Source organism: Vibrio hepatarius (assembly GCF_001274785.1).
GTDB classification, from domain to species: Bacteria; Pseudomonadota; Gammaproteobacteria; order Enterobacterales; family Vibrionaceae; genus Vibrio; species Vibrio hepatarius.
Genome location: NZ_LHPI01000001.1, coordinates 230,687 through 288,357, shown reverse-complemented (window position 1 = coordinate 288,357; position 57,671 = coordinate 230,687). Strand labels below are relative to the sequence as shown.

Here is a 57,671-nt window from a genome sequence, read left to right as displayed (position 1 = left end):
CCGCTTTGAGATTGGAAAGCGCGCCTTTACTCAGTGTTAGGTACACATCTTCACTCACACCAACATCAAGGTTATCTTGCTCACCCATCCACACTCGTACCTCACTCAGCTTCTCGTCCGCTTTGGTCGGAGAGATGGTATCGAAAAACCTAAAGCCATAGCTAAGTAACTGCTTACTTTCCGATTCGCGGTTCTTGGTACTGCTCGACCCCATCACCACGCTGATCAAACGCATGTCACCATTGGTCGCCGAGGTTGCCAAGCTGTACCCTGCGCCGCTGGTATAGCCGGTTTTCATTCCGTCGACATTCAGGCTGCGGTCACGCAACAAGCCATTGCGGTTGTATTGGGTAATTCCGTTGTAAGTAAATGAGAGTTCACTGTACATCGGGTAGATCTGCGGCAAGTCGCGAATAATGGCTTGGCTGAGCTTGGCAATATCACGCGGCGTCGAGTACAGTTCATTGCTGTCTAAGCCGTGAGGGTTGGAAAATGCCGTGTTTGATAAACCGAGTTTACTCGACCAACTGTTCATTAAGCTGACAAATGCATCTTCACTGCCAGCAACGTGCTCTGCAATCGCTACCGCGGCATCGTTACCAGACTGAACAACGAGCCCACGATACAGGTCATTGAGAGAGACTTGTGTGCCGACTTCAATAAACATCTTCGATGAGTCTGGGAAGTTTCGCGCCCAAGCACGTTGGCTGATCGTCACTTGGTCATCCAGTGCAATATTGCCTTGCTTCACTTCTTGACCAGCCACATACGCCGTCATCAACTTGGTTAAACTCGCGGGGTTGAGCTGATTATCAGCGTTCTTCTCGACCAGAACCGTTCCGGTGTTGTAATCCATCAAGATGTAACCTTTGGCGCCAATTGCTGGCGGATCAGGCACAATGACCGGAGCAGCAACAGTGGCGAAAGAAAGAGCCATTAGAGATAGAGCAGTAGTAGTGTTTCTCATAGTCACGTTCAAAGGCTTCCGAGTTAAAATCGTTTACTCAGTATAATCAAGCCACAGAAGGAATCAGCGGCTTTGTAAACAATCGTTACTTTTATTGAAGATTTATCGCAAATATTAGAGCTCGGTGTTCACTCAGCACTAAATTATGCCGCTTTGACCCAGCACCTGCTCCAGTTTTCCAAGCCAGAAACAAAAAAACCAGCACCTAAGTGCTGGTTTTTACAATCTGTTCGAAATGAGTTTACGCGGCAGATTCTGCCATCTGCTTTTTCATCAATTTGTCTTTGTGAGCGAACCAAACGTATGTCGCGACAATTGAGAAGAACAAGTAAGACAAAGCAAACACAAACGGTGAGCCAATCAAACCTTGGCTTACGCCCCAACTGACGCCGGCAATCGTGACGGTAATCTTAGCCAACAAACCACAGATCAACAGTAGCAATGCCAACTGCGGAAAACGGCTGCTTCTGAAAGCAAACCAGTAACACGCACCGACGGCCATAGTAGAGATGTAAAGGCCTAGCAGAAAGGAATGAAGATGTTCAGCTGACGCCACACCCGCAGTAACCGAAATTAACAACAATATAAACAGCTTCATATTTTACCTCGACTTAAAACTGGCAAAAGCTTCCTTTCATTTTTGCAAACTCATTTTGCGGATATTTTCGCCAATCTATTACAAAGATCAAGGGCTATTTTTTGTTGTTTTCTTAAACAAACTGACAAAAGAGTAAGTTGTGATTTTTTTGTTAAATAAATATTTTTAAAGGACTCTTGTGCCGTTAAGTCTCAGCCGATTTTGAACAAATAGCAGGTTTCAAATGTTACAGATAAATAACATTTGAAATATTTGGAAACTTTACGTTTTTGTGATCATTCGCGGTTGGGATAAAAATTCACAGTTGCATATGAGATCTGCAACGATAGTTTTCACTTGTCTAATGAGAGCAGTAAATATCGGCAAATTTAGTGTGAGCTTAGCCACTGTTCGTTTTTTTTCAGCTCGTCTAGTGATAACGCCTCTGCTACCTTTGCGTCACAAATATTTAGCCCTTAACTCTCATGCCTTCTGAGTACCGAATTAAAAAGATCGTCGAGATCGGCGATACACTTCACCGCAGTGGTTGTGCCCCTTATAAATTAGAGAAATACACGCAATTTTATGCTCGTAAGCATGGGGTCGATGTCATGATCCAAGCGACGCCAACGACGGTGAATTATCAGTTTCCTGATGACAACAATGCGGTTGTGATGAAACGCCACCAGCCACCTTCTATTAACCTCAGTTTGCTGGCCAATACCATCATCCGTATCAACCAACCTAGTCAAGAACCTGTGCCCGAGCCAATCGGTTATCCTAAGTGGGTCATCGCTTTAGCCAATATGGGCATTCCACCGGCTTACCTAATGTTGGTTGGCAGCACTTTAGACGCTATCTATATCTCTGTGTTTATGGGATTTGTGGTCTGGCTTGCGCAGCAAGTTTGCACCGCCAGACGCCGTATCGCGGTCGAATTTATTGCGGCATTATTGACGGGCATCTTGGTCGCTTTTTTTGCCAGCACCGCCGCCAATATTCCGGTTTGGGCGTTATGTATCGCTGCGGTGATCCTGTTTGTCCCCGGCCTGTCGATCGCCAACTCGCTTGAATGTCTGGCGTTTAACGATCTGGTTTCTGGAACGAGCTTGTTTGGTCAAAGTGCTTTGACTTTAATAAAGCTCTTCGTGGGTATCGTAATGGGGCTCAACATCGGCGAGTCGATATGGGGGCAAGCTGAAGCGTCCAAATACGTCAACGAAGTTCCGCTATGGTTACACATCTTCGGTCTATTCTTGCTGTCCATTTCGCTCGGGATCATCTTCAACGCTCGTCCGAAAGACATATTGTTGGGTTTGCCTGTTGCGATTCTTGGTATGTGGGGGACCGTTCTATCTCGGCTTTGAAAGCGGCTGGGTCGTTGGCACTTGGGTAACAACGGTATTAATCACACTTTATGGCACTTGGTTGGCGAAAAAGATGGAACTGACTGGCGCCATTTACATCGTGCAAGGGATCATCATCCTCGTACCGGGAAGCCGAGTGTTAGTCAGTGCGGGTCAGTCGGTTTTTGAACAGTCGATTCTGCCGATCCCGAGTATTGGTTTATCGGCGCTGTTTATGTTCTCAGCGATTGTCGCTGGCCAAATCACGGCTTACTCGATCTACTCGCCAAAAGTCGAGCAATAGTTTTCTCGCCTATCTATACAAAGAAAGCTATATAAAGAAAGAGCCCTATTCAAACTTCGCTTGCTATCTAAGCGGCTTTTGAATAGGGCTCTTTCCCCTTGTGCTTCATTTTACGGCAGAAGCTGCCTTTACCTTTTTTCGCTTTTTCGACTCTCACTTTGAACAGTGGACTGGTTACCACCGCTTTCAGAGCATTGTCTTGTATTTCACCTCGCCCGACTTCCAGCGTAGCTTGAAGTGAGGAGCCCTGATTGCCTTTGTGACGCTTATGCTTAGGCATGAATATTCTCCAAATCAAATATTTACGATCGACTGTACAATGCACTAATTGCAAACGAAAAAGTATAGATACGTTTATCAATAGAGCATTGTGACAAATATTACACTATTTATAGTTTGATAGGTATTATTTTAGAAACTGTACCTAGCGCAAGTTTCTCAGAAAAATCTCAGTTCAAGGGTTCCAAATCAACTTATTTTGATTGACTTAGCATCACTTAGCTTTAAACTGGATTGCAGCTAGAAAACGGTACTTGTTTATCTCCGCCGTTTCGTTGGATTTCTTGTATCTCTTCCGTAACGTCGTGCGCAATAGCAATCTCCTTTTCCACGCTATAGTTGCCGTCATGGCTTTTACAAGATTCATCAAGGATACACATTATGTCTAATACTGTTACTGGTACAGTTAAATGGTTCAACGAAACTAAAGGATTCGGTTTCATCAAACAAGAAAACGGTCCAGACGTTTTCGCTCACTTCTCAGCAATCGAAGGTGACGGTTTCCGTACTCTTGCTGAAGGTCAAAAAGTTGAGTTCGTTATCACTCAAGGCCAAAAAGGCCCTCAAGCTGAACACATCAAAGCTGTTTAACTTGTAGCTAAATAAGAATTACAATAGCCAGCACATTTGCTGGCTATTTTTATATCTGATATGGCACTAAAACCAACGATTTACAAATTTCGTCTCTCGATTTCTGACACCAACCGAGACATTTACGATTCAGCGCAATTAACGATTGCCCAACACCCTTCTGAAACGGTGCCTCGAATGATGGCACGTATTTTAGCCTTTTGCGTTAAGTACCAACCTGACTTAGTGTTTACTAAAGGTCTGTCGACCATCGAAGAACCCGACCTGTGGGTTAAATCTCTTGACGATCAAATCCTGCATTGGATTGAAGTCGGAGAACCCACCTTAGACCGCATAAAAAAATCGACCCGATTGTCCCCAAGCGTGGACGTATTCTGTTTCAACAGTAAAGCGGATGTATGGTGGGAACAGACAAAAAACAAGGCTCACCAATACAACGCCAATATTTATCGCTTTAACTGGGACGCTATCGAAGCACTGTCGCAAGTGGTTGAACGTGGCATGGATTTATCGGTAATGATCACGGGTGACAGCCTATTTATAGACTGCGCACAAGGCTCGTTTGAAGTTCAGTTAGAGACACTGTACTCCAATGAGTAATGCGTTAGATCTAGCGCTAAAGGCGATCAAAGCCAACCTTTTGCTTGAGTCACAACCTTTCGAGACGCAATGGGACCTGTTTTGTGAACAGTACGAGCCGCTGTTTAAACACGTGACAAGCAGCAAACCGCAAAACGCGCCCACTCATCACTTACTCGGTATTTTGACTAAGGCTCACATTGACTCGCAATCAATGTTGCAGACACACCTAAAATCCGTGAAGAAGATGGAGCAAGTGTTTGAGGAAAACTTAGGTAAAGAGAAAGCGGGTCTGTTTGAGAACCAAAGTTTGGCTGGGTTAGTGTTCGTCACGCACCTTTGGCTTTACTTGCAAGGTTACCTCAAGATGGATTTCAGCCTCGCCAATGATCATGCGCAGCAGACGTCGGTAACGGTGCACTCTTTGACAGAGCAAGATACCAATGCGCTAAGAACCGAGTTCATGGCGAGCTTTTATCTTGGCAATCAACACTCGCCAATCATTCAAAGCGCTAACCCAATCATTAAATGGTTACGCTCTTTGTTCGGCGGATAAGCCTGAGGTAGAAAGAAGAAAGGCTTCCAAATGGAAGCCTTTTTGATTCTTAAAGATAAGTATGTGGGCCAAACACTTCGTAGTGAATACGCTCACGACCTACCGCGAGGCTTTCCAACTGCTTGACGATGCTCTCCATAAACGCCACAGGACCACAAATATAAAAGTCTGCACCCGCAACTGGCAACTCGTCAGCGATCAATGACAAATCCATCTGACCGGTAAAATCTGCCTGTTCATCTAAGTACCAAGCAAACTGTTGCCAACCTTGCTGCTCAATCAGTTGCGCGGTTTCTTGTTTAAAGGTGTGTTGTTGTGCGTTGTTACACGCGTATAGATAACTCACTTCGCTCTTGCCCGCATCTGCCAGGGTATGAAGCATTGACTGAATTGGTGTAGCGCCGACACCCGCAGAGATCAATACCGCTGGCTTGTCGCTTTCTTGGTAGTAAAAATCACCGGCAGGTGCGTACAAGGTCACCACGTCACCTTGCGTCATTTCATTGTGTAGGAAGTTGGACACCAAGCCGTCGTGCTCGCCCACTTCGCGCTTGACGGAAATACGGTAGTTTTTACCGTTTGGCTTGTGCGATAGAGAGTATTGGCGAATTTCAACGTGGTCACCCTTGCTTGGCTTCACCTCAATACCGATGTATTGACCAGGGTTGTAACCGAGCACAGGCTCACCATCGACAGGTTCAAGCACAAAACTGGTGACATACTCAGATTCAGGCTTTTTCTCGGCAATTCTAAATGCACGACCATTTTCCCAACCACCATTGGCTTGTTTGCGCTCTTGGTAGAGGGTTTCTTCGCGGTCGATAAAGACTTGCGCCAAAAATAGGTATGCCGCAGTCCACGCTTCTTCCACTTCGGCGGTAAATGCGTCACTCGCCAGTTCACGAAGAGTTTCAATTAAGTGATGACCGACGATTTGGTAATGCTCGGCCTTGATATTAAAGCTGGTGTGTTTGTGCGCGATACGCTCAACCGCAGCGGTTAATGCAGCTAAGTTCTCGATGTTTTTGGCGTACGCCGCCACCGCTTCAAATAACGCCACACTCTGACGCCCCGTTTTCTGGTGCGTCATATTAAAGATATCTTTTAACTCAGGGTTGTGAGTAAACATACGCTGGTAGAAATGTTGCGTCAGCGCTGGGCCCGCGCTTTCTAGTAACGGAATCGTACTTTTAACAACTTCGATGTGTTGATTGTTGAGCATGGAAATCTCCTCGTTGGGCTTTAATCATTGTAGTAGTAATAATTTTTTTCTCGCTGCTGATAGAGCACGATTGATGCCAACTCGTCTCCGCCCAATAAAATCAACACTTACCAGAGTTCCCATTAAGGCCTTAGGTCATTTTGACATACTTTACTTATGTCAAAATGACTCTAGAATAACGATATTACTCACACTATGTGGTTACTGACTGTGCAAACGGAAAACAACCACAAAACAAGCACTTGGTTTTGTTATGCAAGATATTTCAGTCTCGACCTTAATCGATATGACGATAGGTTTAGCCGCTGGTGATAATGACCACGAACGATTTAACAAACTGCTCGATGCTATCCGCAAGGCGATTCAATGTGACTGCGTCGCCCTACTCTCATTACAAGGCGACACGCTCGTCCCGCTCGCCATGCAAGGGCTCACCCGAGACACTATGGGACGCCGATTCAAAGTGGACGAGCACCCAAGGTTTAAAGCGATTTGTGAGTCAAAGACCGCGGTACGTTTTGACTCAGCTAGCGACTTACCCGACCCGTTTGACAACTTGTTGCTCGACTACGATGGCGATCTGCCGATGCACTCTTGCATGGGACTACCGCTTATATACGCCGACAAGTTACTCGGCGTACTGACCTTAGACAGCCTGACACCAGACTTGTTTAGCGATATACCAACACGGAGCCTCGACGCACTCTCGGCGATTGCAGCTTCTACGCTCAAAGTCGCGTTTACCGTCAGCCAGCTAGAGCAGCAAGCAAAACAGACCCAACAGCGCTTTGAAGAGCTCAATGAGGAAGCCTGGGAGCGTGACGGTGGCGAAATTGTCGGCTCGAGTATTTCGATGCAGATGCTCAAAGCCGATATCGAAGTGGTCGCACCGTCGAACTTCAATATCTTGATCCATGGCGAGACCGGCGTTGGTAAAGAACTGGTCGCGCGCAGTATTCACCATCAATCTAACCGCCGCAAACAACCGCTGGTTTACGTCAACTGCGCGGCAATTCCAGAAAACTTGGTTGAGAGTGAACTGTTTGGTCACGTAAAAGGGGCATTCACTAGCGCGGATAAAACGCGTATGGGTAAGTTTGCTTTGGCAGACGGCGGGACGCTATTTCTGGATGAAATTGGCGAATTGCCGCTCGCAGCACAAAGCAAGATCTTACGTGCATTACAAAACAATGAGATTCAACCGGTTGGACAAGATAAAGTCGAAACGATTGATGTACGCGTGCTCGCGGCGACCAATCGAGATTTAAAACAAGAAGTGGCAGAAGGTCGTTTTCGTTCAGACCTTTACCATCGCCTGAGCGTCTATCCGATTGACGTCCCCCCACTAAGAAAACGTGAAGGTGATGTTGCCCTGCTGGCGGGTTACTTCCTCGAACAAGCAAGGCGTAAACTCGGCATCGTGCAGATAAAACTTGGCAAAGACGCTCGCAGCAAGCTGAGTAGCTATAACTGGCCGGGTAATGTGCGTGAATTGGAGCACGTAATCAATCGCGCCGCGTTAAAAGCGCGTGCTCGTGGTATTAATGGCAAGCTGATCACCGTCTATTCCGATGATATTGGTGAGCTTCAACCGCTGGAGGAGATGCACGATACGTCCTTAACTCGCCGCGCTGACACGTCTCTGCCCGCGATAGACTGGTCAAAAGGCCTCAGAGAGGCGACCGAAGATTACCAACGAACGCTGATCACCACGGCGCTGACCGAGTCTGAGTTTAATTGGGCTCAAGCCGCAAGAGAACTTAAGACAGACCGAGCTAACCTGACTCGCCTCGCCAAACGCTTGGGGATCACGGTTACAAAGAACCATAAGATCAGTACACTCTGAGTTACAACTTGGTTACAATGCGTCACATAAAGCTGGGAAGCCATCACGCTGACCCAGCTACTTAGCCTTCAATGATCGTTAACTAAAGGAACACTATGAAGTTTATTCGTTGGTTCTTGGGTCGCGTAATACTGCTACTCAACTTTATCTTTTCACCGCGTGGCGTAAAACGCTCACCAGATGCTCAGCAAGCCGTTAACCAAAAAGCCGAAGGGCTCGCCCTTTACCAATTCGAAGCGTGCCCTTTTTGCGTCAAAGTACGTCGCTCAATGAAACGTCAATCGGTTAACTTTGAACTGCGCGATGCAAAAAACAACCCGCTACACCGCAGTGAGCTGGAAGCAGGCGGCGGTAAAATTAAAGTACCGTGTCTGAGAATCGAGAAACAGGGTCAGGTAGAGTGGATGTACGAATCTTCAGATATCGTCGCATACTTGGAGAAAGAGTTCGCCTAACCCGATAACCGCAAGGATTGCCTATGTCATACGTGCCGTTGAATATCAGCCATCTCAAAGCGATTGTGTTTGATTTGGATAATACATTGGTCACGTCTGACATGGACTTCACTTGGTTAAGAGAGCAATTAGGATGCCCTTTGAGCAGCGATTTGCTCTCTTATGTTGAACAACTGGAATGCCAACAAGCGCGCGAGAAAGCGCATTCGGTGATCTTAGAGCATGAACTGCATGATGCTCGCACTTCCCAGCCGATGCCAGGTTGCCTGTCTCTACTCGATTTTATCCAGCGTAAGCGCCTTTTAACCGCGGTTATCACCAGAAACTGCGCCGAGGCGACACAACAGAAGATCGCACATAATCAACTCAATATCCCTCGAATCATCACCCGCGAACACTTCCCACCTAAGCCATCACCAGACTCGTTACTGGCGTTAGCTCAGGAATGGCAACTGCAGCGCCATCAGATCCTGTATGTCGGCGATTTCCTTTACGACTTACAAGCTGCATTTAACGCAGACATGCCTTCGTGCTTGGTCACGCATGGAAAGAAAGTCCCGTTTAGCAATCAGGCTTCATTGGTGGTTGAACATCTTCATGATCTCGAAGAAATCATCACCAAACAGTTGGTATAACATACTCTAAAATATTGATATTTCTTGTAATGGTGATTTAGCAATCAATGTGCAAGAATGGATTTACACTCCCGTATCGATAAGCCATTTATCAAACCAGTGAGACCGCCTATGGAACAAAACAAAGTTCTCGTTTTATACGCTCACCCCTCTCCGCAACGCTCAGAGGTCAACCGTCACCTATTCAAAGCGGCGAAATCCGTCGCCGGCGTTACTGTCGTCGACCTGTATTACGAATACCCAACCTACCATATCGATATCGACAAAGAACAGCAGCGCTTGTCCGAGCACGATGTGATCATTTTTCAATTCCCACTTTATTGGTATTCAACTCCAGCGATTTTGAAAGAATGGCAAGACCTCGTGCTGGAATACGGATTCGCTTACGGCCATGATGGAACGGCATTGCACGGTAAGACGTTTTTCTGCTCATTGTCGGCCGGTGGTAAAGCAGAAGCGTACCAAACTGACGGCTACAACCACTTTACGATTCGTGAATTGTTGCACCCTCTAGAGCAAATGGCAGCGCTAACTGGCATGCAGTATTTACCCCCTTTCGCGTTATTTGGCGCACGTACCGCGCAAGAAGACGGGCGAGTGAAAACCCACGTAACAAAATGGGTCACTTTGCTTGAAGAGTTAGTGGCGGGCAACGTCGATTTCGAAATCGCTAGCCGCGCGGAAAAGCTTAATCACTACTTCGAAGCCCACTTAGTGAAGGAGCGCGCATGACCATTTATTTCGTTCAGGCATTTATCTACCTTATTGCTGCAGTCATTGCAGTGCCGATTGCAAAACGTTTGGGGCTTGGCTCGGTGATGGGCTACCTGATTGCCGGTGTCGTGATCGGCCCAATCATAGGGTTAGTGGGAGAAGAGACGACAACCATCCAGCATTTTGCTGAGTTTGGGGTAGTAATGATGCTGTTTTTGGTCGGCCTAGAGCTCGAACCGAAAATGCTATGGTCGATGAGAAATCGCTTACTCGGCTTGGGCGGCTTGCAAGTTGGAGTTACTACCTTCGCCGTTATGGGTATCGCGATTTACTTTGGGCAACCTTGGACTATCGCATTAACCATAGGTTTGATTTTCGCTTTGTCATCGACGGCCATCGTTTTGCAAACCTTCAACGAGAAAGGTCTAACTAAAACAGAAGGCGGGCAAAATGCGTTCTCTGTCTTGTTGTTCCAAGATATCGCCGTGATTCCAATGCTGGCGTTTATTCCGTTATTGGCGTTACCTGAACTGGTTGAGTTGGCACAAAGCGCCACCAGCACAGCCGCCGAGCACCACGACGAGCTCAGTTTGGTCGCGAACCTGCCGGGCTGGGCGTACGCATTGGTTATCGTCGCCTCAGTTGCAGGTTTAGTGGTAGGCGGACACTATCTCAGCCGCCCGCTGTTTAAGTTTGTCGCGAGCTCTGGTCTAAGAGAAATCTTCACTGCGACAGCGTTAATGCTGATCATCGGCATTGCCGCGTTAATGAGTTTAGTCGGCCTATCTCCTGCTCTTGGCGCGTTTTTGGCGGGTGTTGTACTGGCGAACAGTGAGTTTCGCCATGAGCTAGAATCAAACATCGACCCGTTCAAAGGACTGTTACTCGGCTTGTTCTTTATCACCGTTGGCGCCGGGATCAATTTCGCCATCTTGTTCGATAATTTCGCGCTAATCTTAGCGCTCACCATCGGCATCATGGCACTGAAAGCCGCAGTGTTGTTTGCTTTAGCGCTTATCTTTCGCATCAAAGGCAGCAACCGCTGGTTGTTTACCTTAAGCTTAGCGCAAGCGGGGGAATTTGGTTTTGTGTTGTTAAGCTTTACGGTGCAAAACCATGTAATTCCGCAAGGCATTGCGCAGATTCTGTTGCTGGTTGTCGCTTTATCTATGTTCCTCACACCCGGACTATTCATTCTCTATGACCGCGTGTTGTTGCCGCGCTATCAACAGAAATCAAATGAACAGGAAGCGGACACTATCGAAGAGCAAGGGACGGTGATCATCGCGGGTATCGGTCGATTCGGCCAAATCGTCAACCGACTATTGGTTGCAAACGGTATCCATACCGTCGTGCTCGACCAACAAGCCGCGCAAGTTGACCTGATGAGGCAAATCAACACCAAAGCGTACTTCGGTGATGCCAGCCGCCCTGACTTGCTGCATACGGCAGGAATAGAAGAAGCCGCGATGATCGTCATTGCGATCGACAATCAGGAAACCAGCGTTGAACTGACAAAATACATCAAACACACTTATCCTAAAGTGAAAGTACTGGCGCGCGCTTTCGACCGTGGTCACGGATATCTGCTTCGCCAAGCAGGCGCCGATGTGATTGAGCTTGAAACCTATCATTCAGCGCTTGAGATGGGCGTTCATGCCATGCGCGAGCTAAACTATCACCCATTCTTGGTCGAACAGCAAAAAGCAGCGTATAAGGATGTAGAAAAGCGCAAATCCGATTTGCTCTACCAAGCGTGGGCGGATGAGTCGACTGGCGAACGATTTGACAACAACTACCGTAAGGTCTTCATCCATCTTGAAGAACAGATTCAGTTGGCTATAAAAGCGGATCGCATGGATGGTCATGAAGTTGGTGATCGAGGCTGGACTCCACCACCAAAAGGTTATATTGACGATTTTAAAGAAGAGTCTCTTTAATCAGACAAATTTAAAACAACGATTAGACTTGAAAAAGCGCATTCGAGTAACGATGTAAGGGTTACTCATATTTAAGCCGAGGCTAATATGCCTCGGCTGTCTTCTCATTCGACCTAAAGGTCCCAACATTTTTATGGTTATGACTTCTACAACGCAAGATTCTTCGCCCTCTTTGGGGAAACAGCTGTTTCAAATGACGTGGCCAATGCTATTTGGCGTACTCTCATTGATGAGCTTCCAACTGGTCGATAGTGCGTTTATCGGTCAGTTAGGCGTCCTGCCGCTGGCGGCGCAAGGCTTTACCTTGCCGATTCAGATGATAATCATCGGCATTCAAGTTGGCTTGGGTATCGCAACCACCGCAGTAATATCCAAGGCACTAGGCGCGGGACAAGAGCGATACGCCCAGCAACTGGGTGGCTTGATTGTCACTATGGGCGGCGTGGGTGTTGCCGCGATTGCGGTGTTGCTGTACCTGATTCGCGAGCCAATCTTATTGCTGTTGAGCGCACCAGATAGCGTGCTACCTATCATCGATACCTATTGGGTTTTCTGGCTTGTGAGCGCATGGGTAGGCGCAATGCTGTATTTCTTTTACAGCATTTGCCGCTCAAACGGTAATACTATGCTGCCAGGCACGATGATGATGGTGACCAGTCTGCTCAACTTGGTGCTCGACCCGATTTTCATTTTTACCTTGGATTTGGGCATCAACGGCGCGGCAATCGCGACGATTCTCTCGTTCGGCTTTGGTATTTTGGTGGTCGCACCTAAAGTGACCCGCAAACATTGGCTCAACTTTGATTGGAGTGATCTCAACGTCGCCAAGAGCATTCGTTCGATCGCCAATATTATGGGTCCAGCAATGATCAGCCAACTGCTTCCGCCGCTGTCATCGATGCTCGCGACTAAGCTGTTAGCAAGTTTTGGTACCGCCGCAGTCGCTGCTTGGGCGGTAGGATCTCGCTATGAGTTCTTTGCTATTGTGTCGGTATTGGCGCTAACCATGTCGATGCCACCTATGGTCGGACGCTTACTTGGCGCAAGTAAGCTTGAGGATATTCGCAAACTGGTCATCATCGCAGTGAAGTTTGTTCTCGGCTTCCAACTACTGATTGCGGCCATTACCTGGCTTTCAGCGAAACCGCTTGCCGCTTTGATGACCAGTGAACAACACGTGACTGACATTCTGAGCTGGCACTTGCTTATCGTGCCATTTAGCTTGGGGCCACTTGGGATCTGTATGCTAATGGTGTCGATCTCCAACGCGTTAGGCAAAGCGTATACCGCTTTAACCATCTCAGCGTTGCGCCTGTTTGCATTCTTCTTACCGTGTTTATGGCTGGGGGCTCAATTGGGTGGATTACAAGGTCTATTCTGGGGAGCTTTCTGCGGCAACATCTTGGCGGGTATTAGCGCCTGGTTTACTTACCAGCAAGCTTTGAAACAAGTCGAAGACCGTTTGGCGCGTCAGTAGATATAGTCGTTCGAACTCAATCAGAAATGGCCGCTTAATTCGATAAGCGGCCATTTTTTTCTCTTTCGAGCATTAAGCCTGATTTTTCGAGATTAAATACAAGTTTTTTGAATATCAACAACAACATAGTTAGATGACGTTCTTATCATAAACACGTATGATTCTGGCTACGATTTTTCTCTAACCAACATTATGACAACCAAAGTCCACCACCCTATTCAAGGCGCGAGCTGGATGCTAACCGCGGGTTTAGCTTTCGCGATTGTGAACAGCTTAGCTCAGGTCGCAAGCATCAATTTCGGCTTATCCTCAACAACGGTCGCACTTATCCAATATGGCATTGCGCTGATCGTAATTCTGCCGTATTTAAAAACGCTCGGGATCAGAAAATCACTGCGCACTGAACATTTAGGTATGCACATATTCCGTGTGTTCCTCTCGGTTATCGGTATTCAACTTTGGCTTTGGGCACTCGCTTACCCTGTTCCGATTTGGCAAGGTATCGCTTTATTGATGACATCACCGCTGTTTGCGACGATTGGTTCGGGTTTAATCCTTAAAGAAAACGTCGGTGTTGCGCGTTGGATGGCAACTCTTACCGGTTTTGTCGGTGCGATGATCATTCTTGAACCTTGGGCGGATGGCTTTAGTTGGGCGTCACTGCTGCCCGTTGGTGCTGCGTTCTTTTGGGCGTGTTACTCACTGATGGTAAAGAAACTGTCTTCTGATGATTCGCCTTCAACCATGGTGGTCTACCTGCTTATTTTGATCACACCATTCAACATTTTACTTGCGTTACCCGACTGGCAAATGCCGTCAGGTGCGATCATCTGGACAGTATTAATCGCAGCAGGCGCTTTTACCGCCTTAGCACAGTGGGCAATAGTGAAAGCCTATTCAGTGGCGGACGCGTCGTTTGTTCAACCGTTTGACCACGCAAAACTGCCTCTCAACGTGCTGGCAGGTTGGGTCGTGTTTAGCTGGGTTCCACCGGGTCGTTTATGGCTAGGCGCGGCGATCATCATCGCTTCGGTTGCCTTTATTACCCAGTGGGAAACAAAAAAATCTAGGCAGTTGAAATAAAATACCGCCTATATCTTTCTATTATGGAAAGGTAGAGACAAGAGAGATATCCATGACAGATCCAATCAAAATTACACTTTATCGTTGGGCTGGCAGTTGGGGACCGTTTAGCATCAAGATCCCATGCGGTGAATGTACGCTAACCAAAGATATACTGCAGGATACCTTCGACAATGAATTGTCAGGTATTCCGATTCAGCTGGAAGTAAAAGACTGGCTTTCTAACTGGTGGGAACCACTCAAAGTTGGTGTGTGGCACGCACCGATTATCATGGTGGAAGGCAAAGTAATTAGCCAAGGTGAAGCGCTTAACCGTGGCGTGTTAGTGCAGTCTGTTATCCAACAATGGACTAAACGCGACACACTCAACGGCAACATCGTTTATGGTAAAGCGACCTGCCCTTACTGCGTTAAAGCCAAGCGCTTGCTGAGTGATGCAGGTATTGATTATCGATACCATGATGTGGTGAAAGAGAGCGCGGCACTGTACAGAATGATCCCAGAGGTCAAAGCGATCATTGGCGAGAAAACGCCAGTCACTGTGCCACAGATCTGGTTAGACGGTCAGTACATTGGTGGCTGCGATAACTTGGAAGCGTGGTTAGCCGACAAGGGCCTGAACCAAGTGCCAGATAACGTTGTCAATCTGGGTGATAACCAAAGTACGGGAAGTTAATACCACTCCCCCCATATACAAATAAAGCCCCGCATTGCGGGGCTTTATTTTAAATTCCATTTCAGCGTTTACTTCGCCATCTTCTTCATCATACGTTTGAAGAATGACGCTTTTTTCGCTTTAGGCTTGTTCATCGCTTCGTACATCGCTTGTTTCGCGATTAGCTGACCTAAATATGCATTGCCTAGTTCGTGATTCATAGTTATCTCCTCGATAAGTCGATATCGGAAGCGTGATTTTAATCACAAACAAAACAAAAACAAGATCTAAATCACATTATTTCGCGCGTTTCGGTTGCTGATAGGTTTTACCAGCCGCTTGATACGTATCCTTACGCTTCACTTCGAACATTGCGTCAAAGAACCAAGCGACAAAACGAATCACATCGTCGCCTTCATTCATTACATGCTCGATGAATTCTTGCTCTTCACCTTGCTCATTTTCTTGCACTGTCACGTGGTAGATGCGTTTCTCACCGTCTACTTCAGCCAAAGCAAACTGACCTGTTAGTGATTGCGCCGCTTCAGCAACGTCTTCGTCTTCACTCGCTTTTAGCAGTTCTAACGCTTCAGGTAAGCTTGGTTTCTCGCATAGTGCTTTAACGAGCAGTTCGAATTCTTTCTGGTCCATGGTGACAACCTCGATGGATAAATGGAGAGTTTTACTCCGCGCATTGTATCAGTCGTCTAAGGGCTTTCAAGCAAACTCTCTCTGCATCAGCGTTTTACTGCGCGACAGCAATAGCACAAATGCCATAAGACTCGCCGCAATCAGGTAAAACACACCAATCGCGAACTGGCTCTGTACCCAGTGCTCCACCAGATAACCGCCGAAAAGTCCCGCCAAACACATTTGAATCGAGCCAGACAGCGCAGACACCGCACCAGCTTGGCGCTTATGCGGCTCTAACAGCATGCTGATCGATAGTGGAAAAGACAGCCCCTGCGCGATAGTCAAACAAGTAAACGCCCAAATCAAATTGAACAGTGTGACTTCAGTAACCAATAGCCATACGCCAGCAAACGACATCAAGCTAATCGCTAATCTCAGCAACTGCTGCGTCGACATATAACGGTTCAAAACGTTCAACGACACGCTACCTATCATCAATCCCGCAGACGGAATGATCATCACTGAGCCGTATTCAGCCGCAGTTAAACCGAGGTGATGCTGCAGAATAAACGGCATCACCGACAACGATACCAAGCTGGTTAAATAGCTAATCCAGTTATAACTAGCACTCGATAGCACCTGTTTATTAGTGATCAAGCGGCCGTAGTTTTTAACCACTTCAATTGGTTCAAAGCGATGTTTGCCGTAGCTATTGGTTTCCGGCAAGACAAAGTAACCAAGGGTAAAAATCGCCGCCAAGTACAGCAGCACAAACATAAACACCGCTTGCCAACCAAGATAAAACGCCATCCAGCCGCCAAATACTGGCGCCAATATCGGCATAATCGACGCCGTGACGGAAATGTATGACAGCGCCTTGGTGAGTTGCGCACCGTCATAGCTGTCGCGCAATACACTACGCCCTAACACGGACGCACTACCCGCCCCTAAGCCTTGTAGCAAACGACCTAAAATCAATCCGGTTAGACTGTGTGAAAGTAACAGGCACATCACCGTACCCAGCAAGTAAACGCCCTGACCGACAATAAATACTGGGCGTCGACCGATGGCATCGGACAACGGGCCGTAAAACAGTTGTGAAGCACCAAAACCGACCAGAAATAACGTCACTAAAAGTTGCACATCGGCTTGGCTTGCGTCGAGTGATTGGCTGATTAACGGCAGAGAAGGCAAGTAAATACTTACACCGACTTGACCGGTAGCAATGATCATCATCGCAAGTAGCATTGGGGTCTTTTTCATTGCATCTCCTTCTTTCAGCACATTACAAACCAGTGTAAATTAGGTACTGCAGAAAGATAATACTCACTGATGGAAACTGATTAGTTCCCATCAAGAAAGAATAAGGTTAGGTTTATGGATTGGCTTCAAAGTGTGCACAGCTACATTCGCGTCGTCGACGAAGGCAGTTTTAACGGTGCCGCGCGTAAAATGAATACTACCAGCTCGGCGATCAGCAAGCGTATTCACTGGTTGGAAGAACGTATCGGTGTACAGTTATTAAAGCGTACTACCCGAACGGTCACCCAAACAGAAGCTGGAGCGTTGTTCTACGAACGAGCCAAAGTGCAGATTGAAGGCTGGCAGTCGATCGTGGATGAAACACGATCCGTCAGCGAAACGCCAGCAGGGTTACTCAAGATTGGCGCGACTTTAGCTGTCGGCTCTAAATTTTTGGTCCAGTATCTTAACGACTTTCTGCAAATGTACCCAGACATCCGTATCCAGTTGACCACCACCACACCCGGGCAGTTGCCTGAACTTAGCCTAGATCTGTTTATCAGCCGCGAGTTAGAGCAGCTCAACTCCCTGAGTTTTAAAGCATCTCCACTGTTTGAGCACAAAGCAGGCTTTTATGCGTCACCAAGTTACATTGAGAAATTTGGTGAGCCGAGCGATACCAATGAGTTGAAACAACACAATATGCTGATATGGGGCGAGAGGCCACATCGCGAAATCAAACTCTCGAAAGGCCAACGTATCGCGGTTTCCGGAAACTTTGCGACCACCAACCCTGAAGCGTTGTTTTATGCGGCGAAAAACGGCATGGGTATTTTGCTAAGTACCGACGTGATGATCAAAGACGAGCTTAAGACTGGAACATTAAAGCGTATCTTGCCTGATATCACGGCAGATGAAGCGACGGTGTACGCTTATTATCCAAAACTGGACTATCAGCACACGCGCACACAGCTGTTCCTCGACTACCTTAAACAGCGCTTAGCTCGCGAGGCAATACAGGCAAGTTAAACAAACATTTAACATTGCGGGGTTGCCTATTTATGTGTCCTGTACCATATTTAAGAAGAACCAAGACTAATAACATATGGCTTTTTTGCCATCAATAGGTTCCAAATATGGCTAGGAAAACAATACTAACATCGCCGATTGATATCGATGTCGTCTATAAAACGCTGTGTTTAGATGGAAGTGAATTGCTCGATAGTGTCACCCTCTTGCTACACCAGCATTTCGGGTCTCACTGCACATGCATTGTCGAAATTAACCGTTTTCGCTCCAACGCCAAAACGCTCTCTTTCGCGTGTGAAAACCAACTCCAATCACCAGCAGAATACGAGTTGTCTGGCACACCATGCTCAACGGTAAGTCAATCGCAACTCGACTATGTACTTTACAAAGGCGGGTTGAGTGACACATTCCCAGAGGACACCAACTTAAAACAAGCTGGGGTTGAGTCTTACCTAGGCATTCCGTTGCGCTCCGCTTCTGGGAACGTGCTCGGTGTTTTGCTCTCTTCGTTTACCAGCCAACTTTCTGATAGCGAAGATTTAATTTACTACCACAAGCTCTTTGCCAAAGTGGTAGTTCATAGCTTGCGATCCAAATGGCTTTCTGCCCAGTCGGAAAGCTTAGTAGAACAGCTCAGTTTTGAAGTTTCCCACGATAACCTGACTGGTTTGCTTAACCGCAGCTTCTTGGCTGACAAACTAGAAACCCTCACTGAACTGAGTAAGCAGCCGTTCACTCTCGTCTATATTGATATTGATAATTTCAAATCAATCAACGATTTATATGGCAGTTATATCGGTGACCAAATCATCAAGTTTGTTGCTCGCTCTATCGAAGAATGTATTGAAGACAGACAACTCGCTTTTCGCATCGCCGGCGATGAGTTCGCGTTTATTTCACTCTCGGGTGATCCATTCGAAATCTGTCGCCAGATTATCGAGAAGGTATCAAGTGGCTACCAAGACCCAGCGCGTAACATCAAAGTCTCCATCAGTATTGGCTTAGCAAGAAACAACTCTAACAGCCTGACGGCGGATCAAATCATCCTTAACGCGAGCTTGGCGTTGAAAGAGTGTAAGCAGTCGCGTCAGACGTCGATTCAATGCTACGACACGCATCTCAGTGCTCAATACTACCGACGCGCGATTGTCATTGACGCGCTGCGAAGTGAGCTGGATAAAGATATTGAACAGAGTGAAATATACGTGGTTGCCCAACCGATCGTTGCTCAAGGAAAAGCGCAGTGGGATTACTTTGAGATTCTCGCTCGTTGGAACAGCGATGTTTTAGGTGCTATCTCGCCGCTTGAATTTATTGAAGCTGCGGAACAATCTGGGCTTATCATCGAACTCGGTGAACGTATTATCGAACTCGCGTGCCAAGCGAAAATCAAGCTGGAGCAAGGTTTAGGTTATCGTGTCAGACTCGGGATCAACTGCTCGGCACACGAGATTAATAATGCCAATCGCTATGTTCAGCACCTGCTTCATACCTTGGGTAAATACGGTTTTAATGCCGAAGACTTCACCATCGAAATGACCGAGACAGTACTGCTGTCACGAATCAACGAAGTCAAAACTACGTTGGATAAGCTCAGACTACTCGGCTTTAGCATCGCCTTGGATGACTTTGGTACGGGCTATTCTAGTCTCAACTATATCCATACCTATCCGATTGATTGTATTAAAATTGATGCCACTTTTATCCGCAATATGCTCTCCAACGAAAGCTCCGAGAGTGTTGTGTGGTTGATTATCCAGCTAGCAAATCAGCTACATGTCAGTTTGATCGCGGAAGGTGTCGAGAACGAAGAAGCGCTACAAAAACTCTACTCAATGGGCTGTAAAAAGATTCAAGGTTTCTATTTTTCTACGCCTAAGGTGCCAGAAGAGTTGGTTGAGACCATCAAAGCGCTGACCAACATCGAATCTCAAGTCTCGAATGGTTAACGATCTATCCATGGATCGTAAAGGTTGATTTATTTGCACTTAATTGATAATAATTATCATTAACAAAAATAAACAACTGAACGACATGGAAAGAACACGACCGCTTTACAATGGCTTATTCAAAGCCAGAGATAGGTTTTTGGATAACTCCACCGCATGTGGATTCGAACCCGATGTGATTCAAGAATACATTCATTGGACACTGACACTCGCATCCAGTTACGAGCGCGGAGCGAAAGACGAAAACCCTCTGCTCCATGAGCTGTTTCTCCGTCAGCTTTACTTCCATTTGCTCGACGCGATCCAAGACCCGAAACGCAGCCGAATTTTTCGTCGTCTGTGTCTAGACTCTATTCATACCCCGTTACTGTGTTTAAAACGCCACTACGACCAGTGGGAAGACGGCGACATCAAATTTTTACTTTTACAACAACAATTACAGCGTGTTCAAGCGCCGCTAGATTAAGCAAAAGGTACAACCATGACCCAATCAGCCAACCAACCTTATCGAATTGAAAAAGACAGCATGGGAGAAGTCAAAGTCCCATCTGACGCACTTTACCAAGCGCAAACCCAACGAGCGGTCGACAACTTCCATTTTAGCCGTCACACCATGCCAAACGGATTTGTCCAAGCGCTTGCCTATATCAAACAAACGGCGGCACTGACTAACGCTCAGCTTGGCCACCTTGAAGGAGACATTGCCAACGCTATTGCCGACGCTGCGCAAGCCATCATTGATGGTCAGCACCGAGAGCAGTTCCCCATTGACGTTTTTCAAACCGGCTCTGGGACTAGCTCCAACATGAATGCCAATGAAGTGATTGCAACGCTCGCCAGTGAATTGCTGGGTGGTGACGTTAGCCCAAATGATCACGTCAATATGGGGCAAAGCAGTAATGATGTTGTCCCAACCGCGATTCAAATCAGTTCGGTGATGGCGATAGAAAACCAGCTTATGCCCGCGCTGGGTCATTTGATCATCAGCCTACAATCAAAACGCCAACAAATAGGCCACATTGTCAAAACCGGACGCACCCACCTGATGGATGCCATGCCAGTCACATTCGACCAAGAACTGGGGGGTTGGCAGTTCCAAATTGAACAAGCACAGAAAGGCATTCAAGCCACACTTCCCGCGGTTAAAGCGCTGGCTCAAGGAGGTACTGCGGTTGGAACAGGCATCAACGCCGACGAGAAGTTTGCTCGACTGTTTGCCGATAACCTCTCTCAAGCCACCAACATTCAATTCAGCGCCAGCGAGAACTTCTTCTACAACCTGAGTAGCCAAGACGCCATTGTGGCACTCTCTGGTCAGTTAAAGACCGCCGCAGTCGCTTTGATGAAAATGGCCAACGATCTGCGCTGGATGAACTCGGGACCACTGGCAGGCATTGGTGAAATAGAGTTACAAGGGCTTCAACCAGGCTCATCTATCATGCCGGGCAAAGTGAACCCGGTGATCCCAGAAGCTACCGCAATGGCTGCGGCGCAAGTCATTGGTAACGACACCACGATTACCATCGCTGGCCAATCTGGCAACTTCCAACTGAACGTGATGCTCCCTGTGATCGCTCATAACATTATCGAGAGTATCGAACTACTCGCCAACAGCGCACGCGCCATGGCAGATAAAGCGATCACCAACTTCACGGTCAGAGAAGATAATCTTGAGCGAGCATTGGCACGCAACCCAATTTTGGTGACTGCGCTAAATCCGGTGATTGGCTACTTGAAAGCCGCAGAAATTGCCAAGAAAGCGTACAAAGAAGGACGAGCGATTATTGATGTAGCAGAAGAAGAAACCAGCCTAACAAGGAGTGAGTTGGAGCGTTTACTCGCGCCAGAACAACTGGCAAAAGGTGGTATAGCCGATTAAACAACAGGCACACTTCCTTGTGTGGTGTGCACTATACGAGCAGAAGCGATACCAACAAAAATGGCACGGCTAACGTCGATGCCATTTTTGCAAGCGACAGCATCTCTCTCGCCAACACTTCACGCTTTGGTGAAACCAACTGTGCCGCTGTAGACATTGCAGCAGTTTGAGCGGTATTCATTCGTCGACCTCTTTACGATCAAATGATTTGGGAGCGGCGATTTTAAGCCTTTCACCCACTTCGAGCAAACTTTATAAGCCTTTAATTTTTCTAAACGCTAGATATAGAACAACTGCACAATAAACGCTATAACATTGAAAAATAAAGATTATTAGTCATAAAGCAATCATCCAATGAATGGATGTTTAGTAAATTTAAAAAAAGCCGAAGTTAATACCCTGTAAGAATTCCATTTTCAAGAACTTTTAAATTTCTTTAACAACCTTGCCACTTTTGATCACATATACATCAAGATTCTCTGCGCTTGTATTAACAGATGTGATACTAATTCTGCCGTCATATCGACATTGCTTAACATCAATAACTATAAAACCTTACAAAAAGTAAAACATATAACTACATAAGTTGATTAAAAGTCGACAAGGAGATTAGCCTACCATGTGGAATATTCTTAAAATCGCGAGTGCGTTTATTGGAATTATCGTCGGAGCAGGATTCGCGTCCGGACAAGAAGTGCTGCAATACTTCACCAGTTTTGGTCATTGGGGGACAGCAGCAGCTGTCGTCGCGACCGCTCTTTTTGCATACCTAGGTATGATGCTGACTATGCTGGGTTCCCAAACTCAAACTATGTCGCATAAGAAAGTGATTTACCAGATCAGCGGTCGCTGGGTCGGGATCATCGTTGACTACGTTATTATCTTCACATTGTTCGGTGTTGGCGTGGTAATGATCGCTGGCGCAGGTTCTCTACTTAACCAACAATTCGACTTGCCACCATACGCGGGTAGCATCGTACTAACCGTACTGATTGGTTTAACAGCCATGCTCAATGTTGACCGCGTTGTTGCGGTTATCGGCAGTATCACCCCGCTGCTGATCGTTGCGCTAGTCGTCATTTGTGGATACAGCATCATGACGATGGATAAGAGCTTCGATACGCTTGCGCCAATCGCTGAAAGCGTCGAATCAACGCTACCACATTGGTTTATTTCTGCCGTGAACTACGTTTCGTTCAACCTTGCTGTGGGTGCAGCGATGGCACTTGTTATGGGCGGCGCTGAAACCAATCCACGAGTTGCAAAATTGGGCGGTCTTTTGGGTGGTGCTGGCGTTGGCGTACTTATCGTACTGAGCCACCTTGCGCTGTTCTCACAAATTGAAGTGGTTGCCAACTACCCAATGCCGCTACTGAAAATCATCGATATGATTTCACCAGCGCTATCTACTTTCATGACCTTCATCTTGTTCGGTATGATTTTCAATACAGCGGTCAGCATGTTCTACGCATTTGCTGCTCGATTTGTACCGATGAAATCAGCGAAAGCAAACAAGTTTATCTTTGCCACGCTTGCGGTAGGCTTTGTTGCTAGCTTTGCAGGTTTCACTCAATTGGTTGCGGTGTTCTACCCACTGATTGGTTACTTAGGTCTGTTCCTAGTGGGCGCGTTAATCTACGCTCCATTTAAGCTAAAGAAAGACCAAATGACGCTTCAAGAACCCGCATTTGCAACCAAATAGCTTAATTTAACGTAAATTTAAGCCGCTGTGAGTTATTACAGCGGCTTTGCATTTTAAAATATTGTTAACTTAACAAGGCGATTACCACCAGGCTTCCGCTTGCATACCTACACTGATTTCTGAATCTTTACCAATACCAAACGCATCATCGTTTTCTGCGTCATTGACATACGTTGCAAAGATACGGATTTCTGGACGAGACCAAAAACCGGCTTTTGGTACCCAAGCTTGAGCAATGGTGAATTTACTGCCCGCGCCATCAACGTCATTGAGTGTTTCAGTAAACCCGCCGACTTCCAGTACCGTGCGCATTTTCTCTGTCCACTTGTACACCGGACGAACAACAACACTTAAAGACGAATCATCGGTGTCCGTACCATCAACATCGCTCGCCGCTGCGTAACGAATCGAGTGACCGAACTCAAAATCATCGCTTAACGACATCACACCCCAGTTAATCACTCGGTAGCCTTTTGCATCATCGTTAGCTGAATCGCGCACCAAACCATTACCCTGACCAAACGTCGTCATCTGCTTGGCGTAACCAGCGCTACCTAACTGAATAATCGTTTTGTTAAAACCTGAATCTAAGTTCTGATTCAGACTCGCGGTAAACATCAAGCTATTGTCGGCTTCTAACTCTTGGTCAGCGCGCTCAACACCAGCATGGTAGTCAATACCGACTTCTAAGTCAGCATCACTCCAAAGTGGAATCCCCGCATAGCGAACATCAGCAATAACGGCTGTGGTTTCTTGACCGTCTTCTAAGTCGCCTGCGAGCGTATCTTGAAGTAACGCAACTGAAAGTTTGCCCGGTCCAAGATTGATGTGCTCTACACCACCACCAATACCACTCACATCCCAGTAGTAGTTATCGACAATGTGTACATCGTGACGTTGGTAGTAGCGGTCACCCGCCCAGATGGTGATATCTTTGTCGTCGAACAGGCCAGTTGCTTGCACGTTAAATTGTGCCATTTCAAAAGGTCGGTCTACAGAGTTTGCGTCCTGTCCTTCCCAATATTTCACCATCGAGTCAACGACAAAAGACGTACCGTCTTCTGCGTAAACTTCTTTCTTCAAGCCAATCTCACCGTATAAGTCGTTCTCGTTACCCAAACGACCTACTTTATTGACTTCCCATTTGCTGTTCGCGCCGCCTTCATTACTCAGGCCTACCCCGCCACGCATATAACCATAAAATTCAACCGGAGATCCGGCCGCCACTACATTTGATGACAGCAAAGCGACAGAAAGTGCGCTTGCAATACGTAATAATTTCATACTTTAGTCCTTGTCTATCTAGCAAAAAGCCTCCACCCATTCGTTCTCTTATTTGTGGGAACGTTACCATGGGATCGATCCCATTTTGGTGAAGATTTAAACAAAGAAAAGCGGAGAAGATAATTATTGTGATCTTTGTAACTATTTAATCGTTCAATAAGTGAGCTAGCTTTTATTCTGCGGCTGAAAGTGATTTCTAATCGTTATATGCAATAGTTTGCTTTGGTAATTTATTAAAATAAGAAACCAAACGCCTAACAAATCAAATATTCATGCCCGCTTTCCACACAAAATGCCCGTTTTTTTGTGTAGTTATTCACCATTTCGGTCAAAAATGGGCAAAGCAGAACTTGCTGTGATCTCCGTCGTAGTATTTCAACGGGGTTAAATTAATACTCAGTCCATCCGAGATAAATGAGTAGTTTATTAATGCAAGCATTAACCCGAGCAGGCCATATTTTAAAAGTGATAGGAAAAGTTGGGCGAGTTTCAGTCAACGACTTAGCCGAAGAGCTTAATGTCTCGGTCGAAACTATTCGTCGAGATTTAAAAATCCTCGACAATAAAGGTGAAGTGGTTCGAGTTCATGGTGGCGCAATATGCAAGCAGTATCGTGATGAAGGCACTTCATTTAATAATCGGGCGAATAACAACGTCATCGATAAAAAACATTTAGTCGATAAGGTTATTTCCAATATTTATGAAGGTTCGGTTATAGGCTTGGACGCGAGTTCATCCAGTTGGTTGGTCGCGCAATCTATGCCGGATATTCGCTGCACAGTGGTAACTAACTCAATAAATAATATTAGTGTACTGTGTGGCAAAAAGAACATTTCAATCATTAGCTTAGGTGGCCATTTTTCTGAAAAGTACAAAGCGTTCTATGGCATGATCGCGAAAAACACCCTATCAGAAATGGCGCTTGATCTATGTGTCATATCTTGCGACGGCTTTGATGAACTCAATGGTGTTTGGGACTCAAACGAGTACAACTACGACATTAAAAGAACATTCATTGAGGTTTCGGAAAAAGTCATTCTTCTCGCAGATAAGAGTAAGTACAAGAAGAAGAGTCTACTTAAAATATGCAATTTCGATGAAATAGACATACTTATTTCAAACATATAAACAAACAATAAATACTATTTTTTAACATTATAAAATCCATAAACCAATAACGTGAAAATCCCTAATTTAACTATTAGAGGGATAACTGTATCTGAAGGAAATAAAAAATGACGGACACATTATCACCTGAAAAAGAAATTAGACTGGATAATAATAGTAACCAAGTTATCCCTAAATCCATTTTAATTCCTTTTATCTTACTGACCTCTTGCTTTGCTCTTTGGGGGCTAGCAAATAATATGACGGACGTGCTGATCGCACAATTTCGTAAAGTATTTACTTTAACTGATATGCAATCAGGATTAGTGCAAACTGCATTTTATGGTGCTTATTTTGTATTGGCACTACCTGCAGCAATATTTATTCAACGCTATAGCTATAAAGCGGGCGTATTACTTGGACTCGGCCTATTTGCTTCTGGTGCGTTGCTTTTCTACCCTGCGGCGCAGGCAATGGAATATTTACCTTTCTTAATGGCACTATTTGTATTAGCGGGTGGCCTGTCCATTCTAGAAACCAGTGCAAACCCATACATCATTGCAATGGGACCTGAAGCCACTGCGACTCGTCGACTTAATATTGCCCAAGCGTTCAACCCTGTCGGCTCTATTACTGGTGTACTGATAGGTAAAATCTACATCCTTTCTCAGCTCCACCCTGCCACCGACGCAGAACGTGCTGCGATGTCATCTGAGCAACTTGGTGCGATTCAAACCTCAGAACTCAGCGCGGTGATGATGCCTTATCTCGCCGTTGCCGCTGTCATTATCGTGGTGTGGTTAGCGATCGCTTTCACCAAGATGCCGAATGCTCGCGAAGTGGTACCAACAGGCGGTTCAGACCACTCACTGAGCGCAACGTTTGGCCGACTACTGAAGAAAAAGCACTTTGTACGTGGTGTGATCGGTCAGTTCTTTTACGTCGGCGCGCAGATCGGTTGTTGGTCATGGACAATTCGTTACGTGATGACGCAAGTCGGTGGCTCAGAAGCAGAAGCGTCAAACTTCCTACTCGCTTCGATTGTGGTGTTTAGCGCGTTCCGCTTCATCTGTGTTGGCCTGATGAAATACATCGCTCCTGAAAGGCTTCTGGCTGCACTGGCATTCATCGCTGCGTTGCTTGTCCTAACCCTGATGACTGTTGGCGGTACAACTGGCGCTTACGCTCTGGTGGGTATCTCAGCGTGTATGTCACTCATGTTCCCGACCATTTTCGGTTTGTCTCTACGCGACCTTGGTAGCGATTCTAAGTTCGGTGGCAGTTGCTTAATCATGGCGATTCTGGGTGGCGCGGTACTGACCGCCATTATGGGACAACTCTCTGACTCGATGGGCATTCAAGCGGCGTTCGTTATCCCGCTGGTTGGTTTCATCTACCTAGTCTACTTCGGCCTTAAAGGCTACCAGATCCAAAAATAATCCAACGTTAATGTGAAATAAGAGAATCAAAAAATGAGTAACTTAGTAAAAATCGGTATTCGCCCTACCATCGACGGTCGTCGTCTTGGTGTTCGTGAATCTCTTGAAGATCAAACAATGAACATGGCTAACAATCTGGCAAATTTCATCATTGAAAATGTACGCCACGTTAGCGGTGAAAAAGTCGAATGTGTCATCGCAGACACAACCATTGGTGGTGTTGCAGAAGCAGCAGCATGCGCTGAAAAATTCAAACGTGAGAACGTTGGTCTCTCCATTACGGTAACGCCTTGTTGGTGTTACGGCACGCAAACGCTGGATATGGACCCGCATCTACCAAAAGCGATTTGGGGCTTTAACGGCACCGAGCGCCCAGGGGCGGTTTATCTAGCCGCAGCAATGGCTGGTCACTCGCAGCTTGGTTTGCCAGCATTTTCTATCTACGGTGAAGAAGTTCAAGACAAAGATGACACCTCTATCCCAAGTGATGTTCAGGATAAGATCCTTCGCTTCTGTCGCGCAGGTCTGACCGTTGCGACGATTCGCGGTAAGTCTTACCTGTCAATGGGCTCTGTATCTATGGGGATCGCGGGTTCTATCGTGGACCAACCGTTCTTCCAACACTACTTAGGCATGCGCAATGAGTATGTCGATATGACCGAAATCAAACGTCGCCTAGACCGCGAAATCTTCGACAAAGAAGAGTTTGGACTAGCACTATCTTGGGCGAAAGAACACTGCAAAGAAGGCAAAGATTACAACCGCGTACCGATGACCGAAGAGCGTAAAACCGATGATTGGGAAACGGTGGTCAAGATGACTATGATCATGCGTGACCTGATGGTCGGTAACCCGAAACTGGCAGAGATGGGTTACGCAGAAGAAGCGATGGGACACAACGCAGTTGCTGGCGGCTTCCAAGGCCAACGTCATTGGACCGATCACCTACCAAACGGTGACTTTAGTGAAGCGGTGCTTAACTCTACGTTTGACTGGAATGGTATCCGCGAGCCGTTTGCGATTGCGACTGAAAACGACTGCTTGAATGGTGTGAACATGCTGTTTGGCAAAATGTTGACAGGTCAGGCGCAAGTATTCTGTGACGTCCGTACATATTGGTCTCAAGATTCGGTTGAGCGTGTTAGTGGCTATCGTCCTGAGTCCGGATTGATTCACTTAATTAACTCAGGCTCTGCGGCACTGGATGGCTGTGGTGAAGCGCGCGATGAGCAAGGCTCGTCTGTCTTCAAACCTCACTGGGAAATGAACGCGCAAGACGCAGAAGCATGTTTAAGCGCAACGCAATGGCCACCAGCCGATGTTGAATACTTCCGTGGCGGCGGTTTCTCTTCCAACTTCCTCACTCACGGCGGTATGCCATTTACGATGCACCGTATCAACATCATCAAAGGCATCGGTCCTGTGCTGCAAATCGCGGAAGGTCACTCAGTGACGTTACCAGCCGAGGTACATGAAACGCTTAACGAGCGTACCAACCCAACTTGGCCAACTACTTGGTTTGCTCCTCGTATCACCGGAGAGGGTGCGTTTAAAGACGTTTACTCAGTGATGGCGAATTGGGGCGCGAACCACTGTGTTATCACTTACGGCCATGTCGGTGCTGACTTGATTACGCTGGCGTCTATGTTGCGTATCCCAGTTGCGATGCACAACGTCGAAGAGCAAGAGATCTTCCGACCTCACACGTGGACGGCATTTGGTCAGGACAAAGAAGGCCAAGACTACCGCGCTTGCGCAAACTTCGGTCCTTTGTACAAGTAACCACTATCGGCGGGAGACTCTCCCGCCCTTTTAGGAGTCTCTATGTCCGTAGTGATTGTTTTAGATTGTGGAGCGACGAACTTACGTGCTATCGCGATTGATCCCAAAGGGGCAATCGTCGCGTCTCACTTCATCAAAAACGCGACCAAATGTGACGCGCAAAATCCAGACTTCCACATCTGGGATTTTGACGACATTTGGCAGAAGTTGGTCGAGTGCGGTAAGCACGTCGTGAATCAAGTCGGCGCGAAAAACATCCTAGCTGTAACGGTAACCACATTTGGTGTCGACGGCGCACCTTTTGATAGTGACGGAAAACAACTTTACCCCATCATTTCTTGGAAATGCCCAAGAACCATACCGATGATGACTAAGGTCGAGCAAGAACTTAATCGCCTAGACCTGTATCAAGACAACGGTATTGGTGATTACAGTTTCAATACCCTCTACAAGTTACGTTGGCTAAAAGAATATGAGCCAAACGTCTACGCCAAGATGGATAAGTTTGTCTTTATTTCATCGATGATCACTCACAAGCTGACTGGTGTCATGACCACCGACTACACCATGGCGGGCACGTCGATGCTAACAGACCTTAGCACCTGCGATTGGAGTAAAAAGGCGTTGGACTACCTAGACTTAACACCTAACCACTTTGCGCCGCTTATTATGGCGGGAGAACAGGTGGGTTCACTCAGTCAGGATGCCTCCCAACAATTGGGGTTGGTCTCTGGTACGCCTGTCATTTCTGCGGGTCACGATACGCAATTTGCCCTCGTCGGTTCTGGCGCAGAAGAAAACCAAGCATTTTTAAGTTCAGGAACTTGGGAAATACTAATGGCGCGCAGCCAGCGCCCCGCCTTGAATCAACAAGCATTAGCAAACGGCGTTACTGTCGAGCTCGACTCACAAAAGGATTTATACAACCCTGCGATTCAATGGCTCTCCAGCGCTGTGGTTGAATGGGTCGCCAAACAGTTCTACGGCGCTGAAAAAGGGTCTAGCGAGCTTTACGCCACCATGATTCAAGAAGCAGAAGACGCTGGCTCAGCAGCTGGTGGTGTGGTGTTTAAACCCAATCTAGCGGTTGATGAAAGTGGCATCGGTCAAGGCTCGATCGAAGGACTGTCTATCCATACCTCTCGCGGCCAGATCGTTCGCGCCGTGTTCGAAGGTTTAAGCCAACAACTAGCGCAGCGTTTTTCGTATCTCAATCAATTGTGCCAACTAAACAACGGTCCAGTCGTGGTGGTTGGCGGTGGGACCAAAAATCCACTTTGGAACCAATTACGCGCCAATGCGTTGCAGCGTCCGCTTCATATTGTCGAACAAGCAGAAGCGACCGTGATTGGCGCAGCAATGTACGCCTTTTATGGCGCTGGGTATTACCGTTCCATCAACGAATCCCAACAAAACATGAAGCCCAAACTTCGCGTCGTTTCTCCACAAACGGCGTCTACCACAAACCCAGTTAATCAGGAGCACAGCCATGCTTAAAGGTATCCATCCTGCAATTTCACCATCACTGTTGGCCACGCTGTCAGAAATGGGGCATGGCGATGAAATCCTGTTCGCCGATGCCCATTTTCCGGCGCATACCTTCAGCAACAACGTGATTCGCTGCGACGGCGTTGGCGTCGATACCCTACTCGAAGGCGTCACTCCGTTATTCGAATTGGACCAATACGTGCCGCAACCACTAGCAATGATGCAAGCCGTAAGCGGCGACGAGCTCGACCCAAGTGTGGAAGCGAAATATTGCCAAGCTATGTCAGCAGCACAAGTAAACAGCAATCACATTCAACGTATTGAGCGCTATGCATTCTACGAGCGCGTAAAGCAGTGCTACGCCGTGGTACTCACCGGAGAAACAGCGAAGTACGGCAACATCATTCTCAAGAAAGGCGTAACCAGCATTTAAGGATTAATGAAATGAATCGAATTGAACTCTCTCAACAAATTATCGATACCTGTTTAGAAATGACCCGCTTGGGTCTTAATCAAGGCACCGCCGGTAACGTCAGCGTGCGCTTTGACAACGGTATGCTGATCACGCCAACTGGCATCCCATACGAAAAACTAACCCCTGAGCACATTGTTTATGTCGCGGAAGACGGCACCTTTGAAGAAGGTAAGCTTCCCTCTTCAGAATGGCTGTTCCACCTAACGTGTTACCAGCACCGCCCAGACATGAACGCGGTAGTACACAACCATGCGATCAACTGCGCGGCAGTCTCTATCTTGAACAAATCGATCCCAGCGATTCACTACATGATCGCTGCTTCGGGCGCGACAGAAATCCCTTGTGTGCCGTACGCAACTTTCGGTAGCTCTCGACTCGCGAAATACGTTGAAGAAGGCATTTCTAAGAGCAAAGCAATTTTGCTCCAGCATCACGGTTTAATTGCTGGTGAAGCGAACCTAGACAAAGCCTTGTGGCTGGCACATGAAGTCGAAGTACTGGCCGACCTGTACCTGAAAGCACTTGCGATTAACCCAGATGTCCCAACGCTGGACGATGCATCAATGCAAGTGGTACTGGAAAAATTCAAGTCTTACGGCCTACGCGTCGAAAAATAATCAGGAGTAAGTTATGGCTTTTGCTTTAAACCTTCCAAAGCTCAGCTATTCTGGCGTTGGCGCCGTTGATGATGCAATCGCAACGCTAAGCCAGCAACCCGTAAAGCGAGCATTGGTCGTTACCGACAACAACCTTGTCGAGCTAGGGATTTTGGATCATCTGTTTGAGTTGCTTGATCAAGCATCAATCGATTATGTGTTGTTTGATAAAGTCACCCCAAACCCGACTGCCACACTAGTACGTGAAGGTCTTTCAACCTACATCGATTCTGAGTGTGACTGCTTCATTGCTGTTGGTGGTGGCAGCCCAGTGGACTGCGCGAAAGCGATTCGCATCGTGGCGGCCAACGCGGGCGATATCGTCGACTACGACGGGATCGGCAAAGTTCAGCACGCGGGTGATTTCTTTATTGCGATCAACACCACAGCCGGAACGGCGGCGGAAATGACCTCTAACTCGGTGATCACTGATGAAACACGCCAAGTCAAAATGGTCATCATCGACTCAAAGCAGATCCCAGACATCGCCGTCAACGACCCAACCTTAATGGTCAACCTACCTAGCCACGTAACCGCGGCAACAGGGATGGATGCGCTAACACACGCCGTTGAAGCTTACGTAACACCGGGAGCACACACGCTAACCAAACCGACCGCGTTAGAAGCGATTCGTTTGATCAGCCAGTGGTTACCTATCGCTGTGGAAGATGGTCAAAACCTCAAAGCGCGTGAAGAACTCGCTAACGCCCAGTTCCTTGCGGGCATGGCATTTAATAGCGCAGGGTTAGGACTGGTTCACGCGATGGCTCACCAGCCAGGCGCAACGCACAACCTTCCACATGGTGTGTGCAACGCGATACTGCTACCCCAAGTCTGTGCGTTCAACGCGAAACAGTGCCCGGAACGCTTCCGCGATATTGCCAATGTGATGGGTGGAAAAACCGAGCAGCTTGATGACCAACAAGCAGCGGAATTGGCGGTGGATTTGATTCGCCAGCTTTCGAAGCGTGTCGGTATTCCTGCTGGGTTTTCGAGTCTTGGCATCAGGCAGCAAGACTTCCAGAGTTGGATTGACAAAGCCCTCGCCGATCCATGTTTAGGTGGCAACCCTCGCCAACCGACCGCAAAAGAGATTGAAGCGCTGTACCTAGAATGCTTATAAACATCTGAACGTATTTTAAAGTCAAAAAAAGCCGCTGAAATCCAGCGGCTTTTGTTATGTATGGTAGTAATTTTAAATCTAATACCAATCACAGTAAGTAAATGGTCAGAAATAGCGTAGAAAAAATGCTTGAGAACAAGGCAAAATTTTTCGATAAGTAGCTATTCTACAATCAAAAATTTTAACGCAGTTACCGAGCATTTTAACAAGCTAGAATGAGCAGTTATTTACTACGATTGGTATAAAGCGTCAGACTTAATGACTTACGGTCACGTCGTAATCCGCTTCGATGGCATTCGCTTGTTGGTAAGCAGGATGCTCCGCCAACAGTGCAGCGTAACGCTTAATATTGCTAAACTGCTCCAACATACCAAACTTGTAGAGCATCTCAGCAATAAACGACATCATGATATCAGCACCCGTTAGGCGCTCTTCAACCAAGTACGTCTTACCTTCTAAGCTCGCATCAAAGTAGCTCATCACTTTTTGCGTTTCTACCTCTGCGTAGCCGTCCAGAAAGTTCATCTCTGCACCATCTTTCGCGACAAACACTTTAAGCAGAAGCGGTAAAATCGCCGAACTTTCTGCGAAATGAAGCCACTGTAGATATTCGGTATACTCTTGAGTGCCACGCTTTGGGGCTAACTTGTCTGCGCCGTATTTTTCAATCAGGTACTCGGTAATCGCACCCGACTCAGTGATCACGGTCCCCTCTTCCTCAATCACTGGAGACTTACCGAGTGGGTGAACACTTTTCAGCTCTGGCGGTGCAAGAAAGGTGACGCTATCACGCTGGTAAGCAACGACTTCATAATCCAGTCCTAACTCTTCAAGTAACCAGATGATTCGCTTTGAGCGAGACTGATTTAAGTGGTGAAGTTTGATCATTTTACTTTCCCGTTTGACGCTTATAGTGGTTCGTTAGTTTTAATCACAAGTTTGCCGAAGTTCTTTCCTTCTAGCAGACCTTTGAACGCTTCTGGCGCATTTTCTAGCCCTTCAACCACTTGCTCTTTGTATTGAATTCGGCCTTCAGACAACCATTTAGTCATGTCTTCAGCGAACTCATTGTAGCGGTGAGCATAGTCGTCAAAGATGATGAAGCCTTGCATCTTAATGCGTTTCACCAATAGCTGACCCATCAATAGTGCTAAACGGTCTGGACCTTCAGGCAACGACGTCGCATTGTATTGAGAGACAAGACCACACAGTGGCACTCGAGCACTGGTGTTAAGCAATGGTAGAACCGCATCAAACACTTTGCCACCTACGTTTTCAAAATAAACGTCGATACCCTTGTCACATACCGACGCCAATTGCTGCGCGAAATCATCTGCGTAGTGGTCAAGACACTCATCAAAACCTAGAACTTCTTTCGCGTAGCGGCATTTTTCTTCACCGCCAGCTACGCCGATTACGCGACAGCCTTTGATTTTACCAATCTGCCCAACAGTTGCGCCTACAGGCCCGGTTGCTGCGGCAACAACTAACGTTTCACCCGCTTTTGGCTGGCCGATATCGAGCAAACCCATGTACGCAGTAAAGCCTGGCATGCCCATAATGCCTAGCGCATAAGAAGGTTGCGCTGGTTTTTTACCTAAGTTGATTAGACCTTCACCGTTCGAGATGCCGTAGTCTTGCCAACCGGTGTAAGCCAATACCCAATCGCCCTCTTCAAAATCTGGATGGCGAGAGACTTCAACTTGGCATACTGTACCACCGACCATCACGTCGTCGATCGCCACAGGTTCAGCGTAAGATTTTGCATCGCTCATGCGGCCACGCATATATGGGTCTAAAGAAAGGTACACACTGCGCAGCAACATCTCACCGTCTTGCGGTACAGGCTTGTCTACCGTCTCTAGTCGAAAGTTGTCTGACTCTGGTGCGCCATGCGGGCGTGACGCGAGTACGATACGGCGGTTGTTTTGCGAAGGTGACTTTTGCATAGGTGACATAGGAAGTTCTCCTGATTTTGACCAATCAATTAGACCAGTCGTCTAGTAATTATTTCAAAAAAACCGCCAAATAGATCAGCGGTGATTTTCCGGCAGTTTTTACTGCCCTTTGAGCAACAGTTTGGTGTTTTCTAGGCACTGTTTCAGCCCTGATTGATCTTGGTACAGCTTATTCAACAGGCTGGCACCAACCCAAACATAATAGATTTGGTGTGCGGCTTTCTCGCTATCTTTGACATCGATAGAGCCATCTGCAATGCCTTTTTCTATACATTGAGCAATTGCAGCGATGATTTTATCTGCGCCACTTCGCAGCGCTAAACGCATAGACTCTGACAAATCAGACACTTCTGCACTGAGTTTTACGATCAAACACTTATTCGCATTACAACAACCATTGTCCAGATCCATCCAGCGTTCAAAGTACTCGATCAAAGACTGATATCCTGTCTTTGCTGGACTCTCGAACAGCGGAGCAATATCGCTCAGATAGTTGGTGAAGTAATCTTGAATCAGTGACTCACCAAAGTGCTCTTTTGACTTAAAGTAGTGATAAAAAGAGCCCTTCGGCACATTAGCCGTTTTCAGTAGTTCAGATAGGCCAACACTGGTAAAGCCTTTGGTCACGATAAGGTCGTAACCGACTTGTAAGATGTGCTGACGTGTGTCGTTTGTTTTTGCGTTCATGGCGGGCATGATAGATCCAATTAGACCAGTCGTCTAGTAGAAAAGTAATTGGCATTGCACGTATGTCTTGGGGGAGAGATTATGATTTTCTCAGGTTATTGAATTATCTGCAGAAACAATCGAAAACAATAAGTATGGCAAGCAAAGCAAATTAGCGTGAGAAACGCCCTCACGCGACTAATATCTAAAAGTTCTTTATACCGACTTTAAAATGCTCAAGCGTTTTGTACGACTCAAAAGCGCTGATCGCATCATCAAAATCAAACTCTGCTGTAATCAAATTATCCAATGACAGCTTCTCTATCATGTGCGCCGCGGTGAGAACACTTTCAATACCACATAAACTGGTCCAACTAATGGTGATATTGGATGCGTACAAGTTGAGAAGAGGCAACGATACTTTTTCTTTACTGCCGTAATAAGTAAAGATTTTCATCGCTCCACCTTTAGACAAGTACGGCAGCGTGGTTTCTATCATATTGATATCTGAGGACGTTTCGATAATCACGTTGTAGCCCTCGTGCTCACAACAATCAGATAGGTCAAAATGAAAATCAGAAGAATTTGGATCAATGACAAAATCAGCCCCGTATTTTAGGGCTTGCTCGCGCCTTTCGGCAATCGGCTCAATGACAGTAATCTCACGCGCGCCACGCAGTTTAATAAACTTAACAAAACTCTGGCCAATGAACCCTCCGCCAATAATCGCAACTCTAGTGCTGTAGCTGATATTGAGTGTCGATAGCGCTTCAACTATCGCTCCAACAGGCTCCATCATAATCGCGTGTTTGTAGTTGAGTTTATTGGGCACTTTGATCACTTGCCGACAACTACGGACGATAAATTGGCAAATTGTCCCCTGATGTATATGTGATTGATTACAATACTGAGGCTTTTGTGCCAGACAGTAATGGCAATGTCCACAAAAGCTCCACGGTAGCACCATTACCAAGTCACCGATCGAGTAACCTGAATACTGGGCATATTCACCGAGCTCTTCAATGATACCTACCGCTTCATGTCCCATAATTCCGGTATGGGCAAAGATGTCAGACTTATCTTCAAAACGCATATCGTCACGACAAAAGCTTGAATACACCATTCTGATCTTTATATCGTCTTTCTCTTTGAGTTGAGGCGTTTCGATCTCAACGATGTCGAGCGTTTCAAATTTTGTTCTTACCAGTGCTTTCATCTTATTATTTTCTCATCTGTTCGCGATACTCTTTAGGAGATAGGCCCGTATGCTTTTTGAATAACCGCGAAAAGTAATGGGGATCTAAATAGCCAACTTTTTCCGAGATCTCACTGATATTGTGCTGGTATTCAAAGAGATATTGCTTAGCGATAAACACTCTCAAGCACTGGAGTAACTCTAAGAATGTCATCCCCAACTCAGCTTTAAATACTCGGCTGAGGTAGGGCTTAGAGATGTTTAGATGCTCGGCCATTCCATCAAGAGAGAGCTCCTTATCGTAATGGTCAAAGACATAAGTTATTGATTTTTTGACATTGTCAGACAAGTTTCGCGATTTCAGCCCTGTCGATACTTGCGTAAAGAAACGATTCATCTCGTTAAATTCATGTTCAATAGAGATAAAGCTGTGATGACTGGGTTTGAGATTTGGGTCTAATACGAACTTAAATAGTTCACAGGTGAAAGCGGAAAATTCTCTTAGTTGTGGAACCACATCTCTATCGTGATGAGTTGAGACCGTCTCAAAGTAAACGAATCTCAGCTGCTCGTTAAGTAAGTTAGCGTCATTATTTATAGCGCTAACGAATACGCTCTTAAACAATTCATAGTGATCAATAAATGAAACCTTCCTGGTTTCTCGTTCTGCATCTCGATCACGTTGCTCCGAGATCAACTCACCGCTATCGACTACTCGATTGTCTATGTAGCGACTAACGTGCGCTAACTCATCCTTTGAAACAAACACGACATTGTTTCGCGTTTTTCGCTCTTCTCCATCGTCAATAACAATAACCTTGAAGTCTTGCCCGCTTTGAGAAAAGTCATTAATTAATGTGTTGAGAGGAACCATGACATGGGCGTCGATGATGACAAAGTGCGGTTTATACGCGACAAAACTATCTAAAGCATCTGCACTGTAATAGACCAATCGTGGTTTTATCTGATGCTCTGTTTTGAGTAAATGACTAAGGCTTTTTAGCAACATTCTGTTTTCAGAAATAACCATTACTTCCGGCATAAAATCCACTCTACAACACGAACATCTCAAAAATTACAACCTAGCAGCACATAGCACCAAGTTAATACGATGTTACGATTATTTATATGAATTTCACATTACCCAAAATGTTACATACTATCAACAACTGAAGTGTGCTTACGTGCAGCGTGTTCACCTTTGTTCAACGCCACTACTATCACAAATGAACCTATACCCTTATGAAGCACAAATACAACATGGCGAATAATAGACACCATGAATAAAAGTAACATCCATCTCTAGAAACCACCGTTATTTATTTGAGATGCCCGTTGATAACGTAAGAATACGGAATCCGTTTAGGTGTGATTCCACTAGGCTTTCAATACTCCGTACATTAGTTTCATTACAGCGAACTCGCTGCTTAAATACCCTTCATATTTTGGCAACTCATCGATCATGTCTTCAACACGTCGGTGATAAAACATATGGATCGCAGGTGGTGGAAGTTCACTCGCGTTTTTAAAATTATCTGTCGGTATAAAAGCAATTTTTACTGGGCCCATTCCACCTATTTCGATTGCAGGCTCCCCACAGCGTTTACACAACCCACGCTTGATATTTGGAGGCAATTTGTACTTTTTAAACTCAACATTTTCTTCTGACGCAGGCTGTAAATTTTTGGCTTTTAATATTGTTACATCGGCAAACGGTTTATTGTTGAATTGCTGACAAATCGTACAGTGACATATAAAGCGCGCAACAGCCGTAGACTCTGCCAACTCAAACGAACAGGCTCCGCATTGGCAACTCGCATGTTGTGGTGTTACTAAGTGTTTGATCATAAGTTGATTCTCGGTTTGAAATTCAATCCGGCTCACGTTGAACAGACTAAAGCCCGTTGGCGGTAAAGTACCGCTAACGGGCTGTTTCTATCCGTCAGTTATGGCGCATTACGGTTTAATAATGCCTTTGATATAGCGAGGGTCACCACTCTCCATCAACTCAAATCCTTTCTGGATATCGTCGAGAGTAAACTCGTGGCTTATCAGTTTCTTAATGGGCAGAATGCCTTTCGCTGACGCTTCAATACTCTCTTTTGCCACCTTGATATAGTCTTCCGCATAAAGAGGGTGTACCGAGTGCAGAACCGGTGAACGATACGCGAGTTCATAGCCAATCTCAGGATCCCAAGTCTCCTCTTTCGCATACAACGAAGGAATCAATATTTTCCCTCGACCAGCAGAGCCCAGTAGATCACCGTATCGTACGACTTTTAGTGCTGTTTTAAGACCGCGTAAACTGCCTGTTATTTCGACCACGACGTCCGCACCCAATCGATCGGTTAACTCATCAACTAAGTCAGTCAAATTCCCCGAAGTCGGATTGATAGTATGGGTAGCGCCTAGCTCTTTCGCTAACTCTAAACGGCTATCTTGCACGTCAACGGCAATGATTTTGCTCGCTGCACTGTGTTTTAAGCCAGCAATAGTCAATAGCCCCATCATGCCACAGCCGACGACTGCCACCGTTTCACCCAAACTTGGGTTGGCCACTTTGACGATATTGCCGACACACATTAGCGGCTCTGCCAAACAGTACTTCAGCTCTTCGCGTGGTAGCTCGTTCGGAATTGGTATACAAAAGGCAGCAGGCACCACCAGATGCGACGCAAAACCAGCCACAGCAGGGATAAAGCCGACATAATCGCCCACTTTATAGTCGCTAACTTCACTGCCGACTTCTGTAATAACGCCTACAGACTCATGGCCGATATGAGCTGGGTATTGGATGTCTTTGATCATCGCCATATGACCACGTTCATCAAAACCAAGCTGGCTGTCACCGAGATACGTTGGCATATCTGAGTGACACAAGCCGATGGCTTCAACCTCAACCAAGACTTCATGGGGTTGAATCGCAGGGATATCCTCTTCAATGATCTGGAATTTTTTTGGTCCAGTCAGAATAGCGGCTGTTCTCTTCATGATGTCACTCCTTGTTAGCGTTTTTTGCTGATAGCTTGCTTAGCAGCGCGGGCGATGTTTTCCGCAGTCAACCCATACTCTTCTTTCAAAAAGGCCATATCACCCGTTTGACCAAATCGCTCAAGCACGGCGACTCGCTCTACTGGGCAAATGTGCTCTTGCATCACCACTTGCGTGACAGCATCACCTAAGCCACCATTCACACTGTGGTTTTCGGCTGTAACAATCGCCCCTGTTTCTTGAGCACACTTCACCACCAAATCACGGTCAAGAGGACGAATAGTAAACATATCCACTACGCGAGCAGATATGCCCTGTTCTTCTAACAGTTTCGCCGCTTTTAAGGACTCAGAAACCATCACCCCATAGGCAATCAAAGTGACATCAGAGCCGTCTTGTAGAATATTTCCTTTGCCAATCTCGAAAGTCGAACCTTCTTCGTAGACCTTATCAACATTGGCTCTCACCATGCGAACATAGTACATGCCATAGTCTTTTTCGATTTGAGGAAACAGAGCTTTGGCTGCAACATTGTCGGTAATCTCAACAATTTTGATTTCCGGAATTGAGCGCATCACCGCAATGTCTTCAAATGGCATATGTGTACCGCCATTGAACGCTGCACTGACACCTGGGTCTGTACCAAGAATCTTGACGTTTGCTTTTGAATAAGCACCAGAGATAAACACTTGATCCATTACGCGACGAGACATGAACGGCCCAAATGAATGAACGTAGGAAACAAAGCCTTCTTGTGAAAGTCCCGCTGCGAAGCCGATCGCATTGGCTTCGGCAATCCCAACATTGATCAGCCTTGTTGGGTAGTTCTCGATGAACTTCATCATGTCAAATTTAAACAGAGACAGACCTAAATCACACTCAACGTGAACGATATCATCCGTTCTGCCCAGACCTTCATAAAGGTAAGAGCTGTAAACCGACGCTAATGTGTCTTCGTATTTTTCATTAATGTTTGCTAGTTTTACACCCATGGTTCTATCATCCCTTATGCATTTAGTGCCGTAATCGCTTGTTCTGCTAGTTCTTCAGTCACCGGGACGTGGTGGTTCCACTCGTTTTCAGCCCAGTTAACGCCCTTACCTTTTAAGGTATTGCAGATAATCACGGTTGGTTTTCCTTCACAGGCTTTCGCACTCTCGATAGAGCGTTTGATTTCGCAGATGTCGTGGCCGTCGATGTTCTCAACATTCCAGTTAAAGGCTTCAAACTTTTTATCTAGCCCAGCAAGATCGTTAATCGCTTCTAAAGGGCCATCCAGTTGCATCTTGTTGAAGTCGACAAACAACACCAAGTTGTCAATCTTCTTATTTGCAATATTCATGATGGCTTCCCAGTTCTGACCTTCTTGCAGCTCTCCATCACCGACGATGCAAAAGACACGGTTGTCTAAACCTTTTAGCTTAAGCGCATACGCTGCCCCTGAGGCCACTGAAAGTCCTTGACCAAGAGAACCCGTAGTAAAATCAATACCTGGTGTTTTTTGCATATCGCAGTGACTAGGTAAGTTCGTTCCGTTCTGGTTCAGTGTTTGCAACATTTCCATTGGAAAGAATCCACGCAGCGCTAGTGCAGAATATAGTGACGGACCACAATGCCCTTTGGAACATACAAGGCGGTCTCTATTCACCCATCTCGGTTCTTGCGGGTTATGCTTTAGTTCATCCATGTACAGCACACTGATGATTTCAACCATTGACATAGAACCACCTAAATGGCCGAATCCACGGCTCGCAAACTCATTTAACGTAGCGATTCTGACATTTTTAGCGAACTGTTCGATTTCCGCTATTTTATTCTCTGCATACATATTCTCTGTCCCTGTAACTGTTTATCGTTAGCCAGATGAAGACTATTCTCGATATTTGGTTCTTGCCATGGACAAAATTTACATCGTTTTAAAAAAACAGGGACAATATTTACCTTTTATTTGTTTAATATTATTTTTGTGAATAACCTTACACTTTTAAATACTAATTTTTGCTGAAATACGCTCCATCCATGTATGATCATGTTCATTAAACTTCGTTATTGTTGATTTTTAATTATATTTAATAATCTAAAAATTAAACATATCTATTAATTGTTTTAATTTAAATGTTAGCATTAATGAAAGAGTCAAATATTAATTAAGTAGGTAACTATGAATCAGGCAACTCTGTTGGTAAACGAAACAAGCTTTCAGTTAGAGCAATGCTTGCATGCTCAGAGAAAAGCGTTCAATAATTTAGGACAGGAACCATATCAAGAGCGAAAGAAGCACCTATTTAATCTAAAAAAAATGATTAATGACAATCGTGATGAAATAATTGAAGCGATAAATAAAGACTATGGTAACCGCTCGTATCATGAAACATTAATTGCTGAGATAATTCCAGTAACAGAAGATATTACATTTAATATTAAACACTTGAAAAAGTGGATGAAACCACAAAGCAGGAAAGTAGATCAAATATTATATACGGGTGCTAAAAATAAAGTCATTCCTCAAGCTATTGGCGTAGTTGGAATTATTACGCCATGGAACTTCCCATTAAATTTAAGTTTCTCTGTTATTTCGGCAGCTTTTGCAGCAGGTAACCGCGCCATGGTAAAAATGTCCGAAAACTCCATTCACTTAACTCGTTTACTTAAACAAATCTCACCCAAGTATTTTGCCATCGAGAAACTGGCTTTTTTTGAAGAAACTGGTGAAGTGGGGATCGAATTCTCCAAACTACCTTTTGACCACCTATTCTTCACTGGTTCTGGCATGACTGGGCGTAAAGTGATGGCTGCGGCTTCTGCGAATCTCACTCCTGTCAGTTTAGAGCTAGGTGGTAAGTCACCTGCGATCATTGCACCAGACTACCCGACGGAAAAAGCGGTTGAGCGCATTATGCATGTCAAACAGTTCAACGCCGGACAAATATGTGTCAACGTTGACTACGCATTTGTACCTAAAAGTAAACTCAATGAGTTTGTGTCTAATGCACAAACCTGGGTTAAAAAGCATTGTCCCGATATCCATAGCGACGACTATACATCGATTATTGATAGCAAATCCTTCCAACGGTTATTAGATACTTTGGAAGACGCGCAAAACAACGGCGCTGAAATTATCAACTTGAGTAATCAAGAACCCGACGCGTTTGCAAGAAAGTTTCCGCTGATGCTAGTAATTGACCCAAGCGAGGACGCAATTATCAGCCAAAGAGAAACCTTCGGCCCTATTCTGATGGTAAAAACATACCAAGATAGAGAACAGGTTATTGATTATATAATTGAGAGAGACCGTCCATTGGCGATGTATCCGTTTACCAATGATAAGTCGCTTGCAGACTACTACATTAATCGTCTACTTTCTGGTGGCGTCTGTGTGAACGATGCGCTATTTCACGTCGCACAACACGATATGCCATTTGGTGGTGTCGGGGCCAGCGGCATGGGCCACTACCATGGATACGAAGGTTTTTTAACCTTCTCAAAACTTCGCCCAGTGTTTTATCGAGGTGGATTTTCTAGCATGAAGTTCTTTATGCCACCTTACACGGACTTCGCTGATAAAGCACTTAAGCTCGTTGCCAAACTTAAATCATAAAATCCCGCTTAGTAACCTTGGCACTGGGATGTGCCAAGGTTGTTGCGCTGACTTTTACATGCCATCGACGTTATAAATGTCGTAAGAGAAGTATTTGCTCGCGATCTTTTTATGTGTGCCGTTGACGATCACAGCTTCAAGACCTTTGTTCAGTAATGCTTGCAGATCTTTATCTTGCTTACGCACCGCAATACCGACGCCTTTACCAAACCATTTTGGCTCAGTGTAAGAAGGACCAGTAAAGTGGAAATCTTGACCGTCTTCGGTATCCAAGAAACCGCTGCGTAGACCAATCGCCCCGCCAAATACGGTATCTAAACGGCCGCTGATTAAGTCCGAGAACGCCTCATCAAAAGTGTTATAACGACGCAGCTCAATATTCGGATACGCGTGGCTTAGGTACTGATCACCGACTGTTGCTCGTTGCACGCCGACAACAATACCATCCATGCCCTTTTCGCTTGGGTCGATTTCACGCTCTTTGCTCATAACAAATCGTTGCGGCACCATCGCGTATGGCGTCGTGAATGCGACTTTCTTTTCTCTCGCTGGGGTGATGGTCATCGCGGCAATAATCGCATCGCTCTTTCTCGCCAATAATGCTGGAATAATGCCATCCCAATCTTGTTTGCGAATCACGCATTTCACGTTCAATTCATCACATAGTGCGTTGGCTAAATCGACATCGAAGCCGACTAGCTCCCCTTCTTCTGAGGTCCAGTTAAACGGAGGATACGCGCCTTCAACCATAAAGCGGATCGTGTTCCATTCTTTCGCGAATGCGTTACTTGTTAATCCAAAGCCAACCAACAGCGCAAATAGTATTTTCTTCATTTTAGTTCCTTGTGATTTTTATCCCTGAATAGAGTATTTGGTGTGAACCAATCAATTCAGCTTCAGAATAGTCAAAAGACGAACCTTCATACCAAACTGAGTGAATAGGTTAGAATAATTGCACCTACGGCTAAAAATAGCTAGCACATATTGTTAACAAAACTGACACAAATGAGATTTATCTCGATAAGAACAATGGTCGTTGGCGAGTTATCGATAGCGTTGGTTGTGACGGAACTGAAAGGTACAAGAAAGAAAAAATCCCTCGATTGGGTTCGAGGGATTGATTAGGAACTTAAGTGTTAGCGGTAACGTTGACTAGAGTCCAGATGTCATGTGTAAGCTGTAAAACAGGCCACGTCCTATCAACTCAGACGCTAAGATCAACACCAGCGCTACGGTTAAGTTTACTGGGTTGACACTCGACTTATTGATCATCGGCAACACCCAAATGAGTAGACCAGCCAGCAGAAGTGCCACTTGCACACTCAGATAACCGCCAAGTCCATCCACCAGCTCGGAAGCTTTAACAACTGAACTTTGTACTTCACTCACAAGGTTCATTTTGCCCACCGTCACGACCAAGCTAATCGCCACCGCAACAACAGCCAACATCACGATATTTCGATCCACAGTGAAGCGGCTATCCTTGGCAGATACGATCACCAACTGCGAGAGCAACAAACCACCTACCACCATTGTCATCACAAAGCTGAGCGGAGTGTAAATATTGAACCAAGTTGGAACGGTATTGATCATGTACACATTCACCATGGAATACATAAAGATACAACCCAGAACCATCGCGCCAATCATTAAGATTTTTTGAACTACCGCACCGCCTTTATTCAGTACAGATAGCAACCACTGTAGTCCACCAACAGCAAAGAACGCAGCACCAAAGAACACTTCATTCGACAGCCACGCTGAACCTAACTGATTAAACGAGTTAAATGCGCGTAGCGGAGAACCTAAATGGGTGATCGAGAACAGAAAGCCCAATCCCATGATCGCCCACAGCGCAAACATCGGCACTTTGTAGCTATTGATTTTTGCTTCGTCAAAACCCATGGCCAACGCACGTGCGCTAACGAGTAGGTAACCACCGACTGCCGTTTGCGCCAGCACCGTAAAGAAGATTAAAGAATACTCATGGAAAATCATCTTAAACCTCCTGAGGGTTTGCTAAGTAGCCCGTTGTATCACCCGTTGGCTTAGCATTCTTGTTCAACTTAATCACAATATTGGGCAAAGTCAGGTGTGAAGAAGGTAGTGGCGCAACGTCAGCGGTTGTGCCGTATTTCTCACGTAATACCTGGATTTCCCCAAATTCCAACGCACGCAGAGGACAAGATTCAACACACATTGGTTGCTTGCCATCAGCCACACGCTCGTAGCACCCATCGCACTTAGTCATGTGGCCTTTCTCTTTACTGAACTGAGGCGCGCCATAAGGACAAGCGTTGCTACAGTGCTGGCAGCCAATGCAAACCTCCTCGTTTACTACCACCAGACCATCTTCTTGGCGCTTGTGCATCGCGCCAGACGGACACACTTTCACGCAAGCTGGATTTGAGCAGTGGTTACACGCGATAGACAAATAGTAAGAGAACACATCATTTTGAATCCACGTATCCCCATCTTGGACAAAGCCGCCACCGGCATATTCATATACGCGGCGATAATTGCGCTTCACGTCCAAGTCCCGATAATCTTTACAAGCAAGCTGGCAAGTTTTACAACCTGTGCATTTACTTGAATCTATGTAAAAGCCGTATTGTTTCATCCTTACCTACCTTATGCTTTATTAGCCAGCTTAATGTCCACCAAATTGGTGTGTTGTGGATTACCCTTCGCTAGGGGACTAGGTCGTTGGGTGGTTAACACGTTAATCGAGCCGGCGTGATCGATTTTTTGTCCATCGGGGGCATACCAAGCGCCCTCACCTAACGCGACGACGTGTGGCAAGATACGTGGTGTCACTTTGGCAGGAATCCGTACTTCACCGCGATCGTTAAAGATACTCACCATGTCACCATTTTTGATTCCACGAGCCTCGGCATCGATCGGGTTGATCCATACTTCCTGACGCGCAGCGGCTTTAAGCAAAGCGACGTTACCGTAAGTTGAGTGACAGCGCGCTTTAAAGTGGAAGCCGGTCAGTTGCAGTGGGAACTTGGCTGTTAGCGGGTCATTGTGCCCTTCAAACGAATCCACATAGATAGGCAGTGGGTGAATAACCTCATCTTCTTTTAGCGTCCATTCTTTAGCAATGTTCGCTAGTGTTTCAGAGTAAATTTCGATCTTGCCACTTGGTGTTGAAAGCGGGTTGGCTTCAGGATCATTACGAAAATCTTGGTAAGCGATGTAATCACGATGATATTGACGCTTATAGATGCCCAACTCTTTCATCTCTTCAAAGGTTGGTAGAGATGGGTCTTGCTTGCGGGTTTCCGCGTACAAATGTTCCACCCACTCTTGTTGCGTCCGCCCTTTAGTAAACTCTTTCTCTACCCCCATGCGTTTGGCGATTTCAGAGCACATTTCGTAGATACTTTTCGCTTCGAACTGAGGCTCAATCGCTTTCTGGGCATAGATGAAATAAGGCGCATTCGATGCTTTGCCGTCCATCGCCCAGTCATCTTGTTCAGAGGTGGTTAAGTCCGGCAGGATGATATCGGCGTACTTAGCGGAAGATGTCATGTGGTTATCGATAACCACGATCATTTCACACGCTTTATCATCTTGTAGAATTTCGTGAGTACGGTTGATATCTGCATGCTGGTTAACCAAGCAGTTACCCGCGTAGTTCCAAATCATCTTGATCGGATTGGCTAAGCGCTCTGCACCGCGCACACCATCGGTTTTGTCTGTCATTTCATGGTGGCGATAAATCGCGTCTGTCCACAAGAACATCGATATAGAGGTTTTTACTGGGTTAGGAACTGTCGGGAAGCGAACAAAAGGAATATTGATATCGCTTTCGCGTGCACCAGTTGAACCACCAGACACGCCGACTGAGCCAGTCAGCAGAGAGAGCATAGCAATTGCGCGCGATGCTAATTCACCGTTTGCCGTGCGTTGCAAACCCCAGCCTTGGTGAATGGCACATGGTTTGTTTGCGCCCATTTCTCGGCCCAATTTGATAATCGTGTCGACGGGAATCCCTGTGATCTTAGAAGCCCATTGCGGTGTTTTTTCTACCCCATCGTCACCCAAGCCTAAAATGTAAGACTTGTAGTCGCTGTTTTTAGGTGCTGACGCTGGCAGGGTTTTCTCATCGTAACCGATACAGTATTTATCGAGGAAAGCCTGATCGACATAGTTCTCCGTGATCAGCACATGTGCTAGACCCGCCACCAACGCCGCGTCGGTAGAAGGACGAATTGGTATCCATTGGTCTTCACGCCCACCTGCGGTATCCGTGTAGCGAGGGTCAATAATGATGGTTCTTACGTTGGACTTATTCTTACTCTCGACGTAGTGATGAATCAAACCACCACCAGACATACGGGTCTCAGCTGGGTTATTACCAAACTGAATATTGAGTTTTGCGTTGGCTAAATCAGAGAACGAGTTGTTCATCGCCCAGCCGCCGTAGGTATGGCTGAGGCCTTCCGCAATTTGCGCTGTGGAGTAATCACCATAGTGATTTAAATAGCCACCGCATAAATTCATCAGACGAGCAATCAATGTTGATGCTGGCGGCCAAGACTTAGTCACCGTCCCGCCAAGCGTGCCCGTACCGTAGTTTAGATAGATTGAGTCGTTGCCGTAGTCTTTAATTAAACGCTGCATCGTCGTGGCGACTTCATCGTATGCTTCTTGCCAACTGATGCGCTTGAACTTTCCTTCGCCACGTTTGCCAACCCGCTTCATTGGGTACTTCAATCGGTCTGGGTTGTAGACTCGGCGACGCATTGAGCGTCCACGTAGACAAGCCCTTACTTGAGGACTGTCTCCAAACACGTCTCCACCGGTATTATCGGTTTCAACATATTTGATCTCACCATTTTGTACATGCATGCGGAGCGGGCAGCGTGAACCACAGTTTACTGTACATGCGCTCCATACAACTTTCTCGTCATTTGTTACTGATTCTGCCGCGCGCGCAGGGCTAGACTTAAATGGTAAGCTAATACCACTGGCTAACGCCGCTGCGCTACCTACCGCAGAACTTGCTTTAATAAACCCGCGACGAGTCAGATTCATCAAGTCAGATTGCTGTTTATTCTTCGTCATAATTGGATGCCTTAACATTGCTTGCGCATACCACTTTAGGGGTAAGTCCGTGCTATTAAAATGACGAGAGCAACCACTATTGATATAAATCAAAGTGAATATTAATTTAATTTTAAATTGCCAATTTTGTGATTAAATTTGACGTGGATATGAAAGAATAGAAACACACATTATTAAGCTAATTTATTGAAATGAAAATGATTATCCATACGCTTAAGATATTAGGAACACTGTTCTATCACCAACGCGGTAAAGCAGAATCGGTTGAGCTCGTACGCTCTTTAGTGACAGAAAATGTCCTTCAAACAGAAACGTTGCATGCACTCACTTCTTTAACGGACGAACAACTCGAACATGATTTCAGCGTGCTATTTGAGGGAATGGGCAGCATGCCGGTTCCACCTTGGGGATCGGTGTATTTAGACAAAGAGCAGGTATTGTTCGGCGACTCGAACACGCAATATCGACTATTTTTACAACAGCACGGTATCGAATTAGATTCAGGACAACGTGAACCAGAAGATCAATTTGGTTTAATGCTGTTAGCCTGCGCATACTTTCTTGAACAAGACCAAACACAAGCAGCATGCGAGCTACTTGGAGAACATCTAATGCCTTGGGGCTCAACCTATCTTGAGCAACTCAGAGAGAAAGCGCCAAACCCGTTTTATCAGCGATTGGCAGCAGACGTCTCGAAATGGCTAAACGCGTTGATTCAACAACAACACATTGAAGTAGTGAAAAAGAAGATCTATTTAGATGAGTGAATCCATCGATAATAATCGACGAGGCTTTCTGAGCCGTTTTAGCCAACCAGTAAAACGAGCTCAGCAAGCAGAAATAACACCGCGCCCCGCAGCACGCCCACCTCACTCGGTGGATGAGGCGTTGTTTGCGCGTCTTTGCGACGGCTGTGGTGAATGCCTAAAAGTTTGCCCAAATAGTGTCATTGAACTGGATGCCCAACTGGCGCAGCTTAATCTTGATTACAATCAATGCAGTTTATGTGGCGAGTGTGTCAAAGCTTGCCCTAGCGATGCGCTGCATGCTTCTGTGCCACTGGACATCAACTTGCGCCCGCACTTCTCGCAAAGCTGCAACAATTATCTTCAGATGGAATGCCAGCAATGCGCCTTTGCCTGCCCGCAGCACGCTATCTCGGTTCAAGAAGATGAACTGCCACGCCTAAATAACGAACTCTGCAATGGCTGCGGACAATGTCGCACCAGTTGCTATACCGATGCGATCACCATGCAGTTATATAATGCGAGCTAAAAACTCATCCGTTCTCAAAAAGACCCGCCATTCAAGGCGTTCTAGAGCGATAGAAGCCAACCAATTTATCAAGAAACTCGTGTAGCGTTTGATTCATTTCATCGTAGTCGTGGGCAAATACCGCCGCGATTGCTTGAATAGAGATCGTGAGCTTTTATAGTATCTAAACAGTTGATAACCTATTTTTGCTTTGCATGAAGCTATACTCTATTGGTTATAACTTCATTTCCAAACGCATGGGAATTTCGGGTTAGGGAATAGAGACTGATTCTGCTAGAATCGCCTCCCCTCCTACCTTGATGACACCTGCACCACAGTCTTGTATAGAGCGGAAACCACACTACCCACCACCTCGATTAAATAGATACTTAGGAACTCGTTATGATGACGGATGAAGAAAGAATTGAATTACAGAAAAATAACCCGCTACACGGTCTTAAGTTAGAAACTTTACTGCAAGAGCTGGTGGATTTTTATGGTTGGGACATCCTAGATACAGCGATGCGTTTTAACTGTTTCCACACCAATCCATCGATTGCGAGTAGCGTTAAGTACTTAAAGAAAACCGATTGGGCGAGAGAAAAGTTAGAGAACTTCTATCTATACCGCTTTAAACGCATGCCACGCGCATCTAGCGACGAGTACAATTTACCACCTCGAGCTCGCACTTTCTCACACGGTTTGAAACCGAAAGAGCCGATGGCATTGACTGTTGACTCAATCTTAAAATCGCAAGCAAAAGCGGCATCAGCTCACAAAGAGCGCTCATCACGTAACCGTAACTCTCGTAGATAGTTCATCGCTTTTCATTCAGATATACGTGTAAAAAAGCCCGCTAAATACTCAGCGGGCTTTTCGAGTGTTTCGAAGAAATAGGAACTTGAAGCCTAGACACGCTATTAATGTATGACAGTCTTTAAAGTCGGGAGCTTTCAACCACTCAGTTGTGATTCAAGCGTTAGAGTCTAAACTAATTGGCTTAAGACATTTAATTGTTTAAGCAGCATACCACCCATCAGCTAGCACTTCAGCTTGCTCAAGAACAAGCTTAATCGCCGCTTCTGCCGCATCGGGTGGATATTTCCAACGGCGTAGTAAACGACGCACAAGGTTGCGCATACGAGCACGCACACTCTCACGTTTCTGCCAATCTACAGTAGCGGACTTACGCAGTTGGTGAGTGAGTTCAATGGCTAGTTGGCGTAGGTTATCATCACCTAGGGTGCGGACAGAAGCTTCGTTGGTGACCAATGCACGGTAAAACGCAATCTCATCTGTAGACAGGTTGAGTTTATCCATCATCTCAGCGTCGGCTTGCATTTCTTTCGCCCACTGGATCAACTCCTCAATGACCTGTGCGGTTTCAATGCTACGGTTATGGTATTTTTGCAGCGTCGACATAATGCGTTCCGAGAATTTCTTCTCTTGCACCACGTCGTTTTTCATCCGAGCTTTGACTTCATCACGCAGTAATTTCTCCAGTAACTCGACCGCGAGGTTCTTCTCCTTCATGTGTTTTACATCTTCGAGAAACTCTTCCGATAGCAAACCGATATTAGGTTTATCTAAGCCAACGGTTTTGAAGATGTCATCGACTCCGTCCGCCACAATTGCATTGTTTAGGATCTGGCGCAAAGCAGAATTACGCAATTCATCACTACGCTTTTTATCAACCGTAGAATGTTTTAAGAAGGCGGTCTTGATCGCTCCGTAAAAGGCGATTTCACTCTTATAACCATCAACCTCATCCAAGGTATTACATAGAGAGAAGGCTTTCATCAACGCAGCCATGACATCAAGAAAACGGCGTTTTCCATCACGAGCTTCTTCGCCTTTGCTGTTGCGGTGTGAGAGACCAGATATATGGTTCACGGCACCCGGAAGCAGTTGCAGTGGTTTGGTTTCAAAATCCGGACGATAATTGAAGACTGCACCATCAACTGGCGTGGCAAACATACCGCGAATTACGTCGATTTTTTCCATAAAGACTGCGAAAGCTTCAGCGGTATCAACGGTTGGCTTGCCTTTACCCTGACTGTTGGTATAGGTCTTAAGTGCGTTTTTAAGTTCATTGGCAATACCAATATAGTCGACCACTAAACCTCCGGGCTTATCCTTAAACACGCGGTTCACACGGGCTATCGCCTGCATAAGGTTATGACCTTTCATTGGTTTATCGATATACATGGTATGGCAGCAAGGCGCATCAAAACCTGTTAACCACATATCGCGCACAATAACCAATTGCAATTCATCATCGGTATCTTTGTAACGTTTCTCGAACAGCTTCTTGGTCTTCTTATCATGGATATGAGGCTGCATTTTTGCTTTATCAGCGGCGCTGCCTGTCATGACGATTTTGATCGCGCCTTTGTTTGGATCTTCGCTATGCCATTCGGGTTTGATAGCCACAATGGCATCGTATAAATCCACACAAATCTCGCGACTCATCGCAACGATCATAGCCTTGCCCGGAAAGGTTTCACAGCGAGTCGTAAAGTGCTCAACCAGATCTTGCGCAACCTGCTGGATTCTCGGCTCTGCACCAACGAGTTTTTCGAGAGCTGACCACTGTGATTTTATTTTCTCACGACTCTCAGTTTCTTCGTCTTCGCCAATTTCCTCTTCGACCTGATCGTTAAGCGCTTCGATTTCATCTTGATTAATATCGAGCTTGGCTAAGCGAGATTCGTAGTAAATCGGCACTGTTGCGCCATCATCGACCGCGTCTTGAATATCGTAGATAGAAACATAATCACCAAAGACACCGCGAGTATCTTTATCGTCCATCGATATCGGTGTACCTGTAAAACCAATAAAAGCGGCATTTGGCAGCGCGTCACGCATGTATTTGGAGTAACCATAAACATAACGCTGATCAATCACATTGCCACCTGCGTCTTTAACATCTACTAGGCGAGCTTTATTGCCATACTGACTGCGGTGCGCCTCATCTGACACCACCACGATATTCGAGCGCTCAGAAAGGATAGGATGTGCCATTTCTTCATCGAGCAGCGCAAACTTTTGTACGGTTGTGAAGATGATGCCACCGGATTGACGATTGAGCAGTAAATCGCGTAATGAATCACGATCTTCTGCCTGCTGAGGAATCTGTTTTAGCGTTTCTTGCGCCATGGTGAAGGTATTAAATAACTGACCGTCTAAGTCATTACGGTCAGTCACCACCACTAAAGTTGGGTTATTCATCTCCGGCTGTTGAAGTAACTTACTCGCGTAGCAGACCATCGAAATGCTTTTCCCGCTGCCTTGGGTATGCCAAACCACGCCTGCTTTTTTGCTTCCGGGCACCACCGTATTGGCATAGTTGGCTCGTGGTTCGGTGACTTGGTCAGAGGTTGTGGCCGCGATAACAGTCGCTTTCACCGCAGCACGCACGGCATGGAATTGGTGATAACCTGCGATTTTTTTGATGATCTTGTCGCTATCATTTTCGAACAATACGAAGTAGCGAATGTAATCGAGCAGCAATTCTGGCTTAAAGAAGCCACGCACCATGGTTTCTAATTGGAATTCGAGTAGTGGCTTGTCGTCTTCACTCTCTATCGTCTTCCATGGCAAGAAACGTTCTTTATTAGCCGTTAACGAGCCGACTCGCGCCGTCCATCCATCTGAAATGACCAGCGCTTCATTGAACACAAAGAGATCAGCGATTTCTTCTTTATAAGTTTGAATTTGATTGTAAGCATTCCAAATATCGGCGTGATCATCGGCTGGATTTTTCAGCTCAATGACCGCCATTGGCAAGCCATTGATAAAGACAATCACATCTGGTCTACGATTGACTTTGGTGCCTGTGATGGTGAACTGATTGACCACTAAGAATTCGTTATTCTCGCGGTTCTCAAAATCAATTAATCGAACATGAGTATGCTTGGTCACCCATTGTCCTTGCTCCATTACCGAGTATTCAACAGGCACACCTTCGATTAAATATTGGTGAAAGAGTTTGTTGTTTTTAATCAGTACAGGCGTTTGCGGTGTGGCAACGATTTTCGCTACTTCGATTAAGGTGTCACTGGGCACATTTGGGTTTAAGGTTTCCAAGGCAGAGACTAAACGCGCCTGTAGCGTGACTTGCTGATAGTTTTCACGTTCAGGCGTATCACCATCTGGTGCGATGTCATAGCCATTTTGGTATTGGTAGCCTAGCTCTTTAAACCAATCGAGGCATTGTTGTTCTAGTTGGTCTTCAGTAATCATTAAGCCTTTATCCTTATTATTTATTCCATGCGCTCTTAATCAACCGTCCGGTTTGGTTATAAATGACAACCTGCTCAATGTAATGGTGGAAATACCTATTTTCAGAGACGATTCGGTTTGCAGATTGCCAATCCACGTTGACTCTTTCTTGAGCTGGAATGAGTATTTGGCTATCAAACAAAGATTCAATATCCAGAATCAGCACGCCAATCCCGTGCAAGCTCGACAACATTTGCAGCTCACCTTCAACGTCGCTATTTAAACCTGTGGCAACAAGGTAGCCGAAATTGGCCCAACTCGAATTCGATACGGCTTGGAAAAAGTATTTTCGTACATTGCCTTTGGTAAGATGTTTCTTCACTTCAAAAGACCAAAGTCGAACCGAGCTGTGATTCCCACTGCGCACACAGCTTCTCACAATTTCATTCCAACCTTGGTCGAGCGGCTCTAGCGCCACCACGTCAGGATGTAACCAGTGATTGCCACCGTTGCCATGAGAGTTTTTAGATTTACGCTCGTCAATGCGCTGACAGTAAAGACCCAAATCCTTGCTGAGGTACTCAATCAACATTGGGTAGAGATCGTGCTCGCTTAAGCTTTGCGGCACGAGAGGCGTATCGATGTCTGATTCATCTGCATCGCTAAGATCATCTTCCTGATGAGCAGGTGTAGGCTTCTGCTCCCAGTAATAAACCCTAGGTCTTGGTTTGTCTCGAGTGGCGACATTAGGACAAACGATTTTCGCTCTTTCAGTGCGTTCCCCACCAATTTCTGCCGCGAGCTGGGCGATAAGCTTTTCTTCGGTGTTGTATCGCGGGTTTGCTTGCTTCTCAGCGATTTCTTCTGGATATCGAAGCACAAATTCTTTGGCTAAACCCCGAGCAGTAAACTTCTTGTCGGGGTTCGCCTTGAGCGTTTCGATAATCATTTCTACTCGGGTTGCCATTATTCGACCTCTGCTAATTCTTGAGCCTGTCCTAACTCGATTTCGCCGGAAAGCAATTTAGGAAGCAGTGTATCTCTTAAGGTAGAAAGGGTTTCATTCTGTCCTGTATTTCTAGCCATCATCTCGCACAATTTACCGATTAACAGTTCAAACTTTTCTATGATGGTCTCGGGAGGAACAACAACTTTGAAATTCTTTAATGTTGGGCCACTCCAACTAGGAAAAGTGGATCCTGTTGTAAGATGCAAAAGGCTATTTAATTCGCTCTTGAATAAGTAATTAGCAAAAGATGGAAAATCATTTGAACGGATAGAACACACACCTCTTCCAAGGCAGTACTCTCCGTCACTGACAACATATCGCCCAGTGGTTGAGCCACGAACACAAACTATTAGATCTTTGTTCTTTGACATCTTTGTTGGTGCTGTCGTCCACTTCTGAGCAACTGGATGGTACACACCGAACTCAACTGGCCCATTAACTAATGGAGTTCCCTCATTTTGGTCATTGTATGTCGACCCTTTAGGTGATTGCCCCATGATGACATCTACGACAGATGAAAGAGCACCAACTTCCCAACCTTCGGGAATCAATCCTAGTTCACTTTCAACGAGCTTCTCGGGGAATAGCAAGGCAGTAGCCGCATCCATACCCTCTGGCAGTTCGCCGTTCATCTTGGCTTTCACTGGATCGAATTCAACGAACCATGATTTAAAGATGGCTTGTGCCATTTGTTCTAGGGTTTTATTAGTTTCTGCATTTAGAATCAGCTTTCGGTCATAACCTTTAAGTACATTTACGATCTTTTCTTGTTCTAAAATTGGAGGAACTTGTATTGGAAAGCTTGGCAATTCCTTCAAAGCAATGCGATCAACTGTCGCTCCGTGAATTGTCTTAGAACGGATAGTCTCTTGAAATGCAGGAGATTGATATGCGTACAAGAGGTATTCAGGCAAGATTTTGGTACGATCTGGTCGCAATAGACCCATACGTCTACCCAAACAAGCAGTTACACCTGCGGGCATCATAGCTACTTCACCAAGCCTTGTTTCATAGGAAAACAAAATATCACCTTCTTCAGGTTTTACTCTACGTGTCCATTTCTTGAAATCTTCGTCACTGACATGAGCAGATTTAGATAAATCTAATTTTCCATTTTCTAAGCTGGATATGCTTAAGAAATATGGGCCCGCTTCGATTTTTTTTGGTGTTGCATGTGGGCCATCAAAAACTTGCGCGATATCACCAACTGTTAGAGTTTGATTACAACTCATAGCCTAACCCCGCTAGGTTCTTCTTGATCTCTGCTTCTAGCGTTGCTGATTCTGCAAATTGCTCACTTAACTTAGCTGTTAGCGTTGCCATCTTTTCAGCAAAAGGAATGCCGTCATCTAGCTCTTCTGTGGCGCCAACGTAACGTCCCGGAGTCAGCACAAAATCGTGTTTCTTAATCTCTTCCAACGTTGTCGATTTACAGAAGCCTGCTTGGTCTTCATAAACCACGCCATTAACTTCTTCACCTGTTTTCCAAGCGTGGTAAAGGTCGGCGACTTTCTGAATATCATCACGAGTAAAATCGCGAAGTACGCGGTCTTTCATATAGCCGAGGTTGCGAGCATCAATAAACAGCATTTCACCTTTACGATCACGCAGCTTACGACCTGATTTATCGGTACGAGCCTTTTTGTTTTTGGTTAAGAACCAGATACAAGCAGGGATTTGGGTATTGGTAAACAGTTGTCCCGGAAGCGCAACCATACACTCAACCAAATCGTTCTCGACCAATGCCGCACGAATTTCGCCTTCGTTGTTAGTGGTCGAACTCATCGAACCATTGGCAAGTAACAAGGCTTGCGAGCCATCAGGAGCAAGGTGGTAAAGCATATGCTGCATCCAAGCAAAGTTAGCGTTACCTGATGGTGGTGTGCCGTATACCCAGCGCGGGTCGTTATCATCAACACCTGTATTCCACTCTTTCATGTTGAAAGGCGGGTTAGCCATGATGAAATCGGCACGTAAATCAGGGTGCTGGTCATTGGTATAAGTACTGGCAGGCTCCTTACCAAAATCATAATCCAAGCCACGGATTGCCATGTTCATCGCAGCAAGCTGCCATGTGGTGTAGTTGTATTCCTGACCGTAAATCGAGATTCTTTGTTTTTGCGTTAGCGGATCAATCTCTTTTTGGTTAGCACGGCGCTCAATAAACTTCTCTGATTGCACAAAGAAACCGCCCGAACCCATTGCTGGGTCATACACACGGCCTTCAAACGGCTCAATCATCTCAACAATCAGTGAAACGATTGATGCAGGCGTGTAGAACTGGCCGCCTTTCTTACCTTCAGCAAGCGCAAATTGGCCTAAGAAGTATTCGTAAATGTGACCAAGAATATCCTTGCTGTTAAGCGACTTATGATTGAAGGGGATAGTCGCGATTAGGTTAATCAGCTCATTCAGTTTTGCCTGATCAATTTTTAGCGATGCGTAGTGCTTGTTGAGTACACCTTTTAGCTTCTGGTTGTCGCGCTCAATGCCTTCCAAAGCGTTATCAATCAGGTGACCAACAGAAGTAATTTTCTTCGTCTTACCATCAATAACCAAATCGGCACCGCCAATGACCATCGGCCCATTGTCTTGCAGGAACTTCCAACGAGACTCTGTTGGTAACCAAAACACGTTTTTCTCTTTGTAGTAATCGTTCTGTTCCAGCTCAATCGCGATTTCTTGT

Annotated in this window: 53 protein-coding genes and 1 pseudogene (2 of these 54 running past the window's edge); 28 read left to right on the top strand and 26 right to left on the bottom strand. The window is 45.9% G+C overall.

The genetic code is table 11. The annotated features are described in order from the left end of the window. On the bottom strand, nucleotides 1-967 hold the 5' portion of the coding sequence (locus tag AKJ31_RS01370; protein WP_053407291.1) for a D-alanyl-D-alanine carboxypeptidase family protein. It extends 188 nt beyond the left edge of the window; the window shows 967 of its 1,155 coding nt (coding positions 1-967); the start codon lies at nucleotides 965-967; its stop codon lies off the left edge, out of view. Nucleotides 968-1,208: 241 nt separating this feature from the next. Next, on the bottom strand, nucleotides 1,209-1,565 hold the full coding sequence (locus AKJ31_RS01365; RefSeq protein ID WP_053407290.1) for a hypothetical protein: 357 nt from the start codon (nucleotides 1,563-1,565) through the stop codon (nucleotides 1,209-1,211). A 464-nt stretch (nucleotides 1,566-2,029) separates the two neighbouring features. Here AKJ31_RS01365 and AKJ31_RS01360 point away from each other — a divergent pair. Continuing rightward, nucleotides 2,030-3,194: pseudogene (locus AKJ31_RS01360) on the top strand (threonine/serine exporter family protein). A gap of 67 nt (nucleotides 3,195-3,261) precedes the next feature. On the opposite strand, the gene AKJ31_RS01355 reads toward AKJ31_RS01360, so the two are convergent. Continuing rightward, nucleotides 3,262-3,474 (bottom strand): alternative ribosome-rescue factor A, encoded by a 213-nt coding sequence (locus AKJ31_RS01355; RefSeq protein WP_053407289.1) that lies wholly within the window; start codon nucleotides 3,472-3,474, stop codon nucleotides 3,262-3,264. A gap of 380 nt (nucleotides 3,475-3,854) precedes the next feature. Here AKJ31_RS01355 and AKJ31_RS01350 point away from each other — a divergent pair, with 380 nt between their 5' ends. Genes AKJ31_RS01350 through AKJ31_RS01340 form a run of 3 tightly spaced genes read left to right on the top strand, consistent with a single transcriptional unit; the run spans nucleotide 3,855 to nucleotide 5,199 of the window. Then, a complete protein-coding gene (locus AKJ31_RS01350) occupies nucleotides 3,855-4,064 on the top strand; it encodes a cold-shock protein (protein ID WP_053394505.1) in 210 nt (69 codons plus the stop codon). A 60-nt stretch (nucleotides 4,065-4,124) separates the two neighbouring features. Next, nucleotides 4,125-4,664 carry a YaeQ family protein gene (locus AKJ31_RS01345; RefSeq protein WP_053407288.1) on the top strand — a complete coding sequence of 180 codons (540 nt, stop codon included), beginning with the start codon at nucleotides 4,125-4,127 and terminating at the stop codon, nucleotides 4,662-4,664. Further along, nucleotides 4,657-5,199, top strand: a complete 543-nt coding sequence (locus AKJ31_RS01340; RefSeq protein ID WP_053407287.1) for a hypothetical protein — start codon at nucleotides 4,657-4,659, stop codon at nucleotides 5,197-5,199. The genes AKJ31_RS01345 and AKJ31_RS01340 overlap by 8 nt, the downstream gene beginning before the upstream one ends. A gap of 49 nt (nucleotides 5,200-5,248) precedes the next feature. Here the strand turns inward: AKJ31_RS01340 and hmpA are convergent, their stop codons facing one another. Then, the gene (gene hmpA / locus AKJ31_RS01335) at nucleotides 5,249-6,421 is read right to left on the bottom strand and encodes an NO-inducible flavohemoprotein (RefSeq protein ID WP_053407286.1); all 1,173 of its coding nucleotides are present in this window, start codon (nucleotides 6,419-6,421) and stop codon (nucleotides 5,249-5,251) included. 253 nt (nucleotides 6,422-6,674) lie between these two features. Between hmpA and norR the strand changes: the two genes are divergently transcribed. The 8 genes from norR (at nucleotide 6,675) to AKJ31_RS01295 (ending at nucleotide 15,247) form a co-directional block, all read left to right on the top strand. Beyond that, entirely contained in the window at nucleotides 6,675-8,267 is a 1,593-nt protein-coding gene (gene norR, locus AKJ31_RS01330; RefSeq protein ID WP_053407285.1) for a nitric oxide reductase transcriptional regulator NorR, read from the top strand. A gap of 95 nt (nucleotides 8,268-8,362) precedes the next feature. Beyond that, nucleotides 8,363-8,722, top strand: a complete 360-nt coding sequence (locus tag AKJ31_RS01325) for a glutaredoxin family protein (protein ID WP_053407284.1) — start codon at nucleotides 8,363-8,365, stop codon at nucleotides 8,720-8,722. A gap of 23 nt (nucleotides 8,723-8,745) precedes the next feature. Next, entirely contained in the window at nucleotides 8,746-9,357 is a 612-nt protein-coding gene (locus tag AKJ31_RS01320) for an HAD family hydrolase (protein WP_053407283.1), read from the top strand. A 111-nt stretch (nucleotides 9,358-9,468) separates the two neighbouring features. After that, a complete protein-coding gene (locus AKJ31_RS01315) occupies nucleotides 9,469-10,089 on the top strand; it encodes an NAD(P)H-dependent oxidoreductase (protein ID WP_053407967.1) in 621 nt (206 codons plus the stop codon). Next, the gene (locus AKJ31_RS01310; protein ID WP_053407282.1) at nucleotides 10,086-12,011 is read left to right on the top strand and encodes a monovalent cation:proton antiporter-2 (CPA2) family protein; all 1,926 of its coding nucleotides are present in this window, start codon (nucleotides 10,086-10,088) and stop codon (nucleotides 12,009-12,011) included. Before AKJ31_RS01315 ends, AKJ31_RS01310 begins: the two co-directional genes overlap by 4 nt. A 139-nt stretch (nucleotides 12,012-12,150) precedes the next feature. Continuing rightward, a complete protein-coding gene (locus AKJ31_RS01305; RefSeq protein ID WP_053407966.1) occupies nucleotides 12,151-13,488 on the top strand; it encodes an MATE family efflux transporter in 1,338 nt (445 codons plus the stop codon). A gap of 192 nt (nucleotides 13,489-13,680) precedes the next feature. After that, on the top strand, nucleotides 13,681-14,571 hold the full coding sequence (locus tag AKJ31_RS01300) for a DMT family transporter (RefSeq protein ID WP_053407281.1): 891 nt from the start codon (nucleotides 13,681-13,683) through the stop codon (nucleotides 14,569-14,571). 52 nt (nucleotides 14,572-14,623) lie between these two features. Then, entirely contained in the window at nucleotides 14,624-15,247 is a 624-nt protein-coding gene (locus AKJ31_RS01295) for a glutaredoxin domain-containing protein (RefSeq protein ID WP_053407280.1), read from the top strand. A gap of 68 nt (nucleotides 15,248-15,315) precedes the next feature. Here the strand turns inward: AKJ31_RS01295 and AKJ31_RS23505 are convergent, their stop codons facing one another. From AKJ31_RS23505 to AKJ31_RS01285, 3 genes are all read right to left on the bottom strand, one after another. Next, nucleotides 15,316-15,447 (bottom strand): hypothetical protein, encoded by a 132-nt coding sequence (locus AKJ31_RS23505; RefSeq protein ID WP_281173324.1) that lies wholly within the window; start codon nucleotides 15,445-15,447, stop codon nucleotides 15,316-15,318. Nucleotides 15,448-15,523: 76 nt separating this feature from the next. Continuing rightward, entirely contained in the window at nucleotides 15,524-15,877 is a 354-nt protein-coding gene (locus tag AKJ31_RS01290) for a hypothetical protein (RefSeq protein WP_053407279.1), read from the bottom strand. Between the two features lie 66 nt (nucleotides 15,878-15,943). Further along, complete coding sequence (locus AKJ31_RS01285) at nucleotides 15,944-17,122, bottom strand: multidrug effflux MFS transporter (protein WP_053407278.1); 1,179 nt, start codon at nucleotides 17,120-17,122, stop codon at nucleotides 15,944-15,946. Between the two features lie 114 nt (nucleotides 17,123-17,236). Between AKJ31_RS01285 and AKJ31_RS01280 the strand changes: the two genes are divergently transcribed. The 4 genes from AKJ31_RS01280 (at nucleotide 17,237) to AKJ31_RS01265 (ending at nucleotide 21,958) form a co-directional block, all read left to right on the top strand. Further along, nucleotides 17,237-18,130 carry a LysR family transcriptional regulator gene (locus AKJ31_RS01280; protein ID WP_053407277.1) on the top strand — a complete coding sequence of 298 codons (894 nt, stop codon included), beginning with the start codon at nucleotides 17,237-17,239 and terminating at the stop codon, nucleotides 18,128-18,130. 107 nt (nucleotides 18,131-18,237) lie between these two features. Next, a complete protein-coding gene (locus AKJ31_RS01275; protein WP_053407276.1) occupies nucleotides 18,238-20,079 on the top strand; it encodes a putative bifunctional diguanylate cyclase/phosphodiesterase in 1,842 nt (613 codons plus the stop codon). 85 nt (nucleotides 20,080-20,164) lie between these two features. Beyond that, nucleotides 20,165-20,545: a hypothetical protein gene (locus AKJ31_RS01270; RefSeq protein WP_053407275.1), complete on the top strand. Its 381-nt coding sequence runs from the start codon at nucleotides 20,165-20,167 to the stop codon at nucleotides 20,543-20,545. A gap of 15 nt (nucleotides 20,546-20,560) precedes the next feature. Next, on the top strand, nucleotides 20,561-21,958 hold the full coding sequence (locus AKJ31_RS01265; RefSeq protein ID WP_053407274.1) for a class II fumarate hydratase: 1,398 nt from the start codon (nucleotides 20,561-20,563) through the stop codon (nucleotides 21,956-21,958). A gap of 31 nt (nucleotides 21,959-21,989) precedes the next feature. Here the strand turns inward: AKJ31_RS01265 and AKJ31_RS23160 are convergent, their stop codons facing one another. Continuing rightward, nucleotides 21,990-22,139, bottom strand: a complete 150-nt coding sequence (locus AKJ31_RS23160) for a hypothetical protein (protein ID WP_053407273.1) — start codon at nucleotides 22,137-22,139, stop codon at nucleotides 21,990-21,992. A gap of 438 nt (nucleotides 22,140-22,577) precedes the next feature. On the opposite strand from AKJ31_RS23160, the gene AKJ31_RS01255 reads away from it, so the two are divergent. Then, a complete protein-coding gene (locus AKJ31_RS01255) occupies nucleotides 22,578-23,660 on the top strand; it encodes a YkvI family membrane protein (protein ID WP_053407272.1) in 1,083 nt (360 codons plus the stop codon). An 81-nt stretch (nucleotides 23,661-23,741) separates the two neighbouring features. Here the strand turns inward: AKJ31_RS01255 and AKJ31_RS01250 are convergent, their stop codons facing one another. Beyond that, entirely contained in the window at nucleotides 23,742-24,944 is a 1,203-nt protein-coding gene (locus tag AKJ31_RS01250) for a carbohydrate porin (protein WP_053407271.1), read from the bottom strand. A 429-nt stretch (nucleotides 24,945-25,373) separates the two neighbouring features. Here AKJ31_RS01250 and AKJ31_RS01245 point away from each other — a divergent pair, with 429 nt between their 5' ends. The 7 genes from AKJ31_RS01245 to fucO all read left to right on the top strand — a co-directional run bounded on the left by AKJ31_RS01245 (nucleotide 25,374) and on the right by fucO (nucleotide 33,014). Beyond that, complete coding sequence (locus AKJ31_RS01245) at nucleotides 25,374-26,072, top strand: DeoR/GlpR family DNA-binding transcription regulator (RefSeq protein WP_211263027.1); 699 nt, start codon at nucleotides 25,374-25,376, stop codon at nucleotides 26,070-26,072. A gap of 107 nt (nucleotides 26,073-26,179) precedes the next feature. Then, nucleotides 26,180-27,490 carry an L-fucose:H+ symporter permease gene (gene fucP / locus AKJ31_RS01240; RefSeq protein WP_053407269.1) on the top strand — a complete coding sequence of 437 codons (1,311 nt, stop codon included), beginning with the start codon at nucleotides 26,180-26,182 and terminating at the stop codon, nucleotides 27,488-27,490. Nucleotides 27,491-27,523: 33 nt separating this feature from the next. Next, on the top strand, nucleotides 27,524-29,272 hold the full coding sequence (gene fucI / locus AKJ31_RS01235; RefSeq protein ID WP_053407268.1) for an L-fucose isomerase: 1,749 nt from the start codon (nucleotides 27,524-27,526) through the stop codon (nucleotides 29,270-29,272). A 42-nt stretch (nucleotides 29,273-29,314) separates the two neighbouring features. Continuing rightward, nucleotides 29,315-30,769, top strand: coding sequence for an L-fuculokinase (gene fucK, locus AKJ31_RS01230; RefSeq protein ID WP_053407267.1), 1,455 nt, complete (start codon nucleotides 29,315-29,317; stop codon nucleotides 30,767-30,769). Further along, entirely contained in the window at nucleotides 30,762-31,193 is a 432-nt protein-coding gene (gene fucU / locus AKJ31_RS01225) for an L-fucose mutarotase (protein ID WP_053407266.1), read from the top strand. Before fucK ends, fucU begins: the two co-directional genes overlap by 8 nt. Nucleotides 31,194-31,204: 11 nt before the next feature. Next, a complete protein-coding gene (gene fucA, locus AKJ31_RS01220) occupies nucleotides 31,205-31,852 on the top strand; it encodes an L-fuculose-phosphate aldolase (RefSeq protein ID WP_053407265.1) in 648 nt (215 codons plus the stop codon). 13 nt (nucleotides 31,853-31,865) lie between these two features. After that, nucleotides 31,866-33,014: a lactaldehyde reductase gene (fucO, locus tag AKJ31_RS01215; RefSeq protein WP_053407264.1), complete on the top strand. Its 1,149-nt coding sequence runs from the start codon at nucleotides 31,866-31,868 to the stop codon at nucleotides 33,012-33,014. Nucleotides 33,015-33,269: 255 nt separating this feature from the next. Here fucO and AKJ31_RS01210 read toward each other — a convergent pair whose 3' ends face one another. The 9 genes from AKJ31_RS01210 to AKJ31_RS01170 form a co-directional block, all read right to left on the bottom strand. Next, nucleotides 33,270-33,902: a glutathione S-transferase family protein gene (locus AKJ31_RS01210; protein WP_053407263.1), complete on the bottom strand. Its 633-nt coding sequence runs from the start codon at nucleotides 33,900-33,902 to the stop codon at nucleotides 33,270-33,272. 20 nt (nucleotides 33,903-33,922) lie between these two features. Continuing rightward, nucleotides 33,923-34,963: an NADP-dependent oxidoreductase gene (locus tag AKJ31_RS01205; RefSeq protein WP_053407965.1), complete on the bottom strand. Its 1,041-nt coding sequence runs from the start codon at nucleotides 34,961-34,963 to the stop codon at nucleotides 33,923-33,925. 108 nt (nucleotides 34,964-35,071) lie between these two features. After that, nucleotides 35,072-35,659, bottom strand: a complete 588-nt coding sequence (locus AKJ31_RS01200; RefSeq protein ID WP_053407964.1) for a TetR/AcrR family transcriptional regulator — start codon at nucleotides 35,657-35,659, stop codon at nucleotides 35,072-35,074. A 184-nt stretch (nucleotides 35,660-35,843) separates the two neighbouring features. Next, nucleotides 35,844-36,854 (bottom strand): zinc-dependent alcohol dehydrogenase, encoded by a 1,011-nt coding sequence (locus AKJ31_RS01195; RefSeq protein ID WP_053407262.1) that lies wholly within the window; start codon nucleotides 36,852-36,854, stop codon nucleotides 35,844-35,846. 4 nt (nucleotides 36,855-36,858) lie between these two features. Then, complete coding sequence (locus AKJ31_RS01190) at nucleotides 36,859-37,875, bottom strand: helix-turn-helix transcriptional regulator (RefSeq protein ID WP_053407261.1); 1,017 nt, start codon at nucleotides 37,873-37,875, stop codon at nucleotides 36,859-36,861. Nucleotides 37,876-38,210: 335 nt separating this feature from the next. Further along, nucleotides 38,211-38,681, bottom strand: coding sequence for a GFA family protein (locus tag AKJ31_RS01185; protein ID WP_053407260.1), 471 nt, complete (start codon nucleotides 38,679-38,681; stop codon nucleotides 38,211-38,213). Between the two features lie 108 nt (nucleotides 38,682-38,789). Then, nucleotides 38,790-39,824 (bottom strand): zinc-dependent alcohol dehydrogenase, encoded by a 1,035-nt coding sequence (locus tag AKJ31_RS01180; RefSeq protein WP_053407259.1) that lies wholly within the window; start codon nucleotides 39,822-39,824, stop codon nucleotides 38,790-38,792. 14 nt (nucleotides 39,825-39,838) lie between these two features. Beyond that, nucleotides 39,839-40,816: a transketolase family protein gene (locus AKJ31_RS01175; RefSeq protein WP_053407258.1), complete on the bottom strand. Its 978-nt coding sequence runs from the start codon at nucleotides 40,814-40,816 to the stop codon at nucleotides 39,839-39,841. Between the two features lie 14 nt (nucleotides 40,817-40,830). Beyond that, nucleotides 40,831-41,652, bottom strand: coding sequence for a transketolase (locus tag AKJ31_RS01170; RefSeq protein WP_053407257.1), 822 nt, complete (start codon nucleotides 41,650-41,652; stop codon nucleotides 40,831-40,833). A gap of 333 nt (nucleotides 41,653-41,985) precedes the next feature. Between AKJ31_RS01170 and AKJ31_RS01165 the strand changes: the two genes are divergently transcribed. Next, a complete protein-coding gene (locus AKJ31_RS01165; RefSeq protein WP_053407256.1) occupies nucleotides 41,986-43,422 on the top strand; it encodes a coniferyl aldehyde dehydrogenase in 1,437 nt (478 codons plus the stop codon). Nucleotides 43,423-43,476: 54 nt separating this feature from the next. Here the strand turns inward: AKJ31_RS01165 and AKJ31_RS01160 are convergent, their stop codons facing one another. The 4 genes from AKJ31_RS01160 to AKJ31_RS01145 form a co-directional block, all read right to left on the bottom strand. Next, nucleotides 43,477-44,256 (bottom strand): transporter substrate-binding domain-containing protein, encoded by a 780-nt coding sequence (locus AKJ31_RS01160; RefSeq protein ID WP_053407255.1) that lies wholly within the window; start codon nucleotides 44,254-44,256, stop codon nucleotides 43,477-43,479. Nucleotides 44,257-44,574: 318 nt separating this feature from the next. Then, on the bottom strand, nucleotides 44,575-45,420 hold the full coding sequence (locus AKJ31_RS01155; RefSeq protein ID WP_053407254.1) for a dimethyl sulfoxide reductase anchor subunit family protein: 846 nt from the start codon (nucleotides 45,418-45,420) through the stop codon (nucleotides 44,575-44,577). Between the two features lies 1 nt (nucleotide 45,421). Next, a complete protein-coding gene (locus AKJ31_RS01150) occupies nucleotides 45,422-46,042 on the bottom strand; it encodes a DMSO/selenate family reductase complex B subunit (protein WP_053407253.1) in 621 nt (206 codons plus the stop codon). A gap of 11 nt (nucleotides 46,043-46,053) precedes the next feature. Beyond that, nucleotides 46,054-48,498, bottom strand: a complete 2,445-nt coding sequence (locus AKJ31_RS01145; protein WP_053407252.1) for a DmsA/YnfE/YnfF family dimethyl sulfoxide reductase — start codon at nucleotides 48,496-48,498, stop codon at nucleotides 46,054-46,056. Nucleotides 48,499-48,695: 197 nt separating this feature from the next. Between AKJ31_RS01145 and AKJ31_RS01140 the strand changes: the two genes are divergently transcribed. The 3 genes from AKJ31_RS01140 (at nucleotide 48,696) to AKJ31_RS01130 (ending at nucleotide 50,568) form a co-directional block, all read left to right on the top strand. Next, entirely contained in the window at nucleotides 48,696-49,265 is a 570-nt protein-coding gene (locus AKJ31_RS01140; RefSeq protein ID WP_053407963.1) for a molecular chaperone TorD family protein, read from the top strand. Next, complete coding sequence (gene napF / locus AKJ31_RS01135) at nucleotides 49,258-49,773, top strand: ferredoxin-type protein NapF (RefSeq protein ID WP_053407251.1); 516 nt, start codon at nucleotides 49,258-49,260, stop codon at nucleotides 49,771-49,773. The genes AKJ31_RS01140 and napF overlap by 8 nt, the downstream gene beginning before the upstream one ends. 384 nt (nucleotides 49,774-50,157) lie before the next feature. Then, entirely contained in the window at nucleotides 50,158-50,568 is a 411-nt protein-coding gene (locus tag AKJ31_RS01130) for a VF530 family protein (RefSeq protein ID WP_157052314.1), read from the top strand. Nucleotides 50,569-50,769: 201 nt separating this feature from the next. On the opposite strand, the gene AKJ31_RS01125 is transcribed toward AKJ31_RS01130, so the two are convergent. The 4 genes in view from AKJ31_RS01125 to AKJ31_RS01110 are tightly spaced (at most 16 nt apart) and all read right to left on the bottom strand, a layout consistent with a single transcriptional unit that may run on beyond the window. Further along, on the bottom strand, nucleotides 50,770-53,997 hold the full coding sequence (locus AKJ31_RS01125) for a type I restriction endonuclease subunit R (protein WP_053407249.1): 3,228 nt from the start codon (nucleotides 53,995-53,997) through the stop codon (nucleotides 50,770-50,772). Nucleotides 53,998-54,013: 16 nt separating this feature from the next. Continuing rightward, a complete protein-coding gene (locus AKJ31_RS01120) occupies nucleotides 54,014-54,943 on the bottom strand; it encodes a COG2958 family protein (RefSeq protein WP_053407248.1) in 930 nt (309 codons plus the stop codon). Beyond that, nucleotides 54,943-56,217 (bottom strand): restriction endonuclease subunit S, encoded by a 1,275-nt coding sequence (locus tag AKJ31_RS01115; RefSeq protein WP_053407247.1) that lies wholly within the window; start codon nucleotides 56,215-56,217, stop codon nucleotides 54,943-54,945. The genes AKJ31_RS01120 and AKJ31_RS01115 overlap by 1 nt, the downstream gene beginning before the upstream one ends. Beyond that, nucleotides 56,207-57,671: the 3' portion of a class I SAM-dependent DNA methyltransferase gene (locus AKJ31_RS01110; RefSeq protein ID WP_053407246.1), read on the bottom strand. The gene runs 239 nt beyond the window's last position; 1,465 of the gene's 1,704 nt are visible here — the last part of the coding sequence; its start codon lies off the right edge, out of view; the stop codon is at nucleotides 56,207-56,209. The genes AKJ31_RS01115 and AKJ31_RS01110 overlap by 11 nt, the downstream gene beginning before the upstream one ends.

Excerpts from the sequence above, each read along its gene's own strand:
- AKJ31_RS23160 (WP_053407273.1), bottom strand. The coding sequence starts at position 22,139 with ATGAATACCGCTCAAACTGCTGCAATGTCTACAGCGGCACAGTTGGTT.
- napF (WP_053407251.1), top strand. The coding sequence starts at position 49,258 with ATGAGTGAATCCATCGATAATAATCGACGAGGCTTTCTGAGCCGTTTT.
- AKJ31_RS01365 (WP_053407290.1), bottom strand. The coding sequence starts at position 1,565 with ATGAAGCTGTTTATATTGTTGTTAATTTCGGTTACTGCGGGTGTGGCG.
- AKJ31_RS01350 (WP_053394505.1), top strand. The coding sequence starts at position 3,855 with ATGTCTAATACTGTTACTGGTACAGTTAAATGGTTCAACGAAACTAAA.
- fucI (WP_053407268.1), top strand. The coding sequence starts at position 27,524 with ATGAGTAACTTAGTAAAAATCGGTATTCGCCCTACCATCGACGGTCGT.
- AKJ31_RS01245 (WP_211263027.1), top strand. The coding sequence starts at position 25,374 with ATGCAAGCATTAACCCGAGCAGGCCATATTTTAAAAGTGATAGGAAAA.
- AKJ31_RS01180 (WP_053407259.1), bottom strand. The coding sequence starts at position 39,824 with ATGAAGAGAACAGCCGCTATTCTGACTGGACCAAAAAAATTCCAGATC.
- AKJ31_RS01140 (WP_053407963.1), top strand. The coding sequence starts at position 48,696 with ATGATTATCCATACGCTTAAGATATTAGGAACACTGTTCTATCACCAA.
- AKJ31_RS01255 (WP_053407272.1), top strand. The coding sequence starts at position 22,578 with ATGTGGAATATTCTTAAAATCGCGAGTGCGTTTATTGGAATTATCGTC.
- AKJ31_RS01205 (WP_053407965.1), bottom strand. The coding sequence starts at position 34,963 with ATGCAAAAGTCACCTTCGCAAAACAACCGCCGTATCGTACTCGCGTCA.
- AKJ31_RS01280 (WP_053407277.1), top strand. The coding sequence starts at position 17,237 with ATGGATTGGCTTCAAAGTGTGCACAGCTACATTCGCGTCGTCGACGAA.
- AKJ31_RS01130 (WP_157052314.1), top strand. The coding sequence starts at position 50,158 with ATGACGGATGAAGAAAGAATTGAATTACAGAAAAATAACCCGCTACAC.
- AKJ31_RS01320 (WP_053407283.1), top strand. The coding sequence starts at position 8,746 with ATGTCATACGTGCCGTTGAATATCAGCCATCTCAAAGCGATTGTGTTT.
- AKJ31_RS01125 (WP_053407249.1), bottom strand. The coding sequence starts at position 53,997 with ATGATTACTGAAGACCAACTAGAACAACAATGCCTCGATTGGTTTAAA.
- AKJ31_RS01285 (WP_053407278.1), bottom strand. The coding sequence starts at position 17,122 with ATGAAAAAGACCCCAATGCTACTTGCGATGATGATCATTGCTACCGGT.
- AKJ31_RS01275 (WP_053407276.1), top strand. The coding sequence starts at position 18,238 with ATGGCTAGGAAAACAATACTAACATCGCCGATTGATATCGATGTCGTC.
- AKJ31_RS01200 (WP_053407964.1), bottom strand. The coding sequence starts at position 35,659 with ATGAACGCAAAAACAAACGACACACGTCAGCACATCTTACAAGTCGGT.
- fucP (WP_053407269.1), top strand. The coding sequence starts at position 26,180 with ATGACGGACACATTATCACCTGAAAAAGAAATTAGACTGGATAATAAT.
- AKJ31_RS01355 (WP_053407289.1), bottom strand. The coding sequence starts at position 3,474 with ATGCCTAAGCATAAGCGTCACAAAGGCAATCAGGGCTCCTCACTTCAA.
- AKJ31_RS01250 (WP_053407271.1), bottom strand. The coding sequence starts at position 24,944 with ATGAAATTATTACGTATTGCAAGCGCACTTTCTGTCGCTTTGCTGTCA.
- AKJ31_RS01345 (WP_053407288.1), top strand. The coding sequence starts at position 4,125 with ATGGCACTAAAACCAACGATTTACAAATTTCGTCTCTCGATTTCTGAC.
- AKJ31_RS01265 (WP_053407274.1), top strand. The coding sequence starts at position 20,561 with ATGACCCAATCAGCCAACCAACCTTATCGAATTGAAAAAGACAGCATG.
- AKJ31_RS01115 (WP_053407247.1), bottom strand. The coding sequence starts at position 56,217 with ATGAGTTGTAATCAAACTCTAACAGTTGGTGATATCGCGCAAGTTTTT.
- AKJ31_RS01175 (WP_053407258.1), bottom strand. The coding sequence starts at position 40,816 with ATGGGTGTAAAACTAGCAAACATTAATGAAAAATACGAAGACACATTA.
- AKJ31_RS01150 (WP_053407253.1), bottom strand. The coding sequence starts at position 46,042 with ATGAAACAATACGGCTTTTACATAGATTCAAGTAAATGCACAGGTTGT.
- AKJ31_RS23505 (WP_281173324.1), bottom strand. The coding sequence starts at position 15,447 with ATGAATCACGAACTAGGCAATGCATATTTAGGTCAGCTAATCGCGAAA.
- AKJ31_RS01145 (WP_053407252.1), bottom strand. The coding sequence starts at position 48,498 with ATGACGAAGAATAAACAGCAATCTGACTTGATGAATCTGACTCGTCGC.
- AKJ31_RS01120 (WP_053407248.1), bottom strand. The coding sequence starts at position 54,943 with ATGGCAACCCGAGTAGAAATGATTATCGAAACGCTCAAGGCGAACCCC.
- AKJ31_RS01300 (WP_053407281.1), top strand. The coding sequence starts at position 13,681 with ATGACAACCAAAGTCCACCACCCTATTCAAGGCGCGAGCTGGATGCTA.
- AKJ31_RS01195 (WP_053407262.1), bottom strand. The coding sequence starts at position 36,854 with ATGAAAGCACTGGTAAGAACAAAATTTGAAACGCTCGACATCGTTGAG.
- AKJ31_RS01310 (WP_053407282.1), top strand. The coding sequence starts at position 10,086 with ATGACCATTTATTTCGTTCAGGCATTTATCTACCTTATTGCTGCAGTC.
- fucA (WP_053407265.1), top strand. The coding sequence starts at position 31,205 with ATGAATCGAATTGAACTCTCTCAACAAATTATCGATACCTGTTTAGAA.
- AKJ31_RS01210 (WP_053407263.1), bottom strand. The coding sequence starts at position 33,902 with ATGATCAAACTTCACCACTTAAATCAGTCTCGCTCAAAGCGAATCATC.
- AKJ31_RS01155 (WP_053407254.1), bottom strand. The coding sequence starts at position 45,420 with ATGATTTTCCATGAGTATTCTTTAATCTTCTTTACGGTGCTGGCGCAA.
- fucK (WP_053407267.1), top strand. The coding sequence starts at position 29,315 with ATGTCCGTAGTGATTGTTTTAGATTGTGGAGCGACGAACTTACGTGCT.
- AKJ31_RS01305 (WP_053407966.1), top strand. The coding sequence starts at position 12,151 with ATGACTTCTACAACGCAAGATTCTTCGCCCTCTTTGGGGAAACAGCTG.
- AKJ31_RS01325 (WP_053407284.1), top strand. The coding sequence starts at position 8,363 with ATGAAGTTTATTCGTTGGTTCTTGGGTCGCGTAATACTGCTACTCAAC.
- AKJ31_RS01270 (WP_053407275.1), top strand. The coding sequence starts at position 20,165 with ATGGAAAGAACACGACCGCTTTACAATGGCTTATTCAAAGCCAGAGAT.
- AKJ31_RS01190 (WP_053407261.1), bottom strand. The coding sequence starts at position 37,875 with ATGCCGGAAGTAATGGTTATTTCTGAAAACAGAATGTTGCTAAAAAGC.
- fucU (WP_053407266.1), top strand. The coding sequence starts at position 30,762 with ATGCTTAAAGGTATCCATCCTGCAATTTCACCATCACTGTTGGCCACG.
- hmpA (WP_053407286.1), bottom strand. The coding sequence starts at position 6,421 with ATGCTCAACAATCAACACATCGAAGTTGTTAAAAGTACGATTCCGTTA.
- AKJ31_RS01170 (WP_053407257.1), bottom strand. The coding sequence starts at position 41,652 with ATGTATGCAGAGAATAAAATAGCGGAAATCGAACAGTTCGCTAAAAAT.
- fucO (WP_053407264.1), top strand. The coding sequence starts at position 31,866 with ATGGCTTTTGCTTTAAACCTTCCAAAGCTCAGCTATTCTGGCGTTGGC.
- AKJ31_RS01185 (WP_053407260.1), bottom strand. The coding sequence starts at position 38,681 with ATGATCAAACACTTAGTAACACCACAACATGCGAGTTGCCAATGCGGA.
- AKJ31_RS01160 (WP_053407255.1), bottom strand. The coding sequence starts at position 44,256 with ATGAAGAAAATACTATTTGCGCTGTTGGTTGGCTTTGGATTAACAAGT.
- AKJ31_RS01295 (WP_053407280.1), top strand. The coding sequence starts at position 14,624 with ATGACAGATCCAATCAAAATTACACTTTATCGTTGGGCTGGCAGTTGG.
- AKJ31_RS01315 (WP_053407967.1), top strand. The coding sequence starts at position 9,469 with ATGGAACAAAACAAAGTTCTCGTTTTATACGCTCACCCCTCTCCGCAA.
- AKJ31_RS01290 (WP_053407279.1), bottom strand. The coding sequence starts at position 15,877 with ATGGACCAGAAAGAATTCGAACTGCTCGTTAAAGCACTATGCGAGAAA.
- AKJ31_RS01165 (WP_053407256.1), top strand. The coding sequence starts at position 41,986 with ATGAATCAGGCAACTCTGTTGGTAAACGAAACAAGCTTTCAGTTAGAG.
- norR (WP_053407285.1), top strand. The coding sequence starts at position 6,675 with ATGCAAGATATTTCAGTCTCGACCTTAATCGATATGACGATAGGTTTA.
- AKJ31_RS01340 (WP_053407287.1), top strand. The coding sequence starts at position 4,657 with ATGAGTAATGCGTTAGATCTAGCGCTAAAGGCGATCAAAGCCAACCTT.